This window comes from Alteromonas sp. KUL49 (assembly GCF_006538345.1).
GTDB lineage: Bacteria > Pseudomonadota > Gammaproteobacteria > Enterobacterales > Alteromonadaceae > Alteromonas.
Map to the genome: position 1 here is coordinate 1 of NZ_BJKL01000006.1, position 57,671 is coordinate 57,671.

Genomic DNA, 57,671 nt, shown 5'->3' on the forward strand with positions numbered 1-57,671 from the left:
CAGGTTCGGCACTTGCTGTGCAGGCAAACAGCCCTGCGAGTAATAGGGTGGTCTTATTCATCACTAACTCCGTTTTAGCTGACTTCTTCGTTACTCACGAATGATGAAAGGTGTCTTTACTTTTTTAAATCGACGTTAAAAAGCAATAAATGCACCAGCGACAAAATATTGACGAAAAAACAGTCATATATGACAATTAAGCGACACAGGATATTTGAAAGTGTAAAGAAACCAGACAGTTTTCTTTACGTTTGTGTAATAAATGTAAAGTTGCGCATGTCTGAATTTGGATATACCTTGAACTTTTTTACCAAGAGATTGTTCCATGAAGTGGTTGATGTTTGCTGTAGCCCTGCTGTTCCTCGTTGGCTGTTCTCAAAGTGAAAACAACGCCACTCCTGAGCAAGTCAAACGCCAAATAGAGAATGGCGATAATGCGTTAGCTATTGTTAACGCCAAGGCTTTACTGCAAAAAGGTGTTGACGATCAAAACGCCGCGGCAGTGATTCAAGCCAGAGTTTTGCTAGCCAACGCATACTACTCGCAAGGCCATTACGCACAATCTACCAGCCAGTATAATTGGATTCTCGATAAGGTGTCTTCGCCCGCTAATCAAGACGGTTTTGATTGGTATAAAGTAGTCGTGTCGTATATCGAGTCTTACGCCTATCCTGAACTACAACTATTATTGGAGCACGAGCAGGCCCCGTTTACTTTATCTGAAGCATTTGTATTGCGTATTGCTAACAAGTTGGCCGACAACAACGGTGCATTGTTCGACGTTGTATCTGAATTGCGACGAGTACGCTGTAACGAATGTCACCCACTCATTCAAGCAATTTACTTAGGGCAATTGTCTTCCTTTGGCCTACTAAGTGATGAGTTATGGCAAAACCAAAGTACCGAACTTGCCACGCGTATTAACGACTACCAATACGTGGCCATGGCTTTAGGTCGCCATTACCAAAATACAAAACAATACGCTCAAGCCAAAGACTACTTAGTACAATATACAAGTGCACGACCTGAAGACTTGCACGCCAAACTCGTACTGGCATCTGTAGAGTTGGCCTTAGGTAATGATGAGCAAGCAACGGCGCTAACTAACGCGCTCCTCACCCAAACTCAAAAAGCTCCCATGGTACTTCAACTTCAAGGGGTGCTCGCCTTTAAACGAGGCGACATGTTAGAAGCTGCTGCCGCTAGCCAAACGTCTATTTCTTTGGGCCTAGAAAGCGTACTTAATTTGATTATTGCTGGTTTGTCGAATAGCCAGTTGGGTAACATGGAATTAGGTGCAAATTACCTGGGCCGCATTAAGAACGAACTTCCTGTAGACCACCCATTAATGGTAATAGTCACCAACATTACTGAAACCATAGGCAACAATGGTACGTTAGACAGCGCCAGTGCTATTGAACTCGCACTCAGTGAGAGTTCGCGTATAAGTTCGCAACGCCTGCAACGCGCAGATGCTAGCAACAACGCAGAACTGGCCCAAGTGGCTGGCGCACAAGGTACGTCGTCTAGATTTGAACGCATTGGTGAGGCACTTTCCAATGGCGACATCGACACTGTAAAACAAGAGCTAGTAAGCTGGGAGCAAGAAGAGGGAAGAACCGTAGATTGGTTAAATACCGCTGCCATTGTTGCCATTAACGACGGCGATATCGCTGGTTCGCAAGCCTTGCTAAATGAAGCAAAGCAATTAGACCCCAATAATATTCCCTCGTTAATGCAAGACATTCAACAAGCACAACAAGAGCAAAAGTGGTTGCAAGTCATTGCCATAACCGAGCCCATGTTGATGGAGCGCAGTATCTCTATTCCCAGTGTTATTGTGGCCTGGTTAGAAGCGCACATAAGACGCAGATCTTTGCCACTCGAACAAGTTGAACACCTAAATACCCTGATGGGCGACGAGTTTGAGCGCATATTCGTGGGGCACCTGCTCAGACTAAACGAGGTCAACACGCTAGGGGAATATCTTTACAATATTATTGGCGAAGCCAACTGGCACTCTGGTCACTTTAACGCTGCCTTGTTACTCAACCAAAATGTTGGCCGAGTACAAGAAGTCTCTCGACTGACCAAAGCTTTTGTAGACTCTGGAAAAGCCATTACTCCCACCGACCTTATGTTGGCATTATCAATCTCAGAAAAAATGGGCGACATAAACGCGGTAGTCGGGCTACTCGACTATGCCGATACCAACAACATTGCCATTGAAGGCAAAGCCTATTTTCAGGCAACCGTTTACCTAGCCCAGCAAAAGTGGGAAGAGGCCAAACAAGCTCTACTTTCTGAAAACCTGAATACGCCCAAATATTACAACATGCTAGCCCGCGCCCACTACGAACTCGACGAAGTGGAACCAACACGAAATGCACTTATTAGCAGTTTAAATCTGCGCCCTAACCTCATCACACTCGATCGCTTATTCGAGCTAGAACAAAACCAAGCCGAACCCGACCTAGAGCAATTTGCCGATGCAGTGACTAACACCATCGAGTTCATCCCCTACGCCAACGACGTGCGACTACGTATTTCACAATGGGTGTTGTTAGTAAAACCCGAGCTAAGCGCGGCCTTGTTAGAAAGCCCATCGATGACACAACTCGTAAACGCTGACCCTGTATTACTCAACAACCTAGCGTGGGCACAACTGCAAGCCAATGAGCTAGAAAAAGCCACGGCCACGATTAAAAAAGCACTGGCACTAGCACCAGAAGATCCGTCGTTTTTAGATACTCAAGCGAGTATTGAGGAGAAGTTGAGGGAGGGTTCTTAGGGAAGAGTTCATCATCTATACACGATTTCCCAGAATAAAATTGGAAAATGAAATAGACACGCTTAAGTACTTTGACTACAAACAAGGCTAACGATTGATAAGGCCCAATATTTCATCATAAACTTTTTGATAGTCATCATTTTTACTAATATATTCGAGAAAAGTTAACTCGGAACTGAAGGATGTAGCTATTTCTTTTGGGAAAGTTTTGGCGGAATCAGCGTTTAAATATGAGTAATTTTTTAAAATACTATCATCAGCATACATAGTCTTGAGTAAGCTATAGGCGTAAATGTTTGCGAGGAATTCTTCTCTATCCGAAGTTATTTTTTTGCCAATAGTGGAGCGCATATAAAGATAGTGGAATGCCTCATGTAGGCTTGTATCCAGAGCATAGAGTTGCATGTCATTGTTTGAATATCCTATAAAATGCTCTGTACTCGCTATATAAACAATATTTTCACGCTCAATTTCATTTCTGAGATAAAAGTTATCATCATTGATATAGTAAAACTCCAACAACAGATTGAAGTTTGCAAGTGGCTTTACTTCAGAATCAACGTCTACACCAATACACTCACCAATCTTCTCTAAATACACACGAATCTTAATTTTCCCAATATGATATTCACAATGTTCCACTGTTGATTGCTTGATAGTCTCAAAATCAAGTTCCTGTAGCTCTCTATCTCCTGAAGAAGCCTGGCTATAGCTTGTGTAAGTTCCAAATATATTTTTCTCCATAACGAAGAGACTGAAGGGTTTTACTGGAATCGGGTATGATGGATATATGGCACAAGCAGCAAGCACTAAGGCCAATAATAATAAGAATGTAGAACGAAAAGCTAGTGAAGACATTGCTTATATCTTTATCGAGAATTTAGGATTTAGTGCAGACGAATTGGTCCTCACCTGCACCATCTGTGCGGATATGATTTTCAATCACGGTTGTCAAAGCCTCACTATTTCTAACAAAACTTGTTTTAGAAATCATTATCTAGAAGTAGGCCTTCCTTCCTCGATTTACGAGAAAGCGTGCTTTGCTGCTCTTCTAGCTTTTGCTCAATAACTAATTGCACATCGTCGATAACCCCAAAATGCTCTAGTACGTTGAATATCGTTTCAGCATTAACCGGTTTGCCATTCTCGATGGACGAAATAGTATTGCGCCCAACACCTACGCGTTGGCCAAGTTCAGTTTGATCCATGGTGGTAGCACGCATGGATACCACAAGCTTACCGATAGATTCCAAAAGGGCGTTTGTTTTTTGCATGAAATAACATGCAAACTGATAGCCACAGTATTAAGCAGTTTATGTTTACGCTTTTTTCTGAGAGCTTTGGCTACCAAAAAACGCCTCTTGAAACTTCTTGGGCGGTAAGCCGGTAACACGCTTGAACGTAGTGGAAAAATAGGTAGGTGTGCCAAAGCCCACATCGAGGCTAAGGTCCATAATAGCTCCACCTTTTTCCAGAGCCTTAACGGCTTTGTCTATACGAAAACGAGATAGAAACTCAGTAAAGTTATATTCAAAGAGATCTGACAATCTGCGATTTAACTGCCTAACGCTGATTAACATCTGGTCAGCTGCTTGTGCCCTATTAAACGTCTCATCTTTATAATTCTTTTCAAGTACTGCGATAAATTTCAGATAGAAATTCAGGTCTTTTTCGTTGTTGAAGTCGGGGATGTTTAGGTAGCTCTTTACAGGAGTTTTAGCATTCATATTACACCGAGCCGCCTCAAGCATCTTAGAGTAATGATTTACATCCAACAAATGTTTCAATCTAGAAACTAGAATTTGGTCAGAGACTGGTTTTTCTAGGATGGTAGTCACTCCCACGTCAATAGCTTCTTGAATCCAATCTTCATTATTTTTCCTGATATTAAAATCGTAGGAGTATACTCGTGCCCGGTTGTTCCTCTAATTTTCCTTACAAGTGTTATACCATCCATATCTGGAAGATAATTGTCCAAAATAAATATGCTCGGCTTATACGATTCAATAATATCTATACATTCTTTACCGGTTCTGGCCGTCAAACACTGATAGGGGTCGTTAAGTAAATCAAAAAGATGAGAGCGGATAAACTGACTTTGCTGGACAACCAAAACAACTTCTTTGTTTGTAGATTTCTCTTCCACTTGAAAATCAGAGAAATAATTTTCTGAATCAATTAATTCAACACCATCGTTCTGTGCTGGGATACTGTAGTTGATGGTTAATTTTCCGGTCGATATGTTCAAGTTAAAGTCTCCAAAATGCGAGCAAACTAGGGCTTTTAGAACACCTAATCCAAACGTCTCTTCCTCATCACTACCGAGAAACTTTATATATTTTTTACCCTTAGAAGCTTTTGGTGATAAATCTGAACGTGTTAGTACAAATTTAAAACCCAGTTTGCTCGGCTCAGCACTCACGTCAATCTTTATTGATTCAGAATGTGGAAACATTTGGTAGAGTGCTTTAAAAGGCAACTCCAGTAAACTTTCGAGTAGCCCGTAAGGTAAAGAGAAAAATCCATCTCCTTTGATATGATATTGTAAAAAACAGCCAAACTCACTTGATAATGAAGATAGTTTTTCCAATTCTATTTTCGTGTCTCGTTTGAAATTTACTTTTTTAGTTGGTGCACTGCGTTCTACAGACTCAATATCTAGAAAGCTCACAATTTCAACTAACTCAATTAGCTTCGAAAAATTTTCGCTCAACTTGTCATAATTTGGTGTTTCACCGCTGGAACCTTCATGAATCGATTTACTTAAAACTTGCATCTCATATGAACGTTCTTTTAGTTCCTCTGAAATACCTTCGATTACTTTGCTATGTCTTGCAATAGCAGCAGTTAAATCATTTTTTCTCTTTAGAATTAGGCTCAGATTCCTTGAGTTTCTCACTCTCAAACTTAGTATTGCTCTAAAACAAACTAAGAAGTAACCGCTAAAAAAGCTATAGATAAGAAAAAGGGAAAAAAGAAAATATACCATATAAGCATATATACTCAGGTAAAATGGGGCGGGAACTAATATCTCTATTGCTGAGCTTTCGAAGCTCTCCTTGATCCCGTCAACATTCACTCTAATCTCTAGTTTATAGCGTCCAGCATCTAAGGATGGGAATTCAATGTCCTTTATTGAATGGCTCTGAGATACCCATTCATCGGAATAATTGATTAACCTGTACTCAATCTTAAATAGATCTGAATAAATCGGCTTATTTACGTTTACATTTATTTCTATCCAAGAGTGCTCTCGAGCAATGGTCGTGGTAGATTTATTCGTTCCAAAAATATTTAAAGTCTCAAATTGGCGAGATTCATTGTCAAAGAATCTTATTGCAGAAATATTTACTCGGTGCTCATAGACTGCAGAGAAATTGCTAAGTAAATGCTTAACGTCTAACACGTAGGTTTGTTTATCTCCAAGCACAAGAACATTATGCTCATTTTTCAATATAGAATTAAATTCAAAGCTCCTATCTGACACTCCAAAGGTTTCATCTATGAGATGATATGATTGTTTCTTTAAATCGTAGAAAAACAGACCTTTACTCGTTGTAGCAAAAAGGCCTGAATCGACCTCTGCAATTGAGTTAATGATTCCCGGAGGAGTATTATTTAACTGCTTTAACGAGGAGTTTAGATAGGAATATTCATATATTCCGGAAGAAGTGCCAATCCAAATTCTCTCACCGTTTGAGCTAAGTTGTACAGAATTCAGCTCACAGAGTGAAAAATCTACATTGCTGCTAAGCTTTTTTATCTGTCCGTCAGAATATATGAATACACCATTGCTGTGTTTAGTGAAAACAACACCATTTTCTATAGCTGCAAACGCTGCAATACTTCCGTCTACAAGCTTTTTGAGTGCATTTTCAACGACTAGAAACAACCCACTTCGATGACTACTCTCTAGACGGATTACTAACTCACCACTTTGTAATGTGATTACTCCAGAAATATTTTCACCATAGCTCAAGTCAACAGACTTAAGGGGTAAAGCAATAGAGCGCTCAGGATACAATTCAAAAAATTCTCCAGTACCCTTTACCGCATAAAATCTATTTTCTGTTCGGACTAGATGGTAACTATCTGGCTCTCCCACATTGATGACATCAATTACTTCCCCACTTTCACTTGCCCTAAAAACCTTTCCTTCAGAAGCAATCAAATAGCCTGATTTGTACTGTATCCGTGAAGTTATATGCCCGGCGAAAGGAACGCGCTCAGAGTTCAAGACTACAGTACTTTTCGCAGAGTTTGGAATGCGGAGTAACCCTCTTTGGGTGTCGACTAGAAAAATGTACCCGGTAGGGGAATAAAGTATTTGAGTAACAATCTCAATATTATCTGGCACCAAACTTTGATTCACAAACCAAGGAACCTCAAATTCTCCAGTTTGTTGATTTAGCCAGTATAATTTCTCAGCACCTACCCAGATTTTACCATCTGGTCCTCTACTAATATGGTAAACAGGGAACTGTTTAGTCTCATTATCATCATATCCCTTAGGCCTGTCTGAATAGAGCGAATATTCTTTACTCAATCTATCAAACTTTATTAACCCCAAATCCGAGCCAATAAAAACTGTATCATCCTCGGCTAAAAAAGAGGTAATTTCAGTGTAATGAAATCCAGTTTCACGAGGGTCATATTTTTGTAGGTGGCTGGTACTCAGATCTACGGAAAATAAAGCCTTTTCTCGATCAATAAGCCAAAACATTCCGTCTGAGAGTTGAACACTGATAATCTCGCTGTAGCGTTCGACCCCTATATGATTGAGATTTAGAACTATCTCTTTAGTCTGTATGTCTAGAACATAAGCATTATTAACGGTCGAAACTGCCAAACGATTTCCAAATACGTCAATGTTCCAAACTTGGCTCGATGGAATTCCAAAAATTTCATATGGTTGAATAGAATGAGTCCTAAAATTTACAGAATATAGCCCGCCGCCGAAAACAGAAACTAAAATGTGGTCGTCATCCAATTGCCCTATAGAGGAGACGAATCCACCATCAAGATACTTTTCAAAACCATCGATAAACTTATATTCGTTTCCCTGAATTCTGTATAAACCATTCTCGGAGCCAACGAAGACTCCAGACTCTGACTCCAAGATAGATGTAATGTAACCTAGAGGCTTTCCATCGATTGAATCAATGAAAGGATAATTAGGTTGAGCACTAGCTGAAAATGAAGCAATGAAAAGGGACGCACATGCTACGAAAGTGAGCCACGAGTACCGTATTAACACAGAGAACATTCCTTTGTCCTTATTCTTAAAGAAGAAAAAATCTCCGTGTCAAATAATCTATTCCGTTTTTAGTAACCTCGACCAATACAAAAAAGGAATAAGCTAATGAGTGATACACGAAGCAATCTTGTGCCCCTGACAATTAACGAGCTAATAAAAGTGTCTGGAGGCCATTTATCATACAATCAACAAATAGAAGAGGATATTATTCATACGTATTACAAAGTCCCCAAAGTACCACCGATTTCTGGCCTATCAAACCAACAACTAACTCAACTGACTACGCTAGACTATTAAAAACACTCTAGTCTAGCCAAATACACTCGGGCAGTTTTAAGCAGTAGCTGCCAGTGTTGGAATAGTTTTCGATGTTTTAATCTTGATCGATAGATGTTCTCTCACTTAACGATAGGTAAGGTTAACAATATATTTTTTTGAGGCGACATAACACTCTCTCATCCTCAAACCAACAACCACCGCATCCCCGCATTTACAGCTGCTTGTTGGTCATAAATATAATCCCCCACATATAAGCATTCTTCTGGTTGTAGTTGCCATTGCTCTGCTATTTGCAGCAGTGCTGTGGGGTCAGGTTTAGCTGGGGCGTCTTCTCTTGTCAGTACCAAGTCTATGGGTATTTGGTTATTGTGTATTTTAATGTTGGTGGCTTGAGTGCAGTTGCGGGTAACAATGGCCATGGGTAGGTTGTTGGCTTGAGCTTGTTGTACCATTTGTTTGCCAATGTCTAACCATTTGGCGTTTTCTGCGTCGGCAATTTCGTGCTGTAAAATAACGGCGTTGGCGTGTGCTTTTTCGTGATCGGGGAGTTTGTCTACAAACTCAAGAATGTCTTCGCTTTTGCTGCAACCAATTTGCTCTCGTATGGCTGAAAAGTTAAGTTGCGATTCTACTAGGGTGCCGTCTAAGTCGAAAATAACCCCTTTGATCCCGTCTAAATTCATAGCGTTGTTTGCCTTTTTACTGCTTTGTTATTACAAAAGATTCAGAATAGTCGCGGCTTTATACGTACAATTGCTATAGTTCGCGCCATTAAATTTGGCTAATTATTTTATAACCTTTGTAGGCGGGAGTAATGGGTGTATTTGCAGCGCTAGGTACGGCGCTTTGTTGGGCAATTGCCGCACGACTTTATCAACAAACCGGTAACGCGTTTTCACCCCTTTCCATGAACTTTTGGAAGGGTGCTATTTCTATTGTTATTTTGTCGGTGGTTGTACTGATTATTCCTACTAACTTGCATTCTCACTATGCGTTGGGTGTGTTGTTGGTGAGCGGTTTTATTGGCATTGGTATTGGCGATACGCTGTTTTTTAGAGCCCTGCAATCTATTGGCGACAGCCAAACCGTATTGGTAGCCGAAACACTCGCGCCTATTTTTACGGCGCTGTTTGCTATGGCGTTTATTGGCGAATGGCTCACTTGGCAACAATGGATAGGTATTGCGGTCGTGCTACTTGCCATAGACATGGTGATTAAATCACGAAAACGGGATACCACCCATGTATTTGCTACCTCGGGCTATTTGTACGCGGTGGGAGCGGCCATTTGTCAGGCCGTAGGTGCGGTAATGAGTCGTGATATTTTAGCCAGCGGAGATATCGATGCTGCCAGTGCTGCACTGTTTCGTTTAGTGGGTGGAATGGTATTTGTTGTGCCGCTCATGCTTATATCTAAAACCGTATGGTTACCCAAAGTAACGAGCGCTGTTCGAACGTGGCGATTGTTTGTTATTGCTACCTTGCTAGGTACTACCGCCGCGATTTACTTACAAATGTTTGCTATTGCCAATGCAAAGGCTGCAGTGGTGCAAACCCTTATTGCAACAAGCGCATTGATGAGTTTGGGTGTGGCTTGGATATTGGGAGAAAAGGCGTCGAAGGCCACCTTGTATTGGTCGGTTACCGCCCTTATTGGCGTGGCACTTTTGATATTTTTTGGTGACAACAGCCCACTTCACTAAGCGCTGTTGAAAACGAGGTTTACTCACCAGAAACAGGCGAACAGGCGTGAGTAAACCTGCTAAGACAAATGCTAAAGGGGGTTAAACCCTGAAGCCTTTTGACGTACAGCTCGAACGCTTATCACGCAATGCTGAAAGGTGTCGCTTCAACCAAGATTTTTGAATATCTGATTTGGTGGTGCGCAGCTCGTCGTTGACTCGCTTGAGCTCTTTACCTACTAGCAAGCAGCTCGAACTGGTTGGCTCAAACCCACTAGCGTGAGCTTTGGTAGTAGGTAATACTGTGACCGACGCTGCAATGGCGGTACTAATTACAAGGGTACGTAGATTCATGTTGTGGCTCCGATTACTCAGTAATTCAAAATCTAGCACAGCCGTTGCCTTGCTTTAGTGCATCGCCCAATACACGGGTATGAAAATTACTGCGCAAGGATTATACCCTTGAACCTGCTCCCATTGCTTCAATTACTTTCATGACGCGCTGCGGAATTTTTTGCAAACTGCATACTTCGGTTGCCGCTCCCATATCTATGGCAACCTTTGGCATACCAAAAATCACACTACTGGCCTCGTCCTGACAAAAGGTAGCACAGCCTTGTTGCTTCATCGCCAGTAACCCTGCCGCTCCGTCTTTACCCATACCTGTGAGCAGAACGCCTACCGCGTTGTCACCCGCACAATCTGCGAGAGATTTAAACATTACGTCGACTGACGGGCGATGCCCAGACTCCCGCTCATCGTCACCCAACGACGCTATATAATCGGCTCCGCTTCGCACTACCCGTAAGTGTTTTCCGCCAGGGGCAATGTATGCAGAGCCAGGTAAGAGTCGCTCATTGTGTACCGCTTCAGTTACCCGAATTTGACACAAGCTATGAAGCCTCTGTGCATAGGTGGCGGTAAATCCCGAGGGCATATGCTGGGTAATAACCGTTGCAGGTGCGTTACTGGGGAACTGAAGTAACACTTCTTTGATGGCCTCTGTTCCGCCAGTAGACGCGCCGATACCGATAAGTTTTTCGGTACCTGAATAGTGAAATGTTGATGTGCGTGTTGTTGCGCTGGGTGACGTATTTGGTGTTGAGTATCTCGGTTTACATTGCGCGGCTATGCGTATTTTATCGATGATCAACTGGCTGTAATTCGCCAAAGCTTGGGCAATATCTAACTTTGGCTTAGGTACAAAATCTACCGCACCTAATTCCAACGCCCTAAGCGTGGCCTGCGCACCTTGTTGTGTGAGTGTGGATATCATCACTACAGGTGTGGGCTTGGCTTTCATTAGCACTTCTAAAAAGCGTAAGCCGTCTACCTTTGGCATTTCAATATCGAGAGTGATCACATCGGGCTCGTGTTCCAGTACCATTTTTTTGGCAACGTAGGCGTCTTGCGCGGCGCCAACCAACAGCATGTCATCGGCTTGGTCGATGATGCTGGCGAGCAATTGCCGAATGAGCGCAGAATCATCGACGACCAGTACTTTTATCGGCATCTAAAGTCTCCGTAAATGTGAAGGTACCCGCCTTCGCTTGCTGCGCTAACAACACTCTGTGCGTGCTCTCTCGTTCGTAAAGCCCTGCGTTATTAAACTCTTTAATTCGCTTCATAAACACATTGCCCTCTTCAGGGAAAAAGTAGATTTTTCGGGCGTAGTTCGACATTAAATCGCTACTTATCAAAGGAATGCTTTCCTGCTTTAAGTAGGCCACTACAAATTCTGCGTTAATTTTACCTATGTCTTGCTGCACAAAGCCGGGTAACACCTTGCCTCCACCAAACGCTTTAGCAACAAGTCGACCGCGATTTGCCCCTAATTTAACAAGTTGTTCTATGAGCATACTCATTGCGTGAACGCCGTATTTAGACGCCAAACAATTATCCAGAGAACTAGCGAGGTTTAAGTCTGGTAACATGAAATGATTCATGCCCCCGATATTAGTCTCTGGGTCGTAAATACATGCAGAAACGCACGATCCTAAAATAGTTACCAATACCTTGTTAGAACTCGTCGCCACATATTGCCCGGGTAACAACTTTACCGCTTCTCGTTGTAAGCGTTTGTCGAAATAGGTAATGGGTTGTTCATCCTGACTCATACTAGGATTACTGCCTTACTTTACCGGTATGTACACTGTGTTTCCTACCGACCGGACTAAGTCGGTATGCATAGTAAAGTTCTCTGAATGCCCCGCAAAATAGAGCCCTTTAGGAGTGAGGCGATTGACCATTTTTGCCAGTATTTCTCGTTGTGTTTTTGGCTCGAAGTAAATCATCACATTGCGACAAAAAATCACGTCAAAAGACTGAGGTAATGGCCAATGCGTGGCCGTTAAGTTAAGGGGCATGAAAGTCACCATACGGCGAATTTCATCTACCACTTTCACCTTTCCGGCATGGCTGCCCTTACCGCGAAACAAAAACTGTTTGGCGTACCCTGCAGGGAGCTGCTTTGCTCGCTCTATGGAATAAATACCTTTGTCTGCGGTGTCTAATACGTGACTGTCGATGTCGGTTGCAATAATAGACACGGGCGTATCAAAACTTCGATAAGCGGCGGCCACTGTCATAGCGATTGAGTAGGGCTCTTCCCCCGTACTACTCGCGGCACACCATATTCGTCTCACATTTGGCGAAGCCCGCAGATGCGCCTTTAACAAGGAAAAGTGATGAGCCTCTCTGAAAAATGCAGTTAAGTTAGTGGTTAACGCATTAATGAACTGCTCTTCTTCATCTTTGGAGGTCTGAACCAGCGACAAATAGCTGTCAAAGGAGTCAATACCTAGCGCGCGTAGCCGCCTTACCAAGCGGCTGTACACCATAGCGTCTTTAGACTCGTTTAATCGTATACCCGCTTTCGCAAACAATAACGCTTGTACACGAGAAAAGTCATTTTTACTGTAGGCAAATTCCGTTGCTGATGCTTGTACTGGCGTTACCTTGGCTAGCGTCAATTAAAAGGCCTCCCATTCAGCATCGTCAGGGGCTGCAGGGCTTAATGCTTTAACTGATTTGGGTCGTCGTCCGTTAAGAATCTCGCCAGCACTTTCTGCTTTAATCGCGACAGGGGCGGTTATCGGCGCAGCGCTAAAGTTGGATTCCGTGGCTCCTACATTGAACAAAGACACGCGCTGAGCTAATTGTCCAGACTGTTGACGCATACTGTCTGCAGCAGCGGCGGCTTGTTCCACCAGCGCTGCATTTTGCTGAGTCATTTCATCCATTTGTACAACGGCGTTGTTTACTTCTTGAATACCCGTTGACTGTTCAGCCGAGGCAGCAGCAATTTCCGACATAATGTCGTTGACGCGCGTGATGGCTGTCACTATATCAGCCATGGTTTCACCCGACTTATTCACCAAGGTGTTACCGTTAGATATTTTCTCCACTGAGGTCGAAATCAACGCTTTAATGTCTTTTGCCGCCTCTGCAGAACGCTGAGCAAGTGTACGAACCTCGGAAGCAACTACGGCAAAACCTCTGCCTTGTTCCCCTGCTCTGGCAGCTTCAACCGCTGCGTTTAACGCGAGTATGTTTGTTTGAAAGGCTATGCCATCTATTACACCAATAATGTCAGAGATACGCTGTGCCGACTCGTTGATCTCGCCCATGGTGTGCACAACTTCTTCAATCACTTTTCCGCCGTCTGAAGCTACTTCAGACGCTTGTGAAGCTAAGCTTTTCGCTTGGTCTGCGTTTTCAGCGTTGAGTTTAACCGTGCCCGTGAGTTGCTCCATTGCCGAGGCAGTTTCTTCTAAACTAGACGCTTGCTGCTCGGTACGGCTAGACAGGTCCGCGTTGCCCGTAGCAATTTCATTAGAACCTGTATCGATGGTCTCAACGGCCGAACGAATTTTTATGATGGTATCTCGTAACTCATCAATGAATGAGTTGATGGACTCACCCAAGACTTTAAAATCGCCATCAAGGGTTTGCTCAATGTTTTCAGTCAAGTCGCCACTTGCCAGTGTGGTCATGATGTTTTTGATACATTCCACAGCCACCGTACGCCCCGTGACATCACTGGCATATTTTACTACGCGGAAGGGCACGCCGTTTTCATCAAGAATTGGGTTGTACGAGGCTTGTATGTACACCGCGTTACCCTGTTTATCCAAACGTTTATACTCGCCGCTGGAATACACCCCTTGTCGGAGTTGGTCCCAAAACATGCTGTATTCAGTGGAGTTCTTATAGGCGGGTTCAACAAAAATACTGTGATGCTTGCCTTTCACTTCTTCGAGGGTATATCCCATGGCACCGAGAAAGTTGTCGTTGGCGGTTTGAATAATGCCGTTCACATCAAACTCAATCACGGCTTGCGATTTACTGATAGCGTCTAATTGACCTTCAAAATACGCGTTTTTCTTCTTCTGTTCGGTAATATCAGTGGCAAACTTAACCACTTTGTAGGGGTGGCCTTTGGCGTCATAAATTGGATTGTAAGAGGCTTGGATCCAAATCTCTTTTCCACCGCGGGCGAGGCGTTTAAATTCACCGGTCTTGTAGTTACCCGCTTTTAAATCTTGCCAGAACTCAGCGTATTCCTTACTGGCTTTATAGTCGGGCTCTACAAATATACTGTGGTGCTGCCCTTGAACTTCGCTGAGTTGGTACCCCATAGCCCCTAAGAAGTTATCGTTAGCCGTAAGAATATTGCCGTTTAAATCAAACTCAATGACCGCCTGAGACTTACCAATAGCATTGATCTGCCCTTCAAAATCGGTAGTTTTGCGCTTTTGTTCGGTGATATCGGTGGCAAATTTTACGATAGACGTAATATTGCCATCCCGATCAAAAATAGGGTTGTACGAGGCTTGGATCCAAATATCTTCCCCCGATTTGGTAACTCGACAAAATTCTCCACTGTGCACTTCACCATCTTGCAGCTTACGCCAGAATTCTTGGTATTCGGCGCTTGCCGCATAGGCTTTATCAACAAACATGCGATGGTGTTTGCCAACCACTTCTTTATCTGAATACCCCATTGCATTCAGAAAGTTGTCATTGGCCGATTTAATGGTGCCTTCAGGAGTGAAATAGATGACCGCCTGACTACGCATAATGGCGTTCACGGTACCCTCTTGACGGCGAAGTTCCGCATCTTCTGCCCACTCCACCACCAATGTCCCCTCTTCCATACCTTGAGTCGTGCGAAGGGGCGTGATTTTTAGGGAGAATATATTTACCGCAAGTGTCACAGTGATTTCTTGAGCGCTGATAACATTAACCAGTTCGCGAGCCACACTCTTTCGACCCCGCAACACACTATCAATATTTACGCCCTTCAACGTCGCACCTGAGGCTACTGCATCAAAGTCGTCGCTGTACAAAGACATAAAGCTAGAAAATGCTGGATTAGCATAAAGAATGTTGCCCATGGTATTCATCACGCATAGTGGTGAAGAGCTCACATCCAGTATTGATGAGTTAAGTTGTGCCGCTTGCTGAGCAGCTTTTAATTCATCGCCATTTAAAAAAGTAAACACACCCATGACGTTACGCCTTCTTGCCGAAATATTCTAAGTTGATTGAGATCGATAGTCTGTTACGCGTCTTCGGTCACCGTTTCTGGTGCCACCAACCCCAATTCCTCACTGGTAACTAGGCGTTCAATATTCACCAAAATTACCATGGTATCTTCAACATCCGCCAACCCCTGCAAATAGCGGCTGTCAAAGGCCACGCCAAATTCTGGCGGGGCTAAAATGGTTTCATCTGCGAGTCGAATAACATCCGACACTCCATCGACAACTATGCCTACAATGCGTTCTTGAATATTGAGCATAATGACAATGGTAAACTCGTTGTACGTTGCCTCTCCCACATTGAATTTAATGCGTAAGTCCACAATGGGAACTATGTCGCCACGTAGGTTAATTACCCCTTTGATAAAGGCGGGAGCGTTGGCTATTTTCGTAACTTGTTCGTATCCGCGAATTTCTTTGACCGTGGTGATGTCCAAAGCATAGTGCTCGTCACCTAACACAAAACTCAGATACTCTTTCTCTTCACCGCCAATCACGGTTTGCTGTAGTACGGCGTCACTCATGACAGTAACTCCTCTAGTTGACGAGACGTGTAAGTGGTAGCAATGGAATCTGTGTCGATAATCAGCGCCACTTTGCCGTCACCCATAATGGTTGCTCCAGCAATACCCGCCACTTTTCGGTAATGTTGCTCTAAGCTTTTGATCACTACTTGCTGCTGACCAACGAGAGCGTCGACCAACACGCCATAGCGTTTTTTACTGCTTTCAAGCAGTACTACAATGCCTTCGGTGGGAGACCGCTGTGCGTTTTCCACGTCCATGTAGTCGTAAAGGGGAACCAGCGGCCAATATTGATCGCGAATATGCAAAACGCTGTCGTTGCCCAAGGTTTTGATTTGCGATGCAGTGGGTTGAAAAGATTCAATGATATTGAGTAATGGAATCACAAATATCTGATTGCCAACAGACACACACATACCGTCCACAATGGCCAGTGTGAGTGGTAAATGGATGAAGAAACCAGATCCCTCACCCTTTGTGGATTCAATCTCGATGCGCCCGCCAATACTTTCAATATTGCGACGCACGACATCCATACCTACACCTCGACCAGACACGTCGGTAACGGCTTCTGCAGTAGAAAACCCCGCTTGGAAAATCAGCTGCCATACTTGTTCATCTGGCAGATCGTCGGCTACTTCAAGGCCATTAGAGCGCGCTTTTGCGAGAATACGTTCTCGGTTTAGGCCCGCGCCGTCATCGATAATACCTATGATGATATTGCCACCTTTTTGCTCGGCACTCAGAATAATAGTGCCCGTTTCTGGCTTACCTGCGGCAATGCGCTGTTCGGGTATTTCTATGCCATGATCAATACTGTTCCTCACCAAGTGAGTGAGTGGATCGACAATCTTTTCGATTAAACTCTTATCAATTTCAGTGCTACCACCGTTGATGACCAAGTCTACTTTTTTATCTAGTTTGGCGGCGAGATCTCGCACCAAACGAGGAAAGCGATTAAAGGTTGATGTGAGCGGTAGCATCCGCATAGACATCACCGATTCTTGAATTTCGCGGGTATTGCGTTGCAGTTCATCTATGGCCAGTTGCAAACGTTCAGCAATAGCGCCTTCTACTTCTTGCCCTATCATAGACAACATCGACTGAGTGATGACTAACTCACCGACTAAATTCACCATGGCGTCGATCTTAGTGGTATCAACGCGAATCGATACCGCATCTTTAGTCTTAGGCTTAGCAGGGTGTTCTTTTCTCGACTGCAATGGACGGGTCGTTACAGACGGCGTGATTGGGGCTTCAGCTTTATGGTATTCTTGCGGGCTATCTTTAGCACTTGGTGCTACAGGCTTGTCTTCTTTGTCTTTAGATTCTGGCTCATTGAAATTCAAAGGTTCAAAAAAGCCGAAGCCATCAATGTCTTCTTGGGCGGTAGATGATAATGGTTGGGCTTTACTCTCGGTCTCTTCCTGTGTGTTTTGCAATACAGGTTCATCATCAAAGAAGCCAAATCCATCATCATCACACGAGGTTGTCTCAACAACCGGCGCTACGGTTGGCTCGTCGTCAAAAAAGCCGAAGCCGTCTTCGCTATCGTTGCTACTACTCTCAGTCAATGCAATGCCAATGCTGTTTTCCAATTGGCTAATGCGCTGATCAATAGTCACGGTTGGTGTTGGTGAACCTTCTCGATAGGCGCTAAGCGTTTCTTTGAGTACATCAATACTTTCTAAAAGCAGGTTTACACTGTCTATCGTTAATGAGAGCTCTCGGTTACGGGCCTTATCGAGTAAGTTCTCCATGACATGCGTTAATCGAGTTAACTCATCAAACCCAAAAATGCCACTGCCGCCTTTAATAGAATGCGCAGCTCTGAATATGCTATTGAGGTCCTCGGCATCAGGTGCATCAACATCAAACGACATGAGCAATTGCTCCATGTCGTCGAGATGCTCCTCACTTTCTTCAAAGAACACGCCGTGGAACTGGTCAATATCGATAGTCATTTAGCTTCCCTCGTGCTACCTATGCGTTAATTAGCCTAAGACTTTCTTAGCTATAGCGAGCAACTTATTGGGGTCAAAAGGTTTTACCATCCATCCAGTGGCACCTGCTGCTTTGCCTTTGGATTTCATATCATCACTGGCTTCAGTGGTGAGCATGACGATAGGTGTTCGCGCAAAATTGGCGAGCCCCCGTAAACTCTTTACTAACGTAATACCGTCCATCCTCGGCATGTTTTGATCGGTAAGCACAAAATCAAAGCTTTGTACCTGACACTTTTCAAGTGCCTCTTGGCCGTCTTGCGCAGTAGTAACACTATAATTGGCGCCCTTTAGCGTCATCTCGACCATCTGTCGTATCGACACTGAATCATCTACTACCAAAATATGCTTGCTCATATTTTACTTCTCCTCATCATTCGACGTCGGACGAAAACATCCTGTATTTACTTTGCAGAAACTGGGTTGTGGTTTGCATTTCCTTGGAACGAGCTGTGAGGGCTCGCACTGCATAAGCTGGTCAACAATGAACTGAAGCATGACTTGGGTGTAATTAGAGAACTGCCTATCGAACGAATGAAGGCATGCGCAGCTGTGCTTTGTGTAGAGTACAAGTCATTCTCCTGCTGTATACGCTGTTTATTGCTGTAACCATGTCACTTGAAACCTCTACCAAACCTGATTTCGTTAGTATGATTATGACTAAATAACATTGGAGTATTTAGATTCAGGCGGGATGTTCTGTGACTACTTTTACAAGAAGCGTAGTATCCAAAAGTCTAATTGGGCAAGAAATCAGCGAAGAAATATTATACTTTTGTAGAATAAAGCCCTAACAGATGCACTTTTATAGTGCATCTGCAGGAAGAGTGAATGTCTTTGTAACTAGACGTGCATACCGCGTATGGGGTAGTTGTTGTCTGGGTTTCTTATCCACCCAAGACCTCGCACCAATGCTTCTAATTCTGGACGAACAAAGGGGTTATTGGAGATATCAGTTACTTGTATGTTGCCTTCAGCATTTACCACAAACAAGCCCGGCTCAGCAAAAGGGTGGTCAGTTTCTTGGGGCGAACGAGGGTCTGAAATATATACTCCTAAGGATTTCATTTGCTCTGTGGTTAACCCATAAGCCAGAGGAAAGGTAACCTCTAACTGTTCAAGATGTTGCTGAAGTTGCGCGTCGCTATCTCCAGACACTGCGATAAGGTCTACGCCAATGTCTTTAAGAGGTTTCACAAACCCTTCGAGTTGATTGAGATACTTTGTGCACAGTGGGCAATGTCGGCCGCGATACACCACTACCATTTTCCAGTCACAGCCTTCAATAGTGTCGGTAAGGTCAACCTTAGTACCGTTTAAAAGCGTAGCTTCGGTTTTCGGAAATGGAGCGCCAGCATGAAGCTTTTGGGTGTAATGGGTAGTCATAATGATTCCTTAAAAATAGGTATTAATGTGACGTTCAAATCGATTTAGATCATTTTCTACATCTGCATTTTTCATTACGTCAAAACAGGCAAAAGTGGGCAATGGTTTCATATCAAAAAACTTGAAGTTCATATGCATAGGAAACAACAAGTCATCGACTGATTTACCCTCGAAAAACTCGTCTTTGTTGTCAAACGACTCACTTGGTGCATTAAACGTGAGTGACATCATGTATTTGGTATTGCTCAGCGTACCTCCAGTACCATAATTTAATTTTGGTGAATCTGAGGTTCTGCCATCACCATTGCACAAAGCTCCCCCCATGCCTGCGGTGTATACCTCATCCATATATTTTTTGAATGACCAGGTGACACCCATCCAATTCACAGGCGACTGAAAAATCACAACGTCAGCCCATTGGTGATGCGCAAGCTGTTCTTCTACGTCTATGCTCTCTGACATCACAACCACTCTTGTCTCGTGGCCTTTGGCTTGTAGCAAAGTAACTGCTTTTTCCACTAACGAAGCGTTTAACTTTCCTTCAGAAAATGGGTAGTACTGATGCCCATTAATAATAAGTACCTTACTCATTTACACACTCCTAAATAAACATCGATAATGTTTGATTAACTTAGGTATATTTTAGTAACCTACGAACCATATTCAATTAGTATACTTTTAGTAACCTACTAAATATTGAAAGGCCATTATGAAAAGTCGTATAAAAACAGAGACTAATGGGAAGAAAAAAGTTTATGACGCCTGCAAAGAACCCTGCGCAATCGAAAAAGGCATGCGACTTATCGGCGGGAAATGGAAGGGCTCGATAATCTACCATTTGAAAGATGAGCCCGTGCGTTTTAATGATCTAGCAAGAATGCTAGGCGGCGCTTCAAAAAAGATGGTAGACCAGCGTCTAAAAGAACTTGAACACGAGGGCATGGTCATTCGAAAAGTAATTAACGAGCGTCCAGTTGCCGTAACGTATGAACTCACCGACTTTGGGCGCTCAGCACTAAAAATACTCGAAGACTTACGCCAATGGTCAGAGCTAAACAATATTCAATTGGCAATACCTTAAGTGTTGCGAACTCGTTGGCCGCTCAAACAAAACCTAGACTTACAGGCCGCCTAATTTATTGGCATTAAAAAGTTCTATCCAATAGCCATCGGGATCTTTAATAAAGGCGATTTCTTTCATAGAACCATCAGTAGGTCGTTTTTGAAAAGTCACTTCTAGTGCTTCAAACCGTTCACAGGCCGCTTCAAGATCAGGGACGTGAAAGCCGATGTGTCCAAAGCCTCGAGGTTCGCTATTTCCGTTGTGATATTGGGTGTTTTCAGCGGTATCTCCCCAGTTGTGGGTCAGCTCTAACATGGCAGGTCGCCCAAAAGTCTGTGCTGTGCGCTCACGTGCATCGTTACTAATATCTGAAAAATCATCACCTGTAGTAAGAAAGTACAGACTGAACTTCATAGCTTCAAAGTCCAAACGCTTTAGCAAGGTCATTCCCATAATACGGGTATAGAAATCGAGTGACCTGATAGGGTCGGCAACACGCAACATGGTTTGATTAAACACATAACCAAAAGTGGCTGGGTCTCGTTGTTCGCACAAACCCTCGGCTCTCTCAAAGTGACGACTCATACCATTTTTCCTTTATAAATTGATACAGATGATAACTAAGATAACTTACCCCAGACTGACTTGTTATCGCCTTTAATACTCGGTTTTTGTTCATTATTTTGAGACGCTGGTTTTTGCTTGGCTTTGGGTTTAGGCTTCGCTGTCGATTTTAGCTCCGCGCTTTTCTGTGATCCTTCTGAGCGATACTTTTTCACCATACCTTGAAGCAGGTTACGCAACACTTGATCACCGGCTGGCTTATAGTTTCTGTGATCGGGTTTGCGAAAGAATGCCGAAAACTCACTTTTACTGATACGAAAGTCAGCAAGCTTCAACAAATGAATCATGTCGTCATCTTTGTAACTCATTGCTATGCGTATTTTTCGCATAACTTCGTTGTTACTCAAGCGCTCTTTAGCTTTAAGGATCTTTGGCGCTTCGCCTTCACGCGCGCCGCGATTTTTAATGATCAACCCATCGAGAAAAAGCGAAATGAGTTTATCGCGGCAAGGCAGGTAACCTTCCTCGTCTTCTTTTTTCATAATGGCGTGAAGATAACCAAACTCCATATCGTAGTTTGCTAACTTAAAGATACTGATTGCAGCAGTATCATTAATCGACAGGGCGTAACGCAGGCGACGCAGTACATCGTTGTGAATCATTTATTCATGCCAAAATGGAGGGGTTGTGAAAGTGTGGAGACTAGCTTAATTAGCCGGAATATTCACTGTTTTGGCAAAGATAATTTGAGGGGAAGGTGATAATACTTCCCCGATATCTGCGATATTAGAACGTAAATTTCGCGCCAAAGCTTAGTAAATCAGTGCCATCGAAAGACTCATAAGAAACTTCCAACCAAGCGGTGTCAGAAACCATATAGCCTAGACCAGCACCATAGCCAAACTCCCAGTCAGAATCAGCTGAGATTGAAAAGCCCCCAGCACTGCCAGTAAGTTCAACTTTGCCATATGAAGGCACCAAGTATGCATATACGCCCTCACCTAACATCGTCTGCGCTTTTACAGACAATGCATAGAAGTTATCTAGTTCAACATCTATTCCAGATACTTCATCATCCTGAAGACCAATACCATAGCGAAGCTGAGGAGTGAGAGATACCGATTCAGTTAGGTCAAACTGATAACCACCTGAAACCATTAGACCGCCTAGGCTTAAATCAACGCCGTCGTCACTGTCTGAGAAATTGCCGAAACCAACGCCTAGTTCCCAATTTGCAGACGCTGATAGTGAAGTTCCAAGAATAGCCGCAGCTAGAAGTGCTTTTTTAAACATTGTCATTCCTTTTATTAGTAGATAGTCATTGGGACGCTTCATTGGGATGGTTTCGTTCAGGCCTTGAAGCAACACTAATTGTGTAGTGGTAAAGAGCTATTGTGTCGAAAAACCATTCGCAGCTACAGAATCCATCTATTCCTTTGCTCGAGGAATCGTCCCTGCCCCAACTCATGTCGGGGCAGGCATTTTCTATAAATAAGATAAAGAATTCAAAGAGATTTAAACAATGTTACAAATTAGCTTGCTGTTGCCGCTTGCAAAGTTTCCTCAAACTCAGCCTCACCTTTGTGGTCTTTCGCTAAAATTTGGTATAGCAAGGGCAGTACAATCAAAGTAAAGAAAGTACCAATCAACATACCTGCAACCAATATAATACCTATGCTGTTTCGCGCCTCTGCACCTGCGCCAGTCACGAGTACTAACGGGAAATGCCCAAGCACAGTTGCACCGGTTGTCATCAGTATGGGGCGCAATCGAGTTGCCGCTGCGCCTTTCACTGCATCGAGCTTTGATTTACCCTCTAGCTGTAGCTGATTAGCAAATTCCACAATAAGAATGCCGTTTTTAGCGATAAGCCCTATCAAGGTAATCAAGCCTATTTGGCTGTAAATATTGATAGAAGTCAGAGACAAGAACGGCAGCATCAAAGCACCAGACAAAGCCAACGGCGCACAGCCCAACAACACAACAAGCGGATCGCGGAAACTGTTGAACTGTATAGTGAGTAAGAAATACACCACTATCATCGCCACCAGTAATACACCTACCATGGTGTTACCTTCTTTGCGTAGCTGACGTGACTCACCAGCATAGTCAATAGAGTACTGTTCGGGTAGAACGTCTGCAGCAATGGCTTCTATACTCGACAAAGCTTGCTCTTTAGTAATATGAGGCAATACACCACCCAATATTCTGAAAGAGCTTTGCTGATTAAATGAACCCAATACCCGAGGGCCAGTGTAACTGTCGAGGGTAGCGAACGCCGATACAGGAACCAGACTTCCGCTATCGGTACGTATCTTCATATCGAGAATGTTTTCAGGGTTGTAACGCTGCGCGTCGCCAACAATGGGGATTACTCGATATGCCTTACCGTCTTTATTAAAGTAGTTAGCAAAGTTATTCGACATCAGAATGCTGAGCTGGTCATTCACCGACTGCAAATTGAGCCCCAAGTCTGCCAATAGATCTTTGTTAATGTTGAGCTCGGCCTGTGGCAGATCGATTTTCAAGTCGGTATTCACAAACATGAAATTACCCGTAGCCACCGCCTGCTGAATAATCTCATCAGCGTACTGTTTCATGGTGACTGGGTCGTCGTTGGCACGAAGTACAACTTCGACGTCGAACTGTCCAGCGGTTGGTAGTGACGCAGGTAAAATGGGGAACAAGGTCAACCCTGTCACACTGCCTAGTCGGCCATAAAGGTCGGGTAATAGTTCATGTACTGAATGCTCGCGCTGTTCATACGGCAGTAGTTCAACACCACCGAAACCCGCAGCAGCAGTAACGATTTGCCAAGTAAATTGACCACCCTCTGTGGCATTCATTACCGCGGCAGTGTCGTTCATAGCCAACGCTGTATAAGCCTGAGACGATTCTGGCGGTGCTTCAACAATGACCTGAATAGCACTTTGATCTTCAATAGGTGCCAGTTCTTGTTGCGACAGCATGTAAAACGGCGCACTCAATACTGAAAACATAAAAGCAATAAAGAACACCTGTGCGCGCCAGCTAAACAGCTTACCGAGCGCTTTGGTGTAACCGGCCTGCAATCGATCAAAATAGCCATTCACCATACGTGTAAGTTTGCCTTCTTTACCCCCTTCAGGGCTAACATAGGCGCTCATGATAGGCGACAGAGTTACCGCAACAACACCTGAAATGAGTACAGCAATAGCCAATGTGAAGGCGAACTCTCGGAACAAGAACCCTGTTAATCCGGTTAAAAAGCCAATGGGGGCATACACAGCCGCAAGCGTCAGTGTCATGGCGATCACAGGTACCAATAGTTGACGAGAGCTGATGAGCGCCGCTTGAAGTCTTGGTTTACCGGCACGCATGTGACGAGCCACGTTTTCTACCACAACAATAGCGTCGTCTACGACTAACCCCACAGACAGTACAATGGCCAGAATAGTGAGTAAGTTCAGTGAAAAGCCCATAATTGAGATCACCGCAATAGCACCTAACACTGAAATAGGAATAGTCACCAACGGTACCAATGCCGTTCTAAAGCTACCCATCATGGCGAGAATAACAATACCTACTAGAAGCACCGTTTCGATAAGGGTAGAGAATATCTCTTTGATGGAATCACGCATGTACAAGGTGCCATCATAGCCTGTGCGGATGAACATACCGTCAGGTAGTACTTCATTGATTTGCTCAAGCTTCACGTAAAGAGCATCACCAATATCAATTTCATTCGCACCCGGCAATGCCCATACCGCGAGGAATACAGTATTGCGGTCGTCCAATCTTGCCGTGACCATACCCTCGGCTTCACCAATAGTAATGTCTGCTACCGCACCCAAACGAAGCTGAGCACCATTAGACTCGTCGATAATAAGGTTCTGGAAATCTTCAATCGTTGCAAGGCTGGTGTTTGCCATCAGATCGATTCGCTGGCGATCATTCTCGCTGTAACCCAAGGTGGCAATGGTATTGTTTGCTTGCAATGCGCTGAATACGTCGGTGGCACTGAGGTTGTATACCGCAAGTTTGTCTGGGTCTAACCACACACGCATTGCTGGGTTGCGCCCACCTTCTAACGTGACTCTTTGTACCCCTTTGATATCGCTGATCACAGGTACAACGTTACGTGTTAGGTAGTCGCTCACTTCACTGCGTGGTAAGCCTTCAGATTCCACATCCAAGTAAAACACTGCGTAAGGGCTGTCTGCACGAATGATTTCAATAGACGGGTCTTCAGCCCCTGTTGGCAACTCAAACTTAATTTGATTAAGTTTGGTCGTAAGATCAGCTAGTGCATCGGTCGTACTGTGATTAAGCTCTAACCACGCGGTGACTTTACTCAATCCAGAGGTAGTAATTGAATCAACATAGTCAACGCCGGGTACAGTGGATGTCACACGCTCAATAGGTTCGGTAACATAGCCTTTTACCACATCAGCAGACGCGCCCGTGTAAACCGTATTGATAACCAGTGAGGCACTTTCGATTTTCGGATACTGCTGCACAGATATGGTTCGAGCAGCATTTAATCCAGCAAGGATGATAAGCACAGACAGTACAATAGCGAGCACTGGCCGTGTTACAAACACATCCATCACTGAAGGTTTATCTTCATGATGCGCGCTCATCGTTGGCCTCCTACCTCAGCAGAGGCTTGCAATTCAGGCGCCTGCGGATAAACCAAAATGTTCTCATACAGTTTGAACGCGCCCTCAGTAGCAATATATTCACCAGGGTTTAGACCTGACAGTACGATTTGCTTATCGTTAACACGCTCGCCAACGGTAACTTGTAGAGGTGCTGCGCGCCAGTTGTCGTTGTCGTCTTTTTGAAGCTTGTAAACAAAGTAACCGAAATGATTACGAGTGATGGCGTTGGTAGGTACAGCGACTTGCTCAATAGCTTTTGAGTAAACAAACACGCTTACCATTTGGTTGTGGCTCAATAAACCTGCGCTGTTGTCGAGTTGAGCACGGTAGCTTTGCTGGCGAGAGCCCGCGTCTAGCATAGGTTGTTTAGCAATAATTCTAGCCGTAAGTGGTGTACTGCCAGCTTGCATGGCTTCAATCACCACTTCATCGCCCACGTTAGGTTGTTCAAGGGTTTGTGGAATGGCAAAATCAACCCAAATAACACTGTCTAAACCAATAAGTGAAGTGATTTGAGCGTTCGCATCTAGCATTTGGCCAACTTGGAATTGCTCTAACCCAACTCGACCATTAAACGGTGCAACAACGTTCATTTTGTCAATGACTGACGCTAAGTTGTCTACTTCTGCCTTGGCAATATCCACATCTGCTTTAGCGGCATCCACTTCACTTTGACTCGCGCGCTGTTGCTGCAACAGCGCAGACAGACGTTTGTGATTCAGTTTGGCTAATGACAATCGCGCATTGGCGGCATCTAAATTCGCTTGTTCTAAACGTGTGTCTTGACGCAACAAGAGTTGCCCTTTTTCAACCACGTCGCCGGGCTGAAAACCCACAAAAGTAATGGGGCCCGCAAATTCAGTACTCAGCGTCAGCATTTGCGGGGCAACTAATTCACCTACCACCTTGGTGCGTTTGGCATGTTCAATGGTTTGAACATACTCACTTTGAACACTGGCGGACGGTTCTGGAAATGACTCACCGTAAGCGACAGCCGCTTGAATTTGATTAAACTTCACGAATCCAAGTGAAACAATCACCACAGTAATAATAAAAAGGCTCGTTAGCCAACGTGTAATTTGCATTGTGTTACGTCCTAATTAGCGAAGATTGTGTTTAACAAGTAGCGCATCAATTTGTTGCAGTGATGCATCGGTAAGTGGTGTGACCCACGGATAACTATTAATAAGGCGAACCATACTGCGGATCATTGGGTCGTCTAAGCGCAGGGGATCAAGTAGTGTGGCAGTGCCATCAATGATTTGCGGCATCTGTTGCACGCGCAATACTTGCTCGTAACCCACCGTCATTGCCCAACCACTAATGGTGAGTTCTTCGGCAAGGGTTGAGGTATCTTCTGTCGTTTTCAATTCACCGGCAGCAATACCTGTTGTAAGTGCCGTAACAAAAGCGTTTTGACACTGTTTACTCGCTTCTATGATTTGGTTATTCCACTGTGCAGATGCACGACGTACCACCGCCTCGTTAGTCGCATAAGATTCAAGTTCATAATCAAACGGAAAATGCTGAAGTACTTTGGGCGAGAGCAAGCTCACAGCAATCATTTTTTCTGGCGTAGTAAATGGCATGTTTAACACGGTCTCGAACAACGCCGACTTTTGTATAAACGACTCATGAGCAAGTGCCAGTACTATGTCTTCTTTGCACTGAAAAAATTTGTACACTGACCCCATTGATAGTCCTGCCAACTTGGCGACTTTTGCCATACCAAAATCAGTGACTGAGGTTTCAGTAATGCAATCAACCGCAGCCTCAAGTATGAGCTTTTGTTGCTCTTCTGGGCTGAATTTTGGTGCTGGTGCCATGCTATTTCTCCACTATCAATAACTTAGGTAAGCGTAAGCTTGACAACGCTACCTGAAAAACTTGAACCATATTCGAATATCATTCGAATATGGTTCAAATAGTAGCACATGCAATAGAAATTGAAACCGATCCCGCACAAATTTATTGGTTATATAAAAGATCATTGGGTTTTGATGATAGATTTATCAATTTTTAAACATCATATCTTTATATTAGTAACACATTAATGTTAGAGTCCAAGGTTATGTCATGCGTGTACACGTGATCGGCGTCATCCAGTACATGCAATTACGAACCTATAACCAATGGACAACTGTAATGGCAATTTTCCCGAAGTATCATACCGCTGCACCCAACACGAGTGCTCGACCAATCTCAATGGCTAGAGCTCTCACACTGCTTTGCACTAGCGCATGTATGTTTTCCTGTGCGCAAGAGCCAGTGCCTAATGCATCGGAACCAGTAAGGGAAATTGCCAATATTCCTGCTGTTTTACCTCATACCGACCAAGCTAACGAAGGTGGCTGGATATACAACGCGGTAGTCAGTGACGAATTTGAAGGGGATACGGTTGACGAGGACCGCTGGTTTATCGTCGGAAAATTTGAAGACGGCAAACCGGTATACAAACATCCGGACAAACCAAATAAATGGGTATGGAAAGGCAGAGCACCATCGCAGTTTTCGGGCAGAAACTATCGCTTAGAAGATGGAAAGCTGGTTCTAGAAACCCGCTGGGAGCCAGATTTTCCCTTTGAAGAGGAAGTACGTAAGCCTCATTTTGGTGAAGCACTTCCCTATGAAAATATTACCACGGCGTGTTTTATCTCCCGTAAGTTCTTTACCTACGGCTACATAGAGATAAAAAGCAAAGCCGCGGATGCAGAAGTTACTAGCGCGTTTTGGTCTATGGGTGACCAAATTGAACTCGATTTTTTTGAACAATTTGGCTCACACCGCATGGAAGGTAAAGCCCATTTAGACAGAGAGTTGTGGTGGTCTTTACGAGACTGGCAGCGCGGTCTTCCAGAGGCAGGCAAACCTGTATACACCGAACACAAAGACTTAGGTTTTAACGTTGCAGACGAATTCCACATTTACGGTTTTGAGTGGGACGAAAACGGCTTTAAGTATTATGTCGACGGTGAGCTTATCTCCACGGTAACTCCAGATGATGTAAGACAATGGGCACTTGAAAACCGCGATGTACCTGCGGGTTACGATGGCTGGATTGCCAGTCGCCCAATAAGCCTGTGGCTCGACCAAGAAACTTTCCCGTGGAATGGCGTGCCCGATAGTCTGGAAGATCTTGAAATGAATAGCCCTGTGGGTGAAAAAGAAGACGGCGTAGTGGACTTTGAAATTGAGTATGTTCGAGTTTGGCAAAAACCACAGCACATACTTCCAGAGCACAAGTAACCCTACTTAGAAGAAAAACAAGAGATCTGTGATGACCACTACCCCAACATTGCCTAAAAGTTTAGTAACCATAGCGGCCTTTGTCGTGATCGCTGGACTACTATCTTGTACAAGTACTCAACCGCAAACTGCACCACCACAAGTTGAAACATCTACACCTCGTACCTTATTCAGCGAAACGACGGGCATATTGCCGAGTGATGAGCGTGCGCGACGCAAGTGGGACGGTGCCATGGTGGGCGACCTTGACGGTGATGGCCATCAAGATCTCATACTCACCGAACATGCCCATCAAGTGCATATTTATTGGAATGAAGGTGGCCGCTTTAGCGATCCACAAACCCTTATCAATGGTGACATGCACGGTACAGGTATTGCCGACTTTGATGGGAACGGTCTAGTTGAAATCGTCATTGCCCAAGGCGGTGGTAATGGCAGCAATCCTAGAAAACCTATTCACTTTGAAGTGTCTTCAGACCGCACCATTAATGCCGGTGAAGTATTAAGTCATTTCGAAAAAGGGCGCGGTCGCTCTATCAAAGCCTTCGATGCCAATCAAAATGGCGACTTAGATTTGTTTTTAACGGGCTTTGCTATGCCCTCACAATTTAAAACCGGCGCCAATCATTTTTACTCAAATGATGGAAGCGGTGATTTTACCTTTTTAGGCAACCTCCCCCATTCGGAACGCCTCAGCTACAAGTCGGCCATTATTGATTACAACGGCGATGGCGACCAAGATGTGTTTATTTTTGGTGGTGGCGCTATGGTCGTTGCCAAAGCAGGTGAAGGCTACGAATTTACCCAAGCCACTCAAGAGGTACTGGGAGAACTGGCAAAAACAAACCATGTCAGCGCCGTTGCGCCAATAGACTTTGACGGAGACGGTGACCTTGATTTGGCCATCAGTCGCGCTAAACATCAGTTTGAACATCAGCGATTTTACGACGAACAACACCAGCGCTTTGCGTTTTTCGCGCGCTTTCAACCCTTTGATGTTGGTGAGCTAACCATTGAAGGCGACTTCTCGTTAGAGAATTTACAAATGGCTTATCCTGATTTTGATATTTATGTGGGCGCCGATAAACAAAAATAGATATTAAAGGGCGTAACGCAATTACTTCTCATGACTGGGATTTATCCGGTGAGAATAGTCTCAAATTTACCCAGCAAGAAGCTATGGGCTTTCCTGATGACGTTTGTGTTGAAGGCCAGAAAATTCAAGATTTACCCGAAGGCGTTAACACAGGACTCTACATAGGTTACGTTTGGAACAAGGTTTGGCGCTTGTGCAGTCAAACACGCTCGGCAACGGCAGGCGTTATTAACAACGTGATTGACGCGCCAACATCAAGTTACGTTAAACCATTACCCGCAATGCTGTTGGAAAACCAAAACGGCACTTTCGTTGAAGTTACTCAAACTATGGGTATTCATTTTGAAGCACCCACCACCAGCGTAGTCGCCGCCGACTTTAACAACGACGGCTGGCAAGATCTCTTGTATATGCCCTATGGCAACATGGCAGAAATTCACAAGCCAATAGTATATTTGAACCACCAAGGAGAGGTGTTCAAACAAATGGCCGACCACGGTATTGTGATAACCGACCTAGGAGCAACCGGCTCAGGGGTTGATGTTATCGATTACGACAAAGATGGCGACTTAGATATAGTCACCGCTAACGAACGCGGCCGATGGCGTCTGTTCGAAAATCACAGTGACAGTCGCAACGCCAACCACTTTATTGGCGTGACTGTAAATGATGCGCCCAGCGGTACTGCGACAAAACTAGGCGCTAAAGCTACCGTCAGTGCTTGTGGCAACGTATGGGAACGCCGAGTAGGTGATACTTCATCTGCTTATGCCGTGGCTTTTAACAACGATTTACTGTTTGGCTTAGGTACTTGCGAAAAAATAGACAAGATCACCGTTGAGTGGACGAATGGTGAAACTGTTGAACTGTTAACAGAAACCGTTGATAAATATGTAGCTACCAAGGGCTAAACCTAGAGTGGTTTGACTATTTTTCACCAAAACAAAACCCATACACTGGGGTAGTAATTTCCACATTGAGAGTCTCTTCTTATCAAGGGCTAGAATATCTAGCGTTAATAGATATGTTCTATGATAAATTTCAGAGACTCTCATGCTTCGTAACGCTTTACTCGCAATTATTTTTTTCACACTCTCGTGTTCTTCTTCGGCTAATACCTTGGTACAGAGGTTTGACAATCCACAAGACAATTACAAACCGTGGGTATTTTGGTACTGGATAAACGGGAATATCACCAAAGAAGGGATCACCGCTGATTTAACATCAATGGCAGAGGCTGGCTTAGGCGGTGTCTTGTTAATGCATATCAATGAGCATGACGTTGTTCCTCGAGGTCCTGTTGTCTTCGGTTCCGACGAATATTTTGCATTGATGGAGCATACACTCAGTACAGCGACACGACTCAATCTAAAGGTAAATTTATATAATAGTGAAGGTTGGTCCGTCGCTGGTGGTCCTTGGATCACACCAGCACTAGGAATGAAGGAGTTATCGTGGAATGAAGTTGCTATCACTGATGCTCAAGAAACAGTTGAATTCCCTCCTCCACATGCTCCACTGGGCTACTACGAAGATATTGCGACATTGGCGTTTCCCACTCCGCAGTCATTTCAAGACACGCCCTTCACATCGCTAGTCCACACCGTCAACATATCCGGGGCTACAAGTAACCGGTCAGCTGAGGCGTTATCGGTTATTGATCAAGACTGGAATACCTATGTTGAGCCAACCATAGACGAGAGCTCTGGTGAAACCTATGTTGAACTAGCATTTAGTGAGCCGTATACCTTTAGCAATGCCTTCATCAAGTTTTCTGTATATGGGATGATGGGACAAAACGCACTGATGGTGTCGGACGATGGGAAGTCGTATCGACAAATCGCTATGAGTAAGCGGGGTCAAATATACGATGATGTCAGCTGTTTTCAATTTCCCAGCGAAACCGCTAAATACGTCAAAATTGTATTTAAACCCACTGACAACAAACTACTGTATACCGCAATGCCTAAAGTGCGAGTGTCGGTGCGAGAGATCAATCTTGATAATAAGCCTCGCCTCGATGATTGGTGTCAGAAAGCCTCACATATATTCCCCTTTTTTATGGAAGCCGCAGAGCGTGATTCGCCCAAACAGTCGTTAGATACTCTCTCTGATCACATTCCCCTAGAAAGCATTGTCGATGTTTCAGAGTATCTTGCACAAGATGGTACCTTGCACTGGTCTCCCCCCACAGACAACTGGACAGTTGTGCGTTTTGGAATGTCATCAACTGAAGCGATAAATCGACCTGGTTCTCCAGGAGGTGAGGGCTTAGAAGTAGACAAATTAAGTTCAAGAGCGCTCAAAGTTCACTTTGACAACTATCTATCCAAGGTGCTCTCTATTGCTTCAAATAATAATGCCAATGCCCTTGTCTCTACACATGCTGATAGTTGGGAGGTGGGTCGCCAAAACTGGACTCAGGGCTTTGACGAAGACTTTGAGCAATTGCGAGGTTATTCTCCTATTCCGTTTCTGCCGGCCACACTGGGGTATGGAGTAGGTAGTACCGATACCAGTGAAAAGTTTCTATGGGACATGCGAAAAACAATATCTGACCTTATAGTAAATCGCTTTTATGGTGGGATGCGCCGGCATGCAAATTCACTGGGAATAGACTTCAGCACTCAGTCAATGAAACCCTTCATTGATAATCTGCATGCACTTGGACAAGCAGATATCCTATATGCAAATAGTGCGTTTCGCTCATTGTCTCCTGAGGAAAATCGCCCCAATCAGGAATTTGCCTATTTGACCGCTAAAATGACGTCATCGGCTGGGTCTATATACAATAAGCCGGTACGCTCCGAATCGTTTACATCCTTACCACAAGCTAATCGATGGCTGAGTCACCCACTTACATTCAAGTCGCAAGCAGATACGGATTTTGCTGGAGGCGCGACGTTAGTGACACATCACTTATTCACTCACCAACCTTGGGTTGACCTTAAACCCGGTATGACCCTAGGGTACTGGGGTTTGCACTTTGAGCGAACGCAAACTTGGTGGCACGAGATTGATGTATGGAACCGCTATCTGCAACGCACTCAGTCTATGATGGATTTCGGTCAGCCAGTTTTTGATGTATTGCACCTGCTAGGTGACGATGCTTCAACAAAGTTTGACCGTGACTTTGTATATGAAGCACTACCCGCTGGTTATGATTTTGAATTCATTTCGTCACACGGATTGCTGAACAAACTCAATGCGCAGACTGACGGTAAAATTGGCTACGACAACAGAAGAGAGTATCGAATATTGTCATTGGCAAGTGACGTTAGTATGCGACCAGAGATCCTCAAAAAGCTCATCGACTTGCTCGACGCTGGCGCAACTCTAGTGGGATCTCCACCGAAGTTTTCGCCCAGTTTAACGAATGGTTCATTAGCTGACACGGAAGTATCACAACTGGCGGGCTACATATGGGGCGGAAACTACGCAGGACAGGTATTTAAGACACTTCCAGAAGCCTTGGAAAAGCTATCCTTAGGCCCAGACTTAGTGGTTTCAGACACCGACAACCGACTGGTGTGGCGTCATATAAAAGCGCCTGATGGCGATTTTTACTTTGTGAGTAATTTGGAACATCAATCAACCACTGCGAGCCTTGATTTTAGAGTATCAGGAAAACGACCAGAATTATGGGATCCGCTAACAGGCACAAGAACAAAAATCACCAACTACACAGAAGAGAACGGACGCACACAAATAAGGCTAACATTTGATCAAGCCCAGTCATTTTTCGTGGTTTTTCCTGAGCAAACGACTACTGATACATGGCTAAACACTGGTGATTTTGAACCATTGCAAACCCTTGAAACACAGTGGCGAGTTGATTTTGTAAAAGGGGTACAAAAGCCACAAGCTATTACAATGCATCCCTTGATAGACCTGACACAACATTCACAAGAGAACATTCGCTACTTTTCAGGCACAATAAAGTACACGACAGAATTTATCTTTGATGATTCAAATACCGCGGTAATGCCAATCGAGTATCAACTAGATTTAGGCGAAGCTCACCAGTTCGCCAGAGTCTATTTAAACGGTCAGGATCTCGGGCTTCGTATGTGGGCCCCCTATCATTTTGATATCTCTCACCAACTCAAACCAGGAAAGAATCGACTCTCTATTGAAGTAACAAACCTGTGGCCTAATCGCTTGATTGGCGATGAACGTCAGTACCCAGATACTGCGGAATGGAAACAGAATGGCTACCAAGGCTTTCAACTTTCAGCGTTTCCGGAGTGGTTAAAAGGTCCCGCCCCTATCCAACCGGGTGAACGCAGTACGTTTGCCACATGGAAGCACTGGAGCAAAGAGGATCAACTCTTACCATCAGGGCTAATAGGTCCAGTTAAAATTTTGCACCGCTACGTAAAAGACAGATAAATAGTACAAAAATGAAACATACTTAATCGCGCAACTTTCGTAATCGCAGCTGCGAATAACTAGTTAGCATCTCCCGTTGTTGATGCTCACTATTTAATTACCAGAGGATTACTTATGTTGAACTACAAAAAGCTTTCTGTTTTGACCTTAGTCGTTATTGCGTTGGCGCTGCCCGTTTGGGCTGGACACCACGGTCACACGAAAGACAATATTGTTGAAACTGCTGCCAGTACTGGCCAATTCGAAACCTTGCTTGCGGCTGCTACCGCCGCAGGTCTGGTTGATGCGCTTAGCGGCGAAGGCCCTTTGACCGTATTTGCGCCCACAGATGAAGCCTTTAGCACCTTACCAGCAGGTACTATTGCCTCACTATTAGAAGAAGAAAATCGCGATAAGCTCGTGCGAATTTTGACGTTCCACGTAGTTGCAGGGCAAGTGGGTAGTGATGCGTTAAGTGACAATGCAAGCTTGGAAACGCTCGCTGGGCCAGCGATTAGCTTTACGCAAACCGAAGGAGGATTCTCTGTTGAAGGGGCGTCAATTCTCACTACCGATATTGCAGCAAGCAACGGTATTGTGCACGTTATCGACCGCGTTATGTTACCTCCAGCACAGATGAGTCGCGTAGATGCAGAACGTATGATTATGGCCGCTATAGATAAAGGTGTTCCTATGTTCAACCACGGTAACCACAAAGGCACTGCACAGATCTACTCAATGACTGCCCAAACACTTATGAGCTCTGCCCAATTAATGCAACCCGAGCGAGACAGACTGCAACAAGCCATGTCTCAAATGACTACGGAAAACTCTGCCACAGAGAAAGCTTGGGCGCTTCGTCATGCTTTAGATGATGTAATGACGTCTATTCGTCATTCTCAGATATAACCTTCACACCAAAATGTCGCCTAAGATTCTGCGTTCTGAGGCGACATCTATACAAATTTCATTCTCAATACTAGAGGCCATAAGACCTAACGTTAAAACGAAATCGGCTCATCACCTAGAAGCTGCATGAGGAAAGGTGTTAAACCCGCTACACCTATACACATCAATACAGTCAGTGTAACCAAGGTTCCGCCAGCGATGTATTTAAGTGCGATATTTCTTCTTTCGGAAGCATAGAAATATAACTGAGCAGTCGCCAAAGGAATGACAAAACATCCAAACGTCCACATGGGAAAGAAAGGGTCGCCAAATGACGGCGAAGCACCTAAAACAGTACCGGTAATCAGATAACTGAACACACCTACTCTGAGTAACCACTGAGCGTTAGACACTAAAAACAGTCTGATAGCCCACTTTCTATGGTCTTTGATATTTCGAGCTCGCGCGGTAACCACCGTAAAATATGCGAAAACGAGAATGCATACCCCATTTATACTTGTACCTACAGCTGACAAAAGATCTGGACTCTTATCCCTAACCCAAGACAAATAGAAACCGGACAGTGCCAAACACAGTACGGTTAGCAGATAGACATACCCATTTATTCTATGAAATCTTGGAGCATGGGTACGCACTTTTGGAATGAGTTGAAGAGCACCGCCAAAGGCAACAATACCAGCTCCAACAGCGTGAGCAGCAAAAGCCCAGTTTCCTAACGTATCGCCTTCCTCAAACGGCGTACTCCCCATTGGCTCCCATCTATTCCAGATTTGCATATTGTCGCTAATGACTGAATACCCATAAAACGCCATGATGTAATAAAAGAAAAGCCACTGTCCAACGAGGATAGCGATAAACCAAAACATGGCTGAATACTTCAAAAACAACGTTGCAAAAGCTAATCTCGACGGATTTGAACGCTGGCCGGTTTTGTCAGTTTGCTGTGAATTCGACGACGCAATATTTTCTCTCAGAGTTTCCAAAACACGTTTCCCAATAGAGTGAAATTTGCCCATATTTTGGAAAAAGCAGATGTATTCGTCGTCCGAATGTGCCCATTAGGTCTAATTTTTCGGTTTTTTGGTGGTTATTTAGACTATTTTGCGTTTTTGAAGGCCGTCGGGGTAGAACCTACCAATTTTTTGAATGCAGAATTAAATGTAGATTTTGACTTAAAACCAACTTCATATGCGATGCTAGATACCAACATATCGGAATTCAACAACAGCTGTTTTGCCTCATCAATACGATACCCGTTTACGAACTGAAAAAAGTTGGTATGCAAACACTGAGACAGAGTTTCAGAAATGTAGTTTTCACTGATTGATATTTCAATGGACAAGCGATTAAGTGATAAGTCTTCGTCTTTAAATAGTTCGTCAACCTCCATCGAGGCTCTCAATTTATGCGCTATTTCTTCCATTTTTTCTACCGATATCACTGACACTCGCGGCTGTGGTTTAGCGGTAGGGTCGACCTTCTCAGCATCGGTGAGCACAACTTGTTTTAGCGCCAAATTGGTGAATGCGACTAAGATCAATAGCTCCAACACAGGTAATACAACACCCAAAGAAAGCCATTTAATGCCCGTGAAGGTGGCAACATAATTAGCCGTATACATTACCCATACCAACCCCCACAAAATCATCATTACTCTCAGCCATTCCATAGCGCGCTGCTCTATCGCAGAATACTTATCCATGAGTTGATTACGATGTTGAGAATGTAGTTTTAGCGCCGCAAATAAATAGGCGAAGGTAAACACAATAAAGGTAACCGCTGAAAACAAACAAGTGAGCTTAGCGATTCTCCATAGCTCGGGATCTCTTGTGGCAGGGTTTGCAAGCGCAAGCTTTTCATCAGGGCTTATTCCCAAAACAAATGGAAGCGTCCCTATAATCACAAGCACAGGCCCGAAAAATGCGAGTGCATAACTCTTCTTAGATATATTGCTGCCTGTCGTCATTGCTTCAAGGGCATAAAAGTAAAGCGCGGGCCCTAACAACATACGAATGGGCAATTGAAACCCTGCAATGCCAGGCGCATACCGATAAACACCAGAGAAAATATAAAGCTCACCAAGTATGTGAACCAGCAATAACCCCAATAGCCCAATTAGGAAATAGTTTTGCTTCTTTTTAGCATGAGTGGTTGCGCTGAAGATTGCAGAAACGACAACGCCCATCATTGTGGAATACAATACGGTAGGTAATACATCTACACCCACAAGTATCTCTCCACAAAGCGATCAGTTACTTTTAGTCGTATCATCTAAACTAACCTATGAAGGGTCCATTGGAAGGTTGACGTCATTTCCAGTGGTCTTTCCAACAGTTTTCCATTTAACACGAGGATTAATAATGCTCGGGCGTGTCATCACCAAATTGTTTGGATAAAGCACGATTTCTCGGTCTTCTGTGATGAGTTTTGTGTTGAAAAGACTCACGTCTGCAACATATCCCTCAATGTAGTTGTCACCGTCGATAATGCGTATAAAGTTACCTCGCTGCAAAGACTGATGAAACAGAATAATAAAATACGCTGTGATGTTGCTCAGTAAAGACCAAGAGGCAAACAGCGCAACCCCAGTTAGCGTAATGAGGGATGTTGAAACGAGTAATAGCCCAGAGAAATTGATTCCCCAAATGAGCAAAAGTATCGCCAATGCCACCAGCCCTACAATAAGCTTTATGGCGTGCTGTGCCGTATTGTAAGCCTCTGACTTAAGCTTACTACTGTCGACTTTTGAATTGACGAGGGGAAGCGCCAGTTTCGTTATAATTAGATATAAACCGAGTATTACCAGCGACCAAAATACACTCGATGCATATTCAACAAACCAGTCGCTTAGCGCGACAAAAACATCGCTGTTAATTATTTCCATTATTTTTGCTCAGTAAGTTTATCGGTTAACTCTTGTAGTTTTTGATGAAGTCGCATGATCTCGAGATCAGTTTTAAGGCTAACTTCGTAGTTCTGCGCTGCGGCTAAGCGATCTTTTGCACTCTGTCTATTTTGAGACATCATGATAATCGGTGCTTGTAATGCTGCCAGAGTAGAAAGCATAAGATTCAGTAAAATGAATGGAAATGGGTCGAATGCATCTGGGCCAGTTAACAAAAATATATTGACTCCCATCCAACCAATCATTAGCCCCACAAAGATGAGAATAAAGGTCCACGAGCCACCAAACTCCGCCACCTTATCAGCTAACCTTTCGCCGAACGATAGCTGCTCATCAAATGACTTATTCACGTTAGTCGCAATAGGGGAGCTGTTGGCAATACTCTCGATGACATGTTGCTCAGTCTCAGACAGCTCACCATACTTCATCCCTAGTAAGGCTCTAGCTAGATTTTCAAAATACTTTTTCATAACGCTTGCTATCTCAAGTGTAAACTAATCCCTATTATTGAGCTGTTGCAGTTGTGGATCAATAGATTCCATAGGAGCGAAAGCGATATGTAGTCAATGTGCTATGGTTAGCTAAGACAAAGTAGAGGGAATCACTAATGTTGGAAAGCTTTTTCAGAGGCGACTATATGCCTCATGGGCATTGTTACCTTTGGCAACCCCATATCCTCTATACACATGTCATCTCTGACATCCTCATAGCGTTAGCTTACTTTTCAATTCCAGTGGGCATAATGCTCTTCGTTAGAGGTAGGGAAGATATTAAAGACCATAGTGTGTTTGTTCTATTCTCTTTGTTCATTGTGTTTTGCGGGTTCAGTCACCTACTCGGCATTTGGACGATTTGGCAAGGAATTTATGGGCTACATGGCGTATCTAAGGCAATGACGGCGATAGTGTCGGTAGCGACGTCTATTTATATTTTTAGAGCACTTCCAGAAGCATTAGCGATTCCCTCAGCCGCCCAGTTTCAAGGGGTTGTTAGAAAACTCAGCGACCAATCAGACCAAAATGAAAAGCTTTTATTCGAGTTAGAAACACATAAACTCGCTCGAATTATGCTTGATTCACTTCCCATCAGTGCTCTTCTACTCGATCAATCTGGCACTATCAAGTTAAGTAATAAGTCCACAGAGACTGAGTTTTTGCTCGAGCGTACGAAACTGTTAAATACCTCTATTCAAGATATTTTTATCCCTATTGACGATAATTTTGGGGCCATTTTTGAACGCTTTGTTACTTTCCAAAATGAAGAAAAGGACATTTCATTCTTAGGAGATATTAGACCAAGCAACAGAGAGCTTATTCCCGTTGAATTAATCGTAACGCGCATAAACTACTCAGACACGGAGTTTTTACTCGTTACGCTAAAAAATCTGTCAGAAGTTGCCGAAATCAAGCAAGAGCTTTTGGAGTCTCATCTTCAACTGGAAAGAGCAACTAAAGCTACCCAAGATGGTATTTTTGAGTTCGATATGGTCTCAAATACTGGGAGTTGGTCAGAACAAATGTTCTCGCTCACAGGCATATCACCCCATGAAACACCAAGTCTTGAACTGTTTATGAAGCATGTTCACCCTGAACATACCGAGAGACTAAAGAGTGCGTTAAACACACATTTCGCGTCACATGAACAATTCAATTTCGAATATCTAGGCTTAAATACCGATGGAGAGTACGGATGGTTTCAAATCCGAGCGAATAGTTCCTTCAGCAACGACGGCAGCCCGCAGATACTGGCTGGTTCACTAAGGTATATTCAGAATCAGAAAGAAACCGAAGACTCTGAACGCCAAAAAGCAAACTTCTTAGCAGCGATCTATGATGGTGCCAATCAGGCAATATGGGCGACCGAGTGCTTGCCTGGTAATGAATTCAAGTTCGTGGAGTACAACGACACTGCATTGGAGCGCTCAGGTCCAAATATATCTAAAGACATGATTATCAATAAGACACTGTCGGAGCTTTCAGATACATTGTTCCCAGCATTTCTGGTTGAACGATTACGGGAAAACTATGCCACGTGCGCACGATCGGGAAAAACGCTGCAATATACTGAGCAATTCGAAGTAGGTAACACACAGTGGTATCAAACGAGCTTATATCCAGTGTTCGATGAAAACCGCTACGTTACCCATGTTATCGGCTCTGCCATTGATATTACTGAGCAAAAAAGTGCCGAATATGCATTAGACGAACAGAAAACATTTTTAGAAGGCATATTAAACAACTCGGTTTGTGGACTCTATATCTATGACCTGACTAAACAAACTAATATCCAAATAAATGAACGATATACTGATATATTGGGCTACACACTCGACGATATTACTCAGGTCGAAGACTTTAGTCAGTTATTCCATCCTGATGATCATGGCAAAGTGTTAGAACACATCTCCGAGGTTATTAGCTCACAAGCTGGCGCTTTAGTCTCATTGGAATACCGCATTAAGCATAAAAATGGTCATTGGGTGTGGTGTTATTCCTATGATTCAATTTTGAAACGTGACACCAATGGAATACCTCAACTTATGCTGGGCACGTTTATCGACGTCTCAGAAAAAAATGATCTGCTAACCCAACTCAGTGAATCAAATGAGTATCTTGAACGCTTTGCGTTCATTGCATCCCACGATTTGCAGGAGCCTCTCAGAAAAATCAATTCGTTTTCTGAGTCACTACTAGACAGCCTACATGGAAAGCTAGAAACAGAAACTGAGCAATATGAGTTGTCGAGGATAAACGATGCGGCGTCTCGCATGCGGATGATGATTAGGGATTTGCTCTCATTGTCCAGAATTACTACGAGAGAGTTGGAAGTAGTTAGTTGCCAAATTACGCCGCTAATAAACCAAGCACTCTCTGATTTATCTATATTAATCGAAGAAAAGCAAGCCACCATTGAAACAAACATCAATACTGAATGCTTCTATCTCGACGAATCTCTGTTCAAACAGGTCATTCAAAACCTTGTTCAAAATGCGCTAAAGTTTGTACCTGACACTGTAAAACCGCTCGTGACTATCTCGACAAGTTCAAACGAAATCCACGACATTATTGAAGTAATAGATAATGGCATTGGTATAGAGGTGGTGCATATTCAAACCATTTTTGATCCTTTTAGGCGACTGCATCGAAGGGATGAATACAGTGGCAGTGGCATTGGTTTAGCCATAGTGAAGCAAATTATGAAGGTTCACGGAGGTTCAGTTTCGTGTGAAAGCAAGTTGGGAGAGGGATCCGTGTTTACCTTAAAACTACCAAGGTTTTCAAATGTCTAAAATAGTGATCGTTGATGATGACAAAGACGACATCTACTTCTTTCTCAAAGCGTGCAAAAAGCTCGTTCCCGAGCCACAGGTCGTTCCATTACAAGATGGGAAGGAGCTACTCGCGTACGTCGAAACCGAATCTTGTCAGAATTCAATCATACTTCTTGATCTCAACATGCCGAAAATGGGTGGACTTGAGGTACTTAGCCGTCTAAACGAATCTGGTAGAATTAATAACATGGTTGTGATCACCTACTCTACTTCTGACAACCCGAATGATATCAATAAGTGCTATGAGCTAGGAGTAAAGTCATATATAACTAAACCTGATAGCAATAAACACTTAGCCGCGTTGGTGGATAACCTGCGCAACTACTGGTTTAACATCAACCAGTCCCCAGTGAGTTAGCAAACATGGAAAAAACACAAAGAAATATCGTTGTTTACTTAGTCGAGGATGACACAGACGATGCCTATCTCGTCAAAAAGCTGCTAACGCCAGACAGTTGCTTTACATTTGAGGTTAAGCACTTCCATACGCTAGACGAATTAGCACTAGCCCTTACAAATACGTCGTGTGATGCCATCCTATTAGATTTAGGCTTATCTGATACACGCGGAATGCAAACACTCTCAGTCATTCAAGAAAAGAACTACGCTATACCCATTATAGTTCTCACCGGGCTGGAAGAATCAGAGTTTGGCGAAAAGGCAATCCAATTAGGTGCCCAAGACTACATACCTAAAGCGGAGCTTCGAGGGAGTTTATTGAGGCGAGTGATTAAGTATGCAGTAGAGCGCTACAAAATGGTTCGAGAGCTCAAGCAATTAAGCTTGAAAGATCCGTTAACTTCACTAAGCAATAAAAAAGCCTTTCAAGATTCCGTTAAGGTAGCAATCGATACCTGGCAGAGATATCAAGATAGCTTTGCCGTCATGTTTATCGACTTAGATAAATTCAAACCCGTCAACGACACCTTCGGGCACAGCGTTGGCGACCAAGTGTTAAAACTGGTAGGTCAACGGCTAATTTCATACGGCAGAACAACGGATACTATTGCCAGAGTTGGTGGTGATGAATTTGCCATTATTCTACCAAAATTGACTGACAAAGAAGCTCTGCTAGCAGCGGCTGAACATAAACTCATGCTCATAAGACAGCCTATTTTTGTAGATACATCTGAGGGTTTAACTGAGGTGAAAGTGGACGCCAGTATAGGGATTGCAGTGCTCGACAAACACTGCACAGAACCAAGGAAAATTGTTGAGCACGCTGATAATGCTATGTATCGAGCGAAAGAATCGCCAGATGTTTCAATTGTTTTCTATCATCCGTAAGTGCGAGTTATTTGCAGCCTAACAATCACCTAAGCTAAGCGTGTATCAACTACAGTGACTACTGATTGATGTAAACTTTCGACGCTATTTTCCAGTCTTGGTCGATCTTCACCAAAGTGAGTACTTCGTATACCCTATCTTCGACTTTCAATTGTACCGTAGCCAAACGCTGGTCAATAACATCAATCGCAAGCAACTTAATTTCATCAATAAGCAAAGAATCATTAGGTATAACAGCCCACCTTTCTGCCAAACTGTGCATGTCGTCCCAACGTTCAAGTCGCGCTCCATCCATAGGTTGCTTCACAGGGCGCAACATAACAGCGTTCTTATCAAACGCTTGTTGAATCATTTCAGCAGAGCCAATTATCTGACCACCGATGTAATTGTTATAGATTGTTTGTTTTATTTGGCTCAATGTTTCTTCGTTGGTAGCAAACAACGTCTCAGTATTTGCTGCTAAAGGTTGCAGTGTCAAAGCAAACCAACATGCAATAATAAAACTGTAATTTTTCATTAGTGACTCCTCAGTAAAAACTGACGTTATTTTAGGTTGTCTCCACGATCGCACACACAGTAAATAATAGGAATTACCATCCAGTTAGCTTATTTCACTTAGAATTTTTGATAAATACAGTAGTAAAAATATGAAGTATCGATCCTGAATAAAGCATTTTTTACATGACATTGTTTGACTCACTACATTCCTTTCAAAATAAGGTATTCAATTAATAATCAATACTTTGTAAATTCAAATTCACGAAAGATAAATCTAAGATTCAACAAATACTTGTGAGCAAATGGATCTACTCATCCAAGGAGTCGCTCGGTCCTAAAACACTGTGTTTTTGAGGTTCACGCTTATGTTGTTAGATGCTTGTAGTTCCGATTCTAGGCCTTCGTCTTACGTGTTCTCTAATGTAGTAGAGATTACCGCGAGAGAACTCAGGTCTTTTTACGATGCGGATGAAATTTTTCTGTTCGTTAGAGAAGAAAGTCTTTGTGAAAATCTACTCCCCAAAAATGTTGGCGCTCGAATGATTGAAGGGATTTTGAAATCCGGCAAGATTACACCGAGCACTCAAGGAACCTATGCCACAGGGCAACTTAATATTGCACTTTCTTACGTTCACTATTTAGCTTTTAATGTAAATATTCAAAGTTTCGAAGGCGCACAAATTGTTTTAGTAAGCTACAACAGGGAGTTATCGCTTGTTAACAATGAATCTGTACTCCTCAAGAACAGCCTCCTTGCGCAACTGTTAGCCACAGCAAATGAAATCCTTACACTCGACGGTACAACAAAATTGAATGCTACCTCGAGTGATAATAGTCAAAGCTCGATGGGTATTCAGGAGACGAAGAGTCGAGACGCACTACAAATATTTTCTCTTGATGAGGCATTTCAAAACGCTATTGATGAGTTACGAAAACGTTCCCATGAATCTAACCTGAAAATCAAACTTAACGTTGACCCTCTCCACTATGATCTTCTCGGTAATCAACGGGCATTTAGTGAACTTCTCTCATCACTATTTGGATATGCCATTGCTATATGCTGTTCTGGCACATTGAACATAGGTTTAAAAACGAACTACTCCAACGGTCGATTGCAGCTATTTTTATCTATCTCCCACCCCAATAGAGCTATTGATAACGGAAAGCCAAGTACTATCCATCAAAAGTCATTAAGCAATCTACTCCTTGATGCCGAAATCGCTCTCGGTAAAATGAATGGTCGTGTACTTACCAGTCTCATCGAAAAAGATAGCCATTCAAAGCTGCTTGAACTCGATTTTTACGTGTTTCCCGACGGCAAAAAAGAACCCTCTACATCGGCACATGATGAACTCAGGGTACTATTAGCCGATGACTTACTGACGAATAGAATTATCACTGAAATGTTGCTCAGTGAATTTGGACTGTGCTCGGACCATGCTGAAAATGGATACGATGCAGTAAACCTTTTTCGAAAATCACGCTACGATGTAGTACTTATGGATTGCCAGATGCCTGTAATGGACGGAATACAGGCCACTCGAGAAATCCGACAACTCAACAGCCAAGTGAAAATCTATGCTGTAACGTCTGATGATACTATTGAAAATCAGAAGCGCTGCTTAGCAGCAGGTATGAATGACGTAATCATTAAGCCACTAACCAGCGAAAAATTGAAAAACCTGCTCCGACGTTGAAGGTACTCTCATCTCAGCACCGCGTTAACATTAGCTAACTACAGTTTCAGACAAAGGTTTCAGTAGGCTCACGAATTCAGCTTTTGAAATTGGCTTGGACAGCAGGTATCCCTGAAATGCTGAAGTAGATTTGTTTTTCAAGTATTCGAAGTCTTTGGGGTCTTCAACGCCTTCCACAATAACTTCCAACCCTAGGCTTTTCGCAAGGCTATTCACCGAAGACACGATAGCTTGTTTCTTATTTGATGCGTGAATGCCGTCTATAAAGCAGCGGTCTACTTTTACCGTGTGTAATGGCAGTTCATGAAGATAAGAAAGTGACGAATGCCCGGTGCCAAAGTCGTCTAACATAAATAAGACGCCTTTTTGCGTGAGGTTATTTATCAACATTTTGGTGCGCTGTAAGTTTGTCATTGCAACACTTTCAGTGATTTCTATTCGGAGGCGTCCTTTAGGACTAGGATACTTTGATAGTAAGTAACTGAGCTTATCAGCGTACATGGTATCTCTTAGCTGAATACAGCTCACATTAATGCTGATAAAACCTAATGTTTTAAACGTTGTTGAGAGTGCCTGGCAAACTTTTTCCACCACAAAACTGCCAATTTCTATAATGACACCTGATTGCTCCGCTATTGGGATAAACTCTGCAGGAGAAACAGGCCCGAGACGTTGACTATTCCATCTGAGTAACGCCTCCGCTCCCATTATCCGTTTTTGACTGTCAAAGATAGGCTGATAAACCACATTAAACTCTTCATTGTTCATTGCATCCTTTAGCTCTTTTTCAATGATGTTTTTTCGTTGGTACTGAGTGTGAAGTTCATCGGTGAAAAATAGATAAGGATTCCCCGTATCTCTGTTCACTAAATCCATAGCGAACTCAGTTTGCTTCAAGAGATTTTTTACTGTGTCTTGTGGAGGAGTCGCTCCAAAATCGATAGGCTTGAACAAACGAACTCCAGATTTGAACGTAAGGAAGAATTTTTCAGCACCGATTTTGACTTGATCCTTGAGCCTTTTTCTAAAGATTTCCAAGTGCTTAGTTATTTGCTCGAAAGCAACAGATTCTGATGGTGATATTCCGTTGACAAGCACTGCTAATAAATCGTGTTCAACACGCGCAACAAAAACCTTCCCACCGTCATTAAAGTCTATTTGTCCTTGGATTTTAGAGATTACATCGTCGTTAAATGAAAATCGCACAACATGTTTGGCGGCGCTGTAGCGTTCAAAATCGATGAATATTAACGCAGAATAGCTGCTATCTTCACTATTGATAAGTGAACGTGAAAGTATGTCGATAAACTCTTCAAACTCACTAACGGTATCGTTACCACAGGGTATCTTTGGTATGGCGGATTCACCATTTCGCGACTGTCTTCGCGCAATAATTATCGCCAACTCAAGAGCCAGCGAGGACATATTTGATGCAACAGCCTGCGACCATCTCTTGCTGGGTGTCAAGATACACAGGTAGTAATCACCAGATAAACCGAAAAAGCTCACTTTAGTTTCATCTTTATCAAACGCAATATGCTCGCTTCCCGTTACACCCAAAAAAGTAATACATGTGCGAATGGTCTCATCACTCACTTTAAGACCAGTCGGAAAACAACTCATACATCTAAATTTATGAATATTTCCATGAATTATTGCGATATTACTGCCGTTTAGGAGGTTTGAAATCTCACTCGCACAGCTTCGTAGAAATTCGGCGAGTTGCGATTCTCCGAAGGAATAATCTGCAAGCTCAAATTTTCTTACCGTATGTCTTAATCTACTCTCGATATACATCGTTACACCGCACTACCAAGGCCTCAAAAAAACAAGCATAGCACTGCAGCTCAAAAGGTATAATTACATAAGATTGAATTTGACTTAATAGACCTTTAAATAAATCGAAAAACAGTCAAATATCCATACTTTGTAAATAAATGGCGCTAAAAACACACCTTTTAGACTCATTTTGACTAACTATGAAATTTATTGAAATTTTAACTGTCATAATAAGGTCGTATATATTAGCCTCCGATGTTAACCAAAAGGTCAAGTTATGGATAAGGTAAATATAAGAATTGTCAGAGAGTTGTCTAAGAATGCGCGAATACCTTTCTCTCAACTCGCTAAAAAAGTGCATTTATCTCCGCCTGCTGTAGCAGAACGGGTTAGAAAGCTTGAAGAACAGGGTGTAATTACAGCCTACAAGCCAATAATAAACTTAGAGAAACTCGGTGTACCTATAAGAGCACTTGTAGAGTGCGAAGTTCACAAAGCAATGGAGCGCAAGTTAAAAGCTAAGTTAATTGACATGGATGAAGTTATTAAAATCTACAATGTAACCGGTATCACAACATTTATTGTAGAAGTAGGCGTAGCTACTCTAACCGAGTTAAATGACTTTATTGAGAGCATCATTGACTATTGTGATACCAATACTAAGTTGATCATGACTATTCCAATAGACGACGCCATACCACAAAGATTGGAGAAAATGCTAAGTAAACTCAAATGTGAGTAGTCATCGATTGGCCATTGGATCGGCCGATACTTCCAAATACAGTTATACACCTCATATATTCCGTCTTTTCCTTATTGAAACAGCTAGCACAGCAATCAACATCAATACATTGATAGCAATGGGCGCACCAACACTCACTGCTGACCGTTCGAACAACGCCTGATCGATGACCTCAATAGACTCTCCTATTACTTCTATTGACTCGTCTTCGCTGAATGTAATCGAGAGTAATAGTTCTGACACTGACGTTACCGAAATATTACTGAAATCAACAAATAGAGCGCTTGAACCTAAGCTAATCCGATTTTCAGAAAAACCAGTCAAATCCGTAAAACCACTAATGGAAAAGCTCAGTAGCTCCCGATTAGTCGTAGTCTTTAATTCCTGACTGGTACGAATTGATTCGCCTTGTGCGTTTACCCCGTCAGTGGCAGAAACACTTGTCGAAACAGAAGTTGTAGCAAACCCGAATACAGTGTCATCACCAGGAAATACAAAACTTGGGGCCAAGTTCACCTGAGAAGATGTCGGTTCTAACACACCGAAATCCATTACGTTAAATAGTGGTGCTAGGCTGGCTTGCAGAATGTTTTCTTGCCCAGGGGCAACTAATAAGTCGCTTGTTTTAATCACACTAGCCGAACAAAAAAAACTTGGTAAGAACACTAAAATTGCGATACACCGACTCATCAATAATCCCATGAAAATTTACCCTTGCAGGTCATATACTCTTGATGAAAATAGTAACGTTCGATTTGGGCTCAGCACTATAGCGAAGCAACGGCATATCGCTTCGATAAAGCTAGTAACAAAAGAAAGTGTCGAGGAAAGCTTTGATATTAAAAGTTAGCAGTAAAATCTCAACTATGGGGTGAGATCTGGCTTGAACCACATGCGCTCTGGTACGCCATTTCTTTTCATGGCAGGTATGTAAAGGTCTTCTTCAAAACCAAGGGCAATAGCTTGATTAACTATATCGAGTGCTTCAAGACTTTGCTTGTGATATTTAGCGAACGCAATATGCACTGTGCGACGTTCGATGATACTCAAATCAAAATCGATGGTTTCATCGTACTCTGAGAGTTCTGTATCTAATAGATACTGGCCATAACTTTCAGACATAATAAGGCGATCCACTTTGCCAAGATGGAGCAATCTCATGCCTTCTTGGGCAGTAGCGACCTCTAGTGTTTCTATAGATTTGTAATGAGCCAGCAAGGTGTCGTGCTCTCCAACGCGAATGCTCGCGATGATACCATCAGCATCTGGTGACGCCGTGTTGTAAAACGTTCCAAAAATACCGTACCCCAGTACGTCAGAAAACACAGCCCACTGATCTCTTCCTTCAAGATTTGCCGCTAGGAAGAGTCCATCCACCATACCGGATTGCACCAAGTTTTTAGCCCGAGCCCAAGGTACGGTAGTAACAGAAACACTGTAACCTAAGCGATTGAGACTCTCATTAATGAATTCCCAGTTCGCTCGATAAATAGGGTAATTTGCACTCAGCATTTTGTCGTGATCGTGCCCAACAGCGAAGGTCACTTGCTTTGCTTGAGCTTGAGGGAGTATGGCACACGTCACTATGAAACATAGAAACACACACTTCCATGCCCAATGGTAGACGTTAACAGTTGGTCTAAAATACAACGACAACTCTCCCTAGAGTTCTATCGGAAAATCTTTGGTAACACACACTATAGCTCCGTTAATTATGGTAAGACCAAAACAGTTTTTCAATGTATACACCAATTCCAATAGTTATTAACTACAGAGTGACTAGACCTCACGCAACTTTTCACGAATGTCCATCCATGCTTTGCCAATATGATTGAGGCCTCGCTGGTCTCGTCCAATACCCCAAAAATAATCGTACTGCGAGGTTTCTATAATCAGTCTTTCTTCAGTGGCAAGTAATGCGGCTTTTACTTCTTCATACATTTGTACCTTTATATACAAGGCACGTTTCATGAGTATTGGAGCAGTAGTATTGTACGCTTCTATTTTTCTGCGATACCAAGCTTTGCCGTAGGAATAAGCTTTTTCCCCTGTAGGAAGCGAAGCCACTTTCGTTCCTTGCGATACACTTCGCAAACACTTTGCTTGTACATAGTGTTCACACGTAAGCCAGTTTTCATCTTCCAGTAAGATGGGATGGGCAGAACACGTCGACAGTGGATTGGAGAGGTCAAAGCGTGAGAATTGGTAAGCTTTTTCCATCGCTAGGTTAGCTGTAAACACAATTATTCCATAAGTCTGATGAGGTTCCAGCCCAGTATAAAGTATTATCTGCGCAGTTGAAATTTCGATGCAAAGGGAAACTCAAAGTGGCGTGAATTGCCACTTTTAAACTGACCCGCACCGAACACGCTTGAACCACTGGTAAGTGAGATATGTGATCACCTCGATAGAAAAGGCCTTCACCGCTAGCTATATCATGATTTGCATAGATGCCATTGGTTGAAGCGTTGATCAATGTGGCGTGTACTACTGAAGAAATGAGAAAAGCAGAACAAAAAAGTTAATAGTTACAAAAAACTAAATTAAACACCTCATTGATGATGTTAACAAATATGACAAACGAAATTCTCTCAGCCGTGTAACGAAAATAGCAGGCAGTAAGCATAACTCTCATCCTTCCTACCAATACACATCGAGCTGAGCCAAATTGTATGACCAATATTGCTTGCACATGTCGTTCGATGAGCTTTTGAGCGCAAAATCGCCGATTAATTCCTATATTGTATAAAATCCATCCTAACAGCCCCCTTTATTGGTAAAAATTATTGGTAATATAAAGTTGAATAATTGGTTGTTAATTTGGTTGCGATTGTTTATATTGGCGACAACAATTGAATAACAATTAAATAACAGGCCATACCTACTACATGCCTGCATTATTAACAACGGAGAATTCGATATGTCGGTGATATCAGGGAAACATAGGAATTTTAGCACTCAGGAAGAACTCTTCAGACTTTCGCCAGTAGCCAAATTGGTAAAAGCAGCAGCGATTGCCTCGGTAGCAAGCTCCATTGCATTTACCGCGACAGCACAAGAAGCTGACACTGAAGCAAGTGCAGAAAGCAACGTTGAGGTTATTGACGTTGTTGGTACTCGTAGAACCATTCAAGATCAAATATCTATCAAACGCGAGTCTACTACCGTACTAGACGGCCTATCCTCTGAAGATATCGGTGACCTTCCTGCACTATCTATTGGTGAGGCTCTAGAATCCATTACTGGTGCATCATCACACCGTGAAAATGGCGGTGCTACTGAAATCACTATCCGTGGTTTAGGCCCATTCCTTAGTGCTACGCATATTAATGGTCGTGAAGCAACCAATGGTAGTGGTGACCGCTCCGTAAACTTTTCTCAGTTCCCTTCGGAGTTAATGAAAAAAGTAGGTATTTACAAAACTCAAGATGCTTCCATGATTGAAGGTGGTGTAGCAGGTGTTATTACACTAGAAACGCTAAAGCCGCTAGATTTTGGTAAACAACGCTTTCAAACTGAGTTGAAGCTAAACGCTAACCCAGACGAGTTTAATGTTGATAACTCTTTGCAAAGCGATCTTGGTTATCGAGGTACCATCAGTTATGTTGACCAATTTGAGTTTGAAGGCGGTCAAGAGCTAGGTTTATCGGTTGGTATTCAACGTCAAGACATTAGTCAACCAGAAGCAGAATATCGTAGTTCAAGCCCAACTGGTTCTTCATTGTGGGCTTGTTTGAACGATCCTACAAACACGAGCACGGGTTTCTTCCGAGATTCAGCGGGAGATTGTGAAGATCCAGGTAACCAAGGTTATCAAACGGATATTGACCCAGCTACAGGGCAAGCGGTAGACGCTGGAACACCTTACGCTTGGACTGGCTCAAGCAGAAGCTTCCGTCAGAATGAAACTTCTGATGAGCGTGATGCACTATTCATTGGTTTACAATACAAACCTACTGATAACTTAGATATCAATTTTGACGCTCAGATTTCTGACCGTATTCAGTCAGAAGCTCGCCACGATTTACTCTTCTTACAAAAGCGCGTTACTCCAGGGGTCACTGGGGAAAACCTTATCACTAACTCTGTTGGCGGTATTCTTCACTGGGAAGGTGAAGAACGCTTCGAATCTGCTGGTGAGCAATTTTCACGTGAAGAGAACTATCGTGGCTATGGCTTAAACGTGGAGTACTCACCTATTGATGAGTTGAGAATTACTGCTGACGTGAGCTACTCACAAACCAAGCGTGAAGAACTGCAAATCACAAACCGTGGCAGAACCAGCGGTCGTCCGTTCTTTTCTTGGGATATGGGAGAGTACATTCCACACCTAACGGTCTCTGATTTCGATGTAACGGATATCTCTAACTTTACCGATAGTCTACGTACTCGTATTGACCGCGAAAACGTACGTGAAAACGAAGTTATTGGTGCACGACTAGACTTTGAATACCTGTTGGGTGGCGAAACATTTAGCAGTATTCAAGGCGGGGTTAGAAAATCTGAACTCTCCTATGTTCAGTTCGGCGGTACCAACGGTAACGGTTCAAGAACTACTTATAACCTAGACGAAGCTGTAACGTCTGCTATCGACGTTCTTGAAGGATGTCAAATTGACTTCCCTGAATCAGACTTTTTATCAACAGTGTCTGACGGCAACATCATTACCAATGTTGACAGTGCAGGAAACGTAATTAGCAGCGGTACTGGCTCTTCTTGGGCCACCTATGACAACGTATGTTTCTCTCAAGCATTGGCAGCGGCAGCAGGCGGTGATTTCGCTTACCCAGAAGTTGAATATGAAAACTCTGGAACTATCGACGTTACCGAGGAAACAACCGCAGCCTACTTGATGGCAAACTACGACACTGAAATGTTTGGCAAATTCATTCGCGGTAACTTTGGTGTACGTGTAGTTGATACAGAAGTGACCTCTATTGGCTTTAGACAAGCAATTTCAGTTGTTGCTGATGAAAACGGTGTACTTGAGTTGGTCAGAGACCCTAACACTGTTGAACGCGTAGTTGGCGGTGGTGATTACACTGAAGTTTTACCTAGTTTCAACCTTGTCGTAGATTACAATGATTACATCTTACTAAGAGCCGGTATCTATCGTGGTATGTCTCGCGCAGATCCATCTGACATGGGTTATAGCCGTGACTTCATCGAAGATATAGGCGCAGATCCAACCAATGTGAGTGATTTGCTTGTTGGTGTAAATGGTTCTGGTAACCCGAATCTTCAACCGCTCATGTCGTGGAACTACGATGTTGCATTTGAGTGGTATCCCAATGAAGACTCAATCTTTGCCTTCGGTTTGTATCATAAACAGTTTAATGGCGGCTTCCAGCAACAAACAGAGCTAGAAACCTTTGTGGTAAATGGCGAAGAACTAGCCCTTCCTATTACCAATTCAGTTACCACTGATGATTCGAGCAGCCTTACAGGTATCGAAGTATCTGTGGCATACCGTTGGGACATCGGTGTTGGTGTTAAATTAGGCTATAACTATGCAGATACTGACTTTGAGTTCGAAGACAGTAACTATGGAGATACCTTCGAAACTGATATAGACGGCGTTACTACGCAGCTTACCCAAGGCATTATTCCTCCTGGCTCTGTTCCTGGATTCTCTGAGCACGTGTTCAGCGGTCAGATTTATTACCAAGTGGGTGATTTCGACACAGCGCTTATCTACAAATACCGTAGCGAATACTTCCAACCATACGTGAGCAATGGAACAAGACTTCGTTTTGTTAACGATGTAGGTGTTTGGGAAGCTCGTGCTTCATACAAGATCAATAAAAACATCCGTGTGAAAGTGGAAGCAATTAACTTGTTTAGTGAACCTCGTACAGATGATTTCTATGTATTAGGAAACACAGGCCAAGTAAGTGACTACGGTCCTCGTTTGTTCGCCGGAATCAGCTTCAAATATTAATGAGCAACAGCGAAGAGTTCACAAAACTCAACAAAAGCTAAAACAAAGAATTTAAACATTTTGGTAACGCACGAAGTCGCTATACGCAACTTTGGCGTTACCACTCAAGTTTGCGAAATTGGCGTATTTACCACCGCCGTTTTATGACAGTGCAACACTTGAGAACTGGAACTTTCAGGAGTAGAAAGCATGGTTAAAAAGTTATTTTTACCCGTCATAGCTGCAACCGCCTTAGTCGGCTGTTCGGGCAGTGATGATGCTGAACTAGACAATAATAGTCGAGGAAGCATCACCATATCGGGAGGCGAATTTATTGCTGGTGTTACACTTACAGCAACGGCAAGTGATGCTGATGGCATTGTAGCTGACACCCTCACATACGCTTGGTCTACCGGTGTAACTGGTCCAACGTATACCATCACCGAAGCTGATGAAGGCTCGATTATCTCAGTATCAGCTAACTATACTGACGAAGCAGGGTTTACAGAAGGTCTTGGCGCATCCACTACGGTTGTGTTACCAACGTTAAATGTAACGGCCAATGTAGTTAAAGGCCCAATCAGCGGTGCTACGTGTGAAATATATTCCGTTGATGATAGCGGCGCAGCGGTGTCACCTGCGCAAGCATCTGCAACCTCTGATGCGACAGGAAGTGTAACCTTCACTGATGTTCATTTTGAAGGTACAGGTTTAGTTTCTTGCTCAGGTGGTACTTATGTCGACGAAGCCACCGGCAACGCGCTTACGGCTCCAACGTTACGTTCAGTATTAGCTGTTGTTGAAGGTGATGCTGACAACCCAGCACCTACCTATGTTGTGTCTCCGCTAACAGAAATTGCAGTACAAGGCGCAGGCTCAGACCTAAATACGTTCTCTGACGTTGCGGCAGCCTACCACTTGCGTTTTGGTATTCGCTTTGATGCAACCCAAGTGACTCCTACTGCTGTAGGCGTGACTGCATTGGGTGGTGATGATGCAGAAGATGCTGATACTTACGGCTCAGTACTAGCGCTATTATCTTCACTAGATGCCAACGATGCTGATAGTGATATAGCAGCGTTAATGGCTGACCTTGCTACCGATTTGGCGGATGGGTCATTTTCAGAAGATAACCTTGATGCTTTAGAGTCAGCACAAATGACGTTGCAGACCACCTCTGCAGTGGCAGCCTTTGTTGATTCATCTTTGCTTGACCTCATTGGCGCCGCTATTGGTTACAACAACACGCCAGTAGCAGCAATTATCGAAGGAACTCTGGAAGGCACTATCCAAAACACAGCTACAGATCCTCTTACAGGAAGCGTTACGGTAACAGACCCCAACTTCTTAGAAGACGCAATTGTTGCACAAACCGATGTAGCGCTTGATTTCGGTACTTTCAGCATCACCGAGAGTGGTGATTGGTCGTACACTGTTGACGTGGCTAACGAGACAGTTGCAAACCTTGAAGTAGGTAACTCAGTACGCGACAACGTAACTATCGAATCTGTAGATGGTACTACAGCGGAGATTTCTATCCGCATTGCAGCACTGACGCAAGTTGCGCAAATCTCAGATACAGGTAACGACACGGGTGAAATTAGATTCAGTGTAGACAATCTTCGTCAAGGTAAGCTAACAGCTTCCTTCTCTAAAGACGTAGCATTAGGCAGTGACGGTAACGTTAAAGACGCTTACATCACGCTTTATGGTAGCTCTGGTAGCTCTTCTGAATCTCTTATCGACCTACGAATCCAAGGTAATCAAACTGATAGTGCAGGCCTTCCTATTGAGCCTCGCTTCTTTGTTCGAAACACTGATAGCGACGCCTACCCAGGTTCAATCGTTACAGCACCATTTGTAGAAGAGCAGTTCTATGACGTAGAAATTACGTGGAACATGGATGATGCAGAGCAACTTACGGTAAGCATCGATGGTGAAGTTATCGGTGGCGGTTCTTTCTCAACTGCTGCGGTAGTGGACTCAGACTTTACTGATTTAGACCAATGGTTTGCAGATGGTGTACAAACTATTCAGTTTAGATTTGGTGACAACGACAGAACCATTCCTTTCGGTTCATACTATGTCGACAACATCGCAGTATATTCAGATACCGACGGCACAGTTGCAGTATTTGAAGACAATTTTGAAAGTTACGATATTGGTGAAACCCTTGATGGCGATACCAGTGTTTACGGCTTAGCGATTTACTCTGAAGTCGTTGTATTTGATATTGGTGACGGTGAAGCAGACCCAACTCCAGCAGTGTTCTTTGACCTTACGGGTGCAATTACAAGTGACGCAACAGAGCCAGCTACTGGCATGGTAAGCATTCTTGACCCAGATGATGGCGAAGCATTCATCGTTCCAGGTTCTACAGTGAGCACTTACGGTATGTTCACCATTATGGAAGACGGTGCTTGGACTTATACTCTAGATACAGCTAACCCTGAAATTGCAGCATTAGTGTCTGGCGAGCGTTTAACTGACACCATCACTATCTCATCTGTTGACGGTACAACCGCAGATGTTGTTATTACAATTTCAGGTGTAGGCGGTGACACAGGTGGCGCTAACAAGGTTGCAGTCATCAGAGATACATTAGACAGCGACACTGGTGAATTACGCTACGCACTGGGTGATGATGGTCCACTAGCAGCGGGTAAAGTTTCAGCTAAAGTCATGCGACTAGACGACGATCTAGGTGATGGCGATGCATATATTACCTTGTTCAACTCGGCGACCAACAATGACGGTGCAATTCTAGACCTTCGCATCAGAGACAACAGTTTCGGCGTACGTAGCCCAAGCGATGTTGATACCTCTGCGGCAACAGTGATTCTTGGTGAGTTCATGGATGTAGCTATCACTTGGGAATATCCAGAGGGTAACCTAGAAGTTAATCCACTAGTTACTGTTGAGATTGATGGCGTAAGATTTACAGCCGAAGGATTTACTCCTGACAACAATTCATTCGGTGGTGTGACTCACGTTTCATTCCGTTTTGGTGACAACAGCGGAACTAGACCAGATACAGGTACTTTTACTGTTGATGACCTTGTGATTTACTCAGATACTGATGGTTCAACAGAAGTCTTCTCAGATGATTTTGAGTCGTACATTGAAGGTGATTCACTTGATACTGACAATGCGGCATCTCCATACAACTCAAGCACTTCAGAAGCAATTGTAGAGACAATTGGCGAGGACGGTGGCCCTGGTACGCCGGGTAACAAAATTGCCGAAATCCGTGATACAGACGCTTCAGACACTGGTGAATTGAGATATGCACTTGGTGATGATGGTCCGTTAGCTCAAGGTCGATTTGAAGTAGCAATTAAGCGTCTTGATGATGACCTAGGTGATGGTGATGCGTATATCACACTGTTCAACTCTGCCACCAATAACGATGGCGCAATCCTAGACTTGCGAATCAGAGACAACAGTTTCGGTGTTCGCAGCCCTAGCGATTTGGATACGTCTGCAGCTACAGTAGTACTCGACCAGTTCATGAACGTTGTAGTGACCTGGGCATACCCTGAGGGCAACCTAGAAGTTAATCCTCTAGTTACGGTTGAAGTTGATGGTGTAAGATTTACGACTGACGGATTTACGCCAGACAACAACTCGTTTGGCGGTGTAACGCACGTGTCAGTCCGCTTCGGTGATAACAGCGGAACACGACCTGACACAGGTGTTGTATCGGTGGATAACTTTACCATCTATTCAGACACCGACGGTTCTACTCAGGTATTTATGGATGACTTTGAAGCGTATCTTGAAGGTGACTCACTAGATACCGACAATGCAGCATCACCTTACAACTCTTCAACCTCTGAAGCAGTAGTAGGCGTAGAAGAGTAAACTCAATACTCTGATAGTACATGAGGCGGGTATCCGCCTTCTGCTAACAAAAGGCCCCTCTTTTTAAGAGGGGCCTTTTTCACTTGCGATTAATCACTTATTGCATCTAACGCAACTGATACTATCCGTTAAGGCTGAATAGCTTGCGCCTCACTTTGCTCCATCCTCTTTAACGTTCAACTAGCGCATTCCATAATTTATGTGCATGTTAAAAGACCAATCTAGCTATGACTTTATAGCTGTACTAACTATTTTCACTCGAGTCCAAATAAGAGTTGTACTGTAAAAG

At 43.5% G+C, this 57,671-nt stretch carries 46 protein-coding genes; 16 read left to right on the forward strand and 30 right to left on the reverse strand.

The genetic code is table 11. The features are described 5' to 3' along the window. Positions 1-325: 325 nt before the first annotated feature. Positions 326-2,791, forward strand: a complete 2,466-nt coding sequence (locus tag EYS00_RS11450; protein ID WP_130636686.1) for a tetratricopeptide repeat protein — start codon at positions 326-328, stop codon at positions 2,789-2,791. An 87-nt stretch (positions 2,792-2,878) separates the two neighbouring features. Here the strand turns inward: EYS00_RS11450 and EYS00_RS11455 are convergent, their stop codons facing one another. The 4 genes from EYS00_RS11455 to EYS00_RS11470 all read right to left on the reverse strand — a co-directional run bounded on the left by EYS00_RS11455 (position 2,879) and on the right by EYS00_RS11470 (position 8,057). After that, a complete protein-coding gene (locus tag EYS00_RS11455) occupies positions 2,879-3,649 on the reverse strand; it encodes a hypothetical protein (protein ID WP_130636687.1) in 771 nt (256 codons plus the stop codon). A 125-nt stretch (positions 3,650-3,774) separates the two neighbouring features. After that, the gene (locus EYS00_RS11460) at positions 3,775-4,065 is read right to left on the reverse strand and encodes a helix-turn-helix transcriptional regulator (protein ID WP_130636688.1); all 291 of its coding nucleotides are present in this window, start codon (positions 4,063-4,065) and stop codon (positions 3,775-3,777) included. A gap of 45 nt (positions 4,066-4,110) precedes the next feature. Then, on the reverse strand, positions 4,111-4,518 hold the full coding sequence (locus EYS00_RS11465) for an AraC family transcriptional regulator (protein WP_165399366.1): 408 nt from the start codon (positions 4,516-4,518) through the stop codon (positions 4,111-4,113). A 107-nt stretch (positions 4,519-4,625) separates the two neighbouring features. Beyond that, positions 4,626-8,057 carry a response regulator gene (locus EYS00_RS11470; RefSeq protein WP_130636690.1) on the reverse strand — a complete coding sequence of 1,144 codons (3,432 nt, stop codon included), beginning with the start codon at positions 8,055-8,057 and terminating at the stop codon, positions 4,626-4,628. Positions 8,058-8,153: 96 nt separating this feature from the next. Between EYS00_RS11470 and EYS00_RS11475 the strand changes: the two genes are divergently transcribed. Then, the gene (locus EYS00_RS11475) at positions 8,154-8,345 is read left to right on the forward strand and encodes a hypothetical protein (protein WP_130636691.1); all 192 of its coding nucleotides are present in this window, start codon (positions 8,154-8,156) and stop codon (positions 8,343-8,345) included. A 164-nt stretch (positions 8,346-8,509) separates the two neighbouring features. Here EYS00_RS11475 and EYS00_RS11480 read toward each other — a convergent pair whose 3' ends face one another. After that, positions 8,510-9,010 (reverse strand): HAD family hydrolase, encoded by a 501-nt coding sequence (locus tag EYS00_RS11480; protein ID WP_130636692.1) that lies wholly within the window; start codon positions 9,008-9,010, stop codon positions 8,510-8,512. Positions 9,011-9,141: 131 nt separating this feature from the next. Between EYS00_RS11480 and EYS00_RS11485 the strand changes: the two genes are divergently transcribed. Continuing rightward, entirely contained in the window at positions 9,142-10,029 is an 888-nt protein-coding gene (locus tag EYS00_RS11485; RefSeq protein ID WP_130636693.1) for a DMT family transporter, read from the forward strand. An 81-nt stretch (positions 10,030-10,110) separates the two neighbouring features. On the opposite strand, the gene EYS00_RS11490 is transcribed toward EYS00_RS11485, so the two are convergent. From EYS00_RS11490 to EYS00_RS11535, 10 genes are all read right to left on the reverse strand, one after another. After that, entirely contained in the window at positions 10,111-10,362 is a 252-nt protein-coding gene (locus tag EYS00_RS11490) for a hypothetical protein (protein WP_130636694.1), read from the reverse strand. Positions 10,363-10,462: 100 nt separating this feature from the next. After that, positions 10,463-11,521 carry a chemotaxis response regulator protein-glutamate methylesterase gene (locus EYS00_RS11495; protein WP_130636695.1) on the reverse strand — a complete coding sequence of 353 codons (1,059 nt, stop codon included), beginning with the start codon at positions 11,519-11,521 and terminating at the stop codon, positions 10,463-10,465. Beyond that, positions 11,493-12,125: a chemoreceptor glutamine deamidase CheD gene (gene cheD / locus EYS00_RS11500; protein ID WP_130636696.1), complete on the reverse strand. Its 633-nt coding sequence runs from the start codon at positions 12,123-12,125 to the stop codon at positions 11,493-11,495. Before cheD ends, EYS00_RS11495 begins: the two co-directional genes overlap by 29 nt. Before the next feature lie 15 nt (positions 12,126-12,140). After that, complete coding sequence (locus EYS00_RS11505; protein ID WP_130636697.1) at positions 12,141-12,980, reverse strand: CheR family methyltransferase; 840 nt, start codon at positions 12,978-12,980, stop codon at positions 12,141-12,143. Continuing rightward, positions 12,981-15,521, reverse strand: a complete 2,541-nt coding sequence (locus EYS00_RS11510; RefSeq protein WP_130636698.1) for a methyl-accepting chemotaxis protein — start codon at positions 15,519-15,521, stop codon at positions 12,981-12,983. It abuts the gene before it with no gap. Between the two features lie 53 nt (positions 15,522-15,574). Beyond that, positions 15,575-16,078, reverse strand: coding sequence for a chemotaxis protein CheW (locus EYS00_RS11515; protein WP_130636699.1), 504 nt, complete (start codon positions 16,076-16,078; stop codon positions 15,575-15,577). Then, entirely contained in the window at positions 16,075-18,042 is a 1,968-nt protein-coding gene (locus tag EYS00_RS11520; protein ID WP_130636700.1) for a chemotaxis protein CheA, read from the reverse strand. The genes EYS00_RS11515 and EYS00_RS11520 overlap by 4 nt, the downstream gene beginning before the upstream one ends. A gap of 30 nt (positions 18,043-18,072) precedes the next feature. Beyond that, complete coding sequence (locus EYS00_RS11525) at positions 18,073-18,438, reverse strand: response regulator (RefSeq protein WP_130636701.1); 366 nt, start codon at positions 18,436-18,438, stop codon at positions 18,073-18,075. Between the two features lie 486 nt (positions 18,439-18,924). Further along, the gene (locus EYS00_RS11530) at positions 18,925-19,467 is read right to left on the reverse strand and encodes a peroxiredoxin family protein (RefSeq protein ID WP_130636702.1); all 543 of its coding nucleotides are present in this window, start codon (positions 19,465-19,467) and stop codon (positions 18,925-18,927) included. Positions 19,468-19,476: 9 nt separating this feature from the next. Further along, on the reverse strand, positions 19,477-20,058 hold the full coding sequence (locus EYS00_RS11535; protein ID WP_130636703.1) for an NAD(P)H-dependent oxidoreductase: 582 nt from the start codon (positions 20,056-20,058) through the stop codon (positions 19,477-19,479). Between the two features lie 118 nt (positions 20,059-20,176). On the opposite strand from EYS00_RS11535, the gene EYS00_RS11540 reads away from it, so the two are divergent. Next, on the forward strand, positions 20,177-20,548 hold the full coding sequence (locus EYS00_RS11540) for a helix-turn-helix domain-containing protein (RefSeq protein WP_130636704.1): 372 nt from the start codon (positions 20,177-20,179) through the stop codon (positions 20,546-20,548). A 39-nt stretch (positions 20,549-20,587) separates the two neighbouring features. On the opposite strand, the gene gloA is transcribed toward EYS00_RS11540, so the two are convergent. From gloA to EYS00_RS11570, 6 genes are all read right to left on the reverse strand, one after another. Further along, a complete protein-coding gene (gloA, locus tag EYS00_RS11545) occupies positions 20,588-21,115 on the reverse strand; it encodes a lactoylglutathione lyase (protein WP_130636705.1) in 528 nt (175 codons plus the stop codon). A gap of 35 nt (positions 21,116-21,150) precedes the next feature. Beyond that, the gene (locus tag EYS00_RS11550; RefSeq protein ID WP_130636706.1) at positions 21,151-21,756 is read right to left on the reverse strand and encodes a DUF1456 family protein; all 606 of its coding nucleotides are present in this window, start codon (positions 21,754-21,756) and stop codon (positions 21,151-21,153) included. Positions 21,757-21,880: 124 nt separating this feature from the next. Continuing rightward, positions 21,881-22,387 (reverse strand): outer membrane beta-barrel protein, encoded by a 507-nt coding sequence (locus tag EYS00_RS11555; RefSeq protein WP_165399367.1) that lies wholly within the window; start codon positions 22,385-22,387, stop codon positions 21,881-21,883. A gap of 239 nt (positions 22,388-22,626) precedes the next feature. Continuing rightward, a complete protein-coding gene (locus EYS00_RS11560; protein WP_130636708.1) occupies positions 22,627-25,716 on the reverse strand; it encodes an efflux RND transporter permease subunit in 3,090 nt (1,029 codons plus the stop codon). Continuing rightward, on the reverse strand, positions 25,713-26,822 hold the full coding sequence (locus tag EYS00_RS11565; protein ID WP_130636709.1) for an efflux RND transporter periplasmic adaptor subunit: 1,110 nt from the start codon (positions 26,820-26,822) through the stop codon (positions 25,713-25,715). The genes EYS00_RS11560 and EYS00_RS11565 overlap by 4 nt, the downstream gene beginning before the upstream one ends. Before the next feature lie 15 nt (positions 26,823-26,837). Further along, the gene (locus tag EYS00_RS11570; RefSeq protein WP_130636710.1) at positions 26,838-27,563 is read right to left on the reverse strand and encodes a TetR/AcrR family transcriptional regulator; all 726 of its coding nucleotides are present in this window, start codon (positions 27,561-27,563) and stop codon (positions 26,838-26,840) included. 250 nt (positions 27,564-27,813) lie between these two features. Between EYS00_RS11570 and EYS00_RS11575 the strand changes: the two genes are divergently transcribed. The 5 genes from EYS00_RS11575 (at position 27,814) to EYS00_RS11595 (ending at position 35,359) form a co-directional block, all read left to right on the forward strand. Beyond that, positions 27,814-28,983: a family 16 glycosylhydrolase gene (locus tag EYS00_RS11575; RefSeq protein WP_242618747.1), complete on the forward strand. Its 1,170-nt coding sequence runs from the start codon at positions 27,814-27,816 to the stop codon at positions 28,981-28,983. A 31-nt stretch (positions 28,984-29,014) separates the two neighbouring features. After that, the gene (locus tag EYS00_RS11580; protein ID WP_130636711.1) at positions 29,015-30,079 is read left to right on the forward strand and encodes a VCBS repeat-containing protein; all 1,065 of its coding nucleotides are present in this window, start codon (positions 29,015-29,017) and stop codon (positions 30,077-30,079) included. An 83-nt stretch (positions 30,080-30,162) separates the two neighbouring features. Then, the gene (locus EYS00_RS11585) at positions 30,163-30,990 is read left to right on the forward strand and encodes a CRTAC1 family protein (RefSeq protein ID WP_130636712.1); all 828 of its coding nucleotides are present in this window, start codon (positions 30,163-30,165) and stop codon (positions 30,988-30,990) included. Positions 30,991-31,132: 142 nt separating this feature from the next. After that, positions 31,133-34,471: a glycosyl hydrolase gene (locus EYS00_RS11590; protein ID WP_130636713.1), complete on the forward strand. Its 3,339-nt coding sequence runs from the start codon at positions 31,133-31,135 to the stop codon at positions 34,469-34,471. Between the two features lie 114 nt (positions 34,472-34,585). Continuing rightward, a complete protein-coding gene (locus tag EYS00_RS11595; protein WP_130636714.1) occupies positions 34,586-35,359 on the forward strand; it encodes a fasciclin domain-containing protein in 774 nt (257 codons plus the stop codon). Between the two features lie 92 nt (positions 35,360-35,451). Here the strand turns inward: EYS00_RS11595 and EYS00_RS11600 are convergent, their stop codons facing one another. From EYS00_RS11600 to EYS00_RS11615, 4 genes are all read right to left on the reverse strand, one after another. Beyond that, positions 35,452-36,342 carry a DUF2306 domain-containing protein gene (locus EYS00_RS11600; protein ID WP_242618748.1) on the reverse strand — a complete coding sequence of 297 codons (891 nt, stop codon included), beginning with the start codon at positions 36,340-36,342 and terminating at the stop codon, positions 35,452-35,454. Positions 36,343-36,455: 113 nt separating this feature from the next. Continuing rightward, positions 36,456-37,586 (reverse strand): AraC family transcriptional regulator, encoded by a 1,131-nt coding sequence (locus EYS00_RS11605; protein WP_242618749.1) that lies wholly within the window; start codon positions 37,584-37,586, stop codon positions 36,456-36,458. A gap of 54 nt (positions 37,587-37,640) precedes the next feature. Next, positions 37,641-38,243: a mechanosensitive ion channel domain-containing protein gene (locus tag EYS00_RS11610; RefSeq protein WP_130636716.1), complete on the reverse strand. Its 603-nt coding sequence runs from the start codon at positions 38,241-38,243 to the stop codon at positions 37,641-37,643. Further along, entirely contained in the window at positions 38,243-38,734 is a 492-nt protein-coding gene (locus EYS00_RS11615; RefSeq protein ID WP_130636717.1) for a DUF1003 domain-containing protein, read from the reverse strand. Before EYS00_RS11615 ends, EYS00_RS11610 begins: the two co-directional genes overlap by 1 nt. Before the next feature lie 137 nt (positions 38,735-38,871). On the opposite strand from EYS00_RS11615, the gene EYS00_RS11620 reads away from it, so the two are divergent. From EYS00_RS11620 to EYS00_RS11630, 3 genes are read left to right on the forward strand one after another with little or no spacing between them, the layout of a single operon-like run. Further along, a complete protein-coding gene (locus EYS00_RS11620) occupies positions 38,872-41,553 on the forward strand; it encodes a PAS domain-containing protein (RefSeq protein WP_130636718.1) in 2,682 nt (893 codons plus the stop codon). After that, positions 41,546-41,953 (forward strand): response regulator, encoded by a 408-nt coding sequence (locus EYS00_RS11625; protein WP_130636719.1) that lies wholly within the window; start codon positions 41,546-41,548, stop codon positions 41,951-41,953. Before EYS00_RS11620 ends, EYS00_RS11625 begins: the two co-directional genes overlap by 8 nt. A 5-nt stretch (positions 41,954-41,958) precedes the next feature. Continuing rightward, positions 41,959-42,882, forward strand: coding sequence for a GGDEF domain-containing response regulator (locus EYS00_RS11630; protein ID WP_130636720.1), 924 nt, complete (start codon positions 41,959-41,961; stop codon positions 42,880-42,882). A 58-nt stretch (positions 42,883-42,940) separates the two neighbouring features. Here EYS00_RS11630 and EYS00_RS11635 read toward each other — a convergent pair whose 3' ends face one another. Continuing rightward, positions 42,941-43,399: a nuclear transport factor 2 family protein gene (locus EYS00_RS11635; protein WP_130636721.1), complete on the reverse strand. Its 459-nt coding sequence runs from the start codon at positions 43,397-43,399 to the stop codon at positions 42,941-42,943. A 346-nt stretch (positions 43,400-43,745) separates the two neighbouring features. Between EYS00_RS11635 and EYS00_RS11640 the strand changes: the two genes are divergently transcribed. After that, entirely contained in the window at positions 43,746-45,077 is a 1,332-nt protein-coding gene (locus EYS00_RS11640) for a response regulator (RefSeq protein WP_130636722.1), read from the forward strand. Between the two features lie 30 nt (positions 45,078-45,107). Here EYS00_RS11640 and EYS00_RS11645 read toward each other — a convergent pair whose 3' ends face one another. Beyond that, the gene (locus tag EYS00_RS11645; RefSeq protein ID WP_165399369.1) at positions 45,108-46,673 is read right to left on the reverse strand and encodes a bifunctional diguanylate cyclase/phosphodiesterase; all 1,566 of its coding nucleotides are present in this window, start codon (positions 46,671-46,673) and stop codon (positions 45,108-45,110) included. Between the two features lie 460 nt (positions 46,674-47,133). Here EYS00_RS11645 and EYS00_RS11650 point away from each other — a divergent pair, with 460 nt between their 5' ends. After that, entirely contained in the window at positions 47,134-47,598 is a 465-nt protein-coding gene (locus EYS00_RS11650; RefSeq protein ID WP_130636724.1) for an Lrp/AsnC family transcriptional regulator, read from the forward strand. 51 nt (positions 47,599-47,649) lie between these two features. Here EYS00_RS11650 and EYS00_RS11655 read toward each other — a convergent pair whose 3' ends face one another. The 3 genes from EYS00_RS11655 to EYS00_RS11665 all read right to left on the reverse strand — a co-directional run bounded on the left by EYS00_RS11655 (position 47,650) and on the right by EYS00_RS11665 (position 49,839). Further along, positions 47,650-48,231, reverse strand: a complete 582-nt coding sequence (locus EYS00_RS11655) for a hypothetical protein (protein WP_130636725.1) — start codon at positions 48,229-48,231, stop codon at positions 47,650-47,652. A 231-nt stretch (positions 48,232-48,462) separates the two neighbouring features. Beyond that, positions 48,463-49,200: an ABC transporter substrate-binding protein gene (locus EYS00_RS11660; protein ID WP_242618750.1), complete on the reverse strand. Its 738-nt coding sequence runs from the start codon at positions 49,198-49,200 to the stop codon at positions 48,463-48,465. A gap of 177 nt (positions 49,201-49,377) precedes the next feature. Beyond that, positions 49,378-49,839: an NADAR family protein gene (locus EYS00_RS11665; protein ID WP_130636727.1), complete on the reverse strand. Its 462-nt coding sequence runs from the start codon at positions 49,837-49,839 to the stop codon at positions 49,378-49,380. 679 nt (positions 49,840-50,518) lie between these two features. Here EYS00_RS11665 and EYS00_RS11670 point away from each other — a divergent pair. Continuing rightward, a complete protein-coding gene (locus EYS00_RS11670) occupies positions 50,519-53,539 on the forward strand; it encodes a TonB-dependent receptor (RefSeq protein ID WP_130636729.1) in 3,021 nt (1,006 codons plus the stop codon). 189 nt (positions 53,540-53,728) lie between these two features. After that, positions 53,729-57,382, forward strand: coding sequence for a VCBS domain-containing protein (locus EYS00_RS11675; protein ID WP_130636731.1), 3,654 nt, complete (start codon positions 53,729-53,731; stop codon positions 57,380-57,382). The last annotated feature ends 289 nt before the right edge of the window (positions 57,383-57,671 follow it).

Coding starts and splice junctions, on each gene's coding strand:
- EYS00_RS11450 (WP_130636686.1), top strand. CDS start 326: ATGAAGTGGTTGATGTTTGCTGTAGCCCTGCTGTTCCTCGTTGGCTGT.
- EYS00_RS11455 (WP_130636687.1), bottom strand. CDS start 3,649: ATGTCTTCACTAGCTTTTCGTTCTACATTCTTATTATTATTGGCCTTA.
- EYS00_RS11460 (WP_130636688.1), bottom strand. CDS start 4,065: ATGCAAAAAACAAACGCCCTTTTGGAATCTATCGGTAAGCTTGTGGTA.
- EYS00_RS11465 (WP_165399366.1), bottom strand. CDS start 4,518: ATGAATGCTAAAACTCCTGTAAAGAGCTACCTAAACATCCCCGACTTC.
- EYS00_RS11470 (WP_130636690.1), bottom strand. CDS start 8,057: ATGTTCTCTGTGTTAATACGGTACTCGTGGCTCACTTTCGTAGCATGT.
- EYS00_RS11475 (WP_130636691.1), top strand. CDS start 8,154: ATGAGTGATACACGAAGCAATCTTGTGCCCCTGACAATTAACGAGCTA.
- EYS00_RS11480 (WP_130636692.1), bottom strand. CDS start 9,010: ATGAATTTAGACGGGATCAAAGGGGTTATTTTCGACTTAGACGGCACC.
- EYS00_RS11485 (WP_130636693.1), top strand. CDS start 9,142: ATGGGTGTATTTGCAGCGCTAGGTACGGCGCTTTGTTGGGCAATTGCC.
- EYS00_RS11490 (WP_130636694.1), bottom strand. CDS start 10,362: ATGAATCTACGTACCCTTGTAATTAGTACCGCCATTGCAGCGTCGGTC.
- EYS00_RS11495 (WP_130636695.1), bottom strand. CDS start 11,521: ATGCCGATAAAAGTACTGGTCGTCGATGATTCTGCGCTCATTCGGCAA.
- cheD (WP_130636696.1), bottom strand. CDS start 12,125: ATGAGTCAGGATGAACAACCCATTACCTATTTCGACAAACGCTTACAA.
- EYS00_RS11510 (WP_130636698.1), bottom strand. CDS start 15,521: ATGGGTGTGTTTACTTTTTTAAATGGCGATGAATTAAAAGCTGCTCAG.
- EYS00_RS11515 (WP_130636699.1), bottom strand. CDS start 16,078: ATGAGTGACGCCGTACTACAGCAAACCGTGATTGGCGGTGAAGAGAAA.
- EYS00_RS11520 (WP_130636700.1), bottom strand. CDS start 18,042: ATGACTATCGATATTGACCAGTTCCACGGCGTGTTCTTTGAAGAAAGT.
- EYS00_RS11525 (WP_130636701.1), bottom strand. CDS start 18,438: ATGAGCAAGCATATTTTGGTAGTAGATGATTCAGTGTCGATACGACAG.
- EYS00_RS11530 (WP_130636702.1), bottom strand. CDS start 19,467: ATGACTACCCATTACACCCAAAAGCTTCATGCTGGCGCTCCATTTCCG.
- EYS00_RS11535 (WP_130636703.1), bottom strand. CDS start 20,058: ATGAGTAAGGTACTTATTATTAATGGGCATCAGTACTACCCATTTTCT.
- EYS00_RS11540 (WP_130636704.1), top strand. CDS start 20,177: ATGAAAAGTCGTATAAAAACAGAGACTAATGGGAAGAAAAAAGTTTAT.
- gloA (WP_130636705.1), bottom strand. CDS start 21,115: ATGAGTCGTCACTTTGAGAGAGCCGAGGGTTTGTGCGAACAACGAGAC.
- EYS00_RS11550 (WP_130636706.1), bottom strand. CDS start 21,756: ATGATTCACAACGATGTACTGCGTCGCCTGCGTTACGCCCTGTCGATT.
- EYS00_RS11555 (WP_165399367.1), bottom strand. CDS start 22,387: ATGTTTAAAAAAGCACTTCTAGCTGCGGCTATTCTTGGAACTTCACTA.
- EYS00_RS11560 (WP_130636708.1), bottom strand. CDS start 25,716: ATGAGCGCGCATCATGAAGATAAACCTTCAGTGATGGATGTGTTTGTA.
- EYS00_RS11565 (WP_130636709.1), bottom strand. CDS start 26,822: ATGCAAATTACACGTTGGCTAACGAGCCTTTTTATTATTACTGTGGTG.
- EYS00_RS11570 (WP_130636710.1), bottom strand. CDS start 27,563: ATGGCACCAGCACCAAAATTCAGCCCAGAAGAGCAACAAAAGCTCATA.
- EYS00_RS11575 (WP_242618747.1), top strand. CDS start 27,814: ATGCGTGTACACGTGATCGGCGTCATCCAGTACATGCAATTACGAACC.
- EYS00_RS11580 (WP_130636711.1), top strand. CDS start 29,015: ATGACCACTACCCCAACATTGCCTAAAAGTTTAGTAACCATAGCGGCC.
- EYS00_RS11585 (WP_130636712.1), top strand. CDS start 30,163: ATGGGCTTTCCTGATGACGTTTGTGTTGAAGGCCAGAAAATTCAAGAT.
- EYS00_RS11590 (WP_130636713.1), top strand. CDS start 31,133: ATGCTTCGTAACGCTTTACTCGCAATTATTTTTTTCACACTCTCGTGT.
- EYS00_RS11595 (WP_130636714.1), top strand. CDS start 34,586: ATGTTGAACTACAAAAAGCTTTCTGTTTTGACCTTAGTCGTTATTGCG.
- EYS00_RS11610 (WP_130636716.1), bottom strand. CDS start 38,243: ATGGAAATAATTAACAGCGATGTTTTTGTCGCGCTAAGCGACTGGTTT.
- EYS00_RS11615 (WP_130636717.1), bottom strand. CDS start 38,734: ATGAAAAAGTATTTTGAAAATCTAGCTAGAGCCTTACTAGGGATGAAG.
- EYS00_RS11620 (WP_130636718.1), top strand. CDS start 38,872: ATGTTGGAAAGCTTTTTCAGAGGCGACTATATGCCTCATGGGCATTGT.
- EYS00_RS11625 (WP_130636719.1), top strand. CDS start 41,546: ATGTCTAAAATAGTGATCGTTGATGATGACAAAGACGACATCTACTTC.
- EYS00_RS11630 (WP_130636720.1), top strand. CDS start 41,959: ATGGAAAAAACACAAAGAAATATCGTTGTTTACTTAGTCGAGGATGAC.
- EYS00_RS11635 (WP_130636721.1), bottom strand. CDS start 43,399: ATGAAAAATTACAGTTTTATTATTGCATGTTGGTTTGCTTTGACACTG.
- EYS00_RS11640 (WP_130636722.1), top strand. CDS start 43,746: ATGTTGTTAGATGCTTGTAGTTCCGATTCTAGGCCTTCGTCTTACGTG.
- EYS00_RS11650 (WP_130636724.1), top strand. CDS start 47,134: ATGGATAAGGTAAATATAAGAATTGTCAGAGAGTTGTCTAAGAATGCG.
- EYS00_RS11670 (WP_130636729.1), top strand. CDS start 50,519: ATGTCGGTGATATCAGGGAAACATAGGAATTTTAGCACTCAGGAAGAA.
- EYS00_RS11675 (WP_130636731.1), top strand. CDS start 53,729: ATGGTTAAAAAGTTATTTTTACCCGTCATAGCTGCAACCGCCTTAGTC.